This is a genomic window from Dokdonella sp. (assembly GCF_019634845.1).
Lineage (GTDB): Bacteria > Pseudomonadota > Gammaproteobacteria > Xanthomonadales > Rhodanobacteraceae > Dokdonella_A.
Genome location: NZ_JAHCAQ010000014.1, coordinates 1 through 56,687 on the forward strand (window position 1 = coordinate 1; position 56,687 = coordinate 56,687).

The 56,687-nt window shown below is 69.8% G+C and carries 50 protein-coding genes (1 of these 50 running past the window's edge); 25 read left to right on the forward strand and 25 right to left on the reverse strand.

Annotated elements, in window-relative coordinates; genetic code table 11:
- Positions 1-311: 311 nt before the first annotated feature.
- From hemC to KF903_RS10770, 4 genes are read right to left on the reverse strand one after another with little or no spacing between them, the layout of a single operon-like run.
- Positions 312-1,247 carry a hydroxymethylbilane synthase gene (hemC, locus tag KF903_RS10755; RefSeq protein WP_291214495.1) on the reverse strand — a complete coding sequence of 312 codons (936 nt, stop codon included), beginning with the start codon at positions 1,245-1,247 and terminating at the stop codon, positions 312-314.
- Positions 1,244-1,972, reverse strand: a complete 729-nt coding sequence (locus tag KF903_RS10760; protein ID WP_291214497.1) for a LytTR family DNA-binding domain-containing protein — start codon at positions 1,970-1,972, stop codon at positions 1,244-1,246. Before KF903_RS10760 ends, hemC begins: the two co-directional genes overlap by 4 nt.
- Entirely contained in the window at positions 1,969-2,979 is a 1,011-nt protein-coding gene (locus KF903_RS10765; protein ID WP_291214499.1) for a histidine kinase, read from the reverse strand. Before KF903_RS10765 ends, KF903_RS10760 begins: the two co-directional genes overlap by 4 nt.
- Positions 2,980-3,039: 60 nt before the next feature.
- A complete protein-coding gene (locus KF903_RS10770) occupies positions 3,040-3,717 on the reverse strand; it encodes a carboxylesterase (RefSeq protein ID WP_291214501.1) in 678 nt (225 codons plus the stop codon).
- 123 nt (positions 3,718-3,840) lie between these two features.
- On the opposite strand from KF903_RS10770, the gene KF903_RS10775 reads away from it, so the two are divergent.
- Entirely contained in the window at positions 3,841-6,309 is a 2,469-nt protein-coding gene (locus KF903_RS10775; RefSeq protein WP_291214503.1) for a prolyl oligopeptidase family serine peptidase, read from the forward strand.
- Positions 6,306-6,761, forward strand: coding sequence for a DUF3574 domain-containing protein (locus KF903_RS10780; protein ID WP_291214505.1), 456 nt, complete (start codon positions 6,306-6,308; stop codon positions 6,759-6,761). Before KF903_RS10775 ends, KF903_RS10780 begins: the two co-directional genes overlap by 4 nt.
- Before the next feature lie 81 nt (positions 6,762-6,842).
- Here the strand turns inward: KF903_RS10780 and rho are convergent, their stop codons facing one another.
- Positions 6,843-8,501 (reverse strand): transcription termination factor Rho, encoded by a 1,659-nt coding sequence (gene rho / locus KF903_RS10785; protein WP_291214517.1) that lies wholly within the window; start codon positions 8,499-8,501, stop codon positions 6,843-6,845.
- Between the two features lie 206 nt (positions 8,502-8,707).
- Positions 8,708-9,037 carry a thioredoxin TrxA gene (gene trxA / locus KF903_RS10790; protein ID WP_291214520.1) on the reverse strand — a complete coding sequence of 110 codons (330 nt, stop codon included), beginning with the start codon at positions 9,035-9,037 and terminating at the stop codon, positions 8,708-8,710.
- Between the two features lie 246 nt (positions 9,038-9,283).
- On the opposite strand from trxA, the gene KF903_RS10795 reads away from it, so the two are divergent.
- Positions 9,284-11,017 (forward strand): DEAD/DEAH box helicase, encoded by a 1,734-nt coding sequence (locus KF903_RS10795; protein WP_291214522.1) that lies wholly within the window; start codon positions 9,284-9,286, stop codon positions 11,015-11,017.
- Positions 11,018-11,068: 51 nt separating this feature from the next.
- Here KF903_RS10795 and KF903_RS10800 read toward each other — a convergent pair whose 3' ends face one another.
- From KF903_RS10800 to KF903_RS10845, 10 genes are all read right to left on the reverse strand, one after another.
- Positions 11,069-13,546 carry a serine/threonine-protein kinase gene (locus KF903_RS10800; protein ID WP_291214525.1) on the reverse strand — a complete coding sequence of 826 codons (2,478 nt, stop codon included), beginning with the start codon at positions 13,544-13,546 and terminating at the stop codon, positions 11,069-11,071.
- 30 nt (positions 13,547-13,576) lie between these two features.
- Positions 13,577-14,152 carry an ECF-type sigma factor gene (locus KF903_RS10805; protein ID WP_291214528.1) on the reverse strand — a complete coding sequence of 192 codons (576 nt, stop codon included), beginning with the start codon at positions 14,150-14,152 and terminating at the stop codon, positions 13,577-13,579.
- 103 nt (positions 14,153-14,255) lie between these two features.
- Positions 14,256-14,597 carry a hypothetical protein gene (locus KF903_RS10810; protein ID WP_291214530.1) on the reverse strand — a complete coding sequence of 114 codons (342 nt, stop codon included), beginning with the start codon at positions 14,595-14,597 and terminating at the stop codon, positions 14,256-14,258.
- 444 nt (positions 14,598-15,041) lie between these two features.
- Entirely contained in the window at positions 15,042-17,630 is a 2,589-nt protein-coding gene (locus KF903_RS10815) for a serine/threonine-protein kinase (protein WP_291214533.1), read from the reverse strand.
- 274 nt (positions 17,631-17,904) lie between these two features.
- Positions 17,905-20,637: a serine/threonine-protein kinase gene (locus KF903_RS10820; protein WP_291214536.1), complete on the reverse strand. Its 2,733-nt coding sequence runs from the start codon at positions 20,635-20,637 to the stop codon at positions 17,905-17,907.
- A 34-nt stretch (positions 20,638-20,671) separates the two neighbouring features.
- Positions 20,672-21,241: an ECF-type sigma factor gene (locus KF903_RS10825; protein ID WP_291214539.1), complete on the reverse strand. Its 570-nt coding sequence runs from the start codon at positions 21,239-21,241 to the stop codon at positions 20,672-20,674.
- 186 nt (positions 21,242-21,427) lie between these two features.
- Positions 21,428-23,239 carry a hypothetical protein gene (locus tag KF903_RS10830; protein WP_291214542.1) on the reverse strand — a complete coding sequence of 604 codons (1,812 nt, stop codon included), beginning with the start codon at positions 23,237-23,239 and terminating at the stop codon, positions 21,428-21,430.
- 122 nt (positions 23,240-23,361) lie between these two features.
- On the reverse strand, positions 23,362-23,967 hold the full coding sequence (locus KF903_RS10835; RefSeq protein WP_291214545.1) for a hypothetical protein: 606 nt from the start codon (positions 23,965-23,967) through the stop codon (positions 23,362-23,364).
- A 270-nt stretch (positions 23,968-24,237) separates the two neighbouring features.
- Positions 24,238-24,831 (reverse strand): hypothetical protein, encoded by a 594-nt coding sequence (locus KF903_RS10840; RefSeq protein WP_291214547.1) that lies wholly within the window; start codon positions 24,829-24,831, stop codon positions 24,238-24,240.
- A gap of 4 nt (positions 24,832-24,835) precedes the next feature.
- Entirely contained in the window at positions 24,836-25,486 is a 651-nt protein-coding gene (locus KF903_RS10845) for a hypothetical protein (protein WP_291214549.1), read from the reverse strand.
- Positions 25,487-25,926: 440 nt separating this feature from the next.
- Between KF903_RS10845 and KF903_RS10850 the strand changes: the two genes are divergently transcribed.
- From KF903_RS10850 to rpoH, 14 genes are all read left to right on the forward strand, one after another.
- Positions 25,927-26,838, forward strand: coding sequence for a type II secretion system protein N (locus KF903_RS10850; protein WP_291214552.1), 912 nt, complete (start codon positions 25,927-25,929; stop codon positions 26,836-26,838).
- A 47-nt stretch (positions 26,839-26,885) separates the two neighbouring features.
- Entirely contained in the window at positions 26,886-28,946 is a 2,061-nt protein-coding gene (gene gspD, locus KF903_RS10855) for a type II secretion system secretin GspD (protein ID WP_291214554.1), read from the forward strand.
- Complete coding sequence (locus KF903_RS10860; RefSeq protein ID WP_291214557.1) at positions 28,943-29,434, forward strand: PH domain-containing protein; 492 nt, start codon at positions 28,943-28,945, stop codon at positions 29,432-29,434. The genes gspD and KF903_RS10860 overlap by 4 nt, the downstream gene beginning before the upstream one ends.
- Entirely contained in the window at positions 29,431-30,915 is a 1,485-nt protein-coding gene (gene gspE / locus KF903_RS10865) for a type II secretion system ATPase GspE (protein WP_291214560.1), read from the forward strand. Before KF903_RS10860 ends, gspE begins: the two co-directional genes overlap by 4 nt.
- Positions 30,912-31,049 carry a hypothetical protein gene (locus KF903_RS10870; RefSeq protein WP_291214563.1) on the forward strand — a complete coding sequence of 46 codons (138 nt, stop codon included), beginning with the start codon at positions 30,912-30,914 and terminating at the stop codon, positions 31,047-31,049. Before gspE ends, KF903_RS10870 begins: the two co-directional genes overlap by 4 nt.
- A 105-nt stretch (positions 31,050-31,154) precedes the next feature.
- Entirely contained in the window at positions 31,155-31,343 is a 189-nt protein-coding gene (locus tag KF903_RS10875; protein WP_291214565.1) for a hypothetical protein, read from the forward strand.
- 97 nt (positions 31,344-31,440) lie between these two features.
- A complete protein-coding gene (locus KF903_RS10880) occupies positions 31,441-31,722 on the forward strand; it encodes a hypothetical protein (RefSeq protein ID WP_291214567.1) in 282 nt (93 codons plus the stop codon).
- A 2-nt stretch (positions 31,723-31,724) separates the two neighbouring features.
- On the forward strand, positions 31,725-32,147 hold the full coding sequence (locus KF903_RS10885) for a hypothetical protein (RefSeq protein WP_291214570.1): 423 nt from the start codon (positions 31,725-31,727) through the stop codon (positions 32,145-32,147).
- Positions 32,148-32,223: 76 nt separating this feature from the next.
- Entirely contained in the window at positions 32,224-33,438 is a 1,215-nt protein-coding gene (gene gspF / locus KF903_RS10890) for a type II secretion system inner membrane protein GspF (protein WP_291214573.1), read from the forward strand.
- 139 nt (positions 33,439-33,577) lie between these two features.
- A complete protein-coding gene (gene ftsE / locus KF903_RS10895) occupies positions 33,578-34,255 on the forward strand; it encodes a cell division ATP-binding protein FtsE (RefSeq protein WP_291214576.1) in 678 nt (225 codons plus the stop codon).
- Complete coding sequence (ftsX, locus tag KF903_RS10900) at positions 34,252-35,250, forward strand: permease-like cell division protein FtsX (protein WP_291214579.1); 999 nt, start codon at positions 34,252-34,254, stop codon at positions 35,248-35,250. Before ftsE ends, ftsX begins: the two co-directional genes overlap by 4 nt.
- Positions 35,250-36,095, forward strand: a complete 846-nt coding sequence (locus tag KF903_RS10905) for a response regulator (protein WP_291214683.1) — start codon at positions 35,250-35,252, stop codon at positions 36,093-36,095. The genes ftsX and KF903_RS10905 overlap by 1 nt, the downstream gene beginning before the upstream one ends.
- The gene (gene ung / locus KF903_RS10910) at positions 36,092-36,802 is read left to right on the forward strand and encodes a uracil-DNA glycosylase (RefSeq protein ID WP_291214582.1); all 711 of its coding nucleotides are present in this window, start codon (positions 36,092-36,094) and stop codon (positions 36,800-36,802) included. Before KF903_RS10905 ends, ung begins: the two co-directional genes overlap by 4 nt.
- A gap of 236 nt (positions 36,803-37,038) precedes the next feature.
- Complete coding sequence (gene rpoH / locus KF903_RS10915; protein ID WP_291214584.1) at positions 37,039-37,899, forward strand: RNA polymerase sigma factor RpoH; 861 nt, start codon at positions 37,039-37,041, stop codon at positions 37,897-37,899.
- A gap of 78 nt (positions 37,900-37,977) precedes the next feature.
- Here rpoH and KF903_RS10920 read toward each other — a convergent pair whose 3' ends face one another.
- Positions 37,978-40,140 carry a primosomal protein N' gene (locus tag KF903_RS10920; protein WP_291214587.1) on the reverse strand — a complete coding sequence of 721 codons (2,163 nt, stop codon included), beginning with the start codon at positions 40,138-40,140 and terminating at the stop codon, positions 37,978-37,980.
- A 475-nt stretch (positions 40,141-40,615) separates the two neighbouring features.
- Here KF903_RS10920 and KF903_RS10925 point away from each other — a divergent pair, with 475 nt between their 5' ends.
- From KF903_RS10925 to KF903_RS10935, 3 genes are read left to right on the forward strand one after another with little or no spacing between them, the layout of a single operon-like run.
- Positions 40,616-41,194, forward strand: coding sequence for an RNA polymerase sigma factor (locus tag KF903_RS10925; RefSeq protein WP_291214590.1), 579 nt, complete (start codon positions 40,616-40,618; stop codon positions 41,192-41,194).
- Complete coding sequence (locus KF903_RS10930) at positions 41,191-41,556, forward strand: DUF3619 family protein (RefSeq protein ID WP_291214593.1); 366 nt, start codon at positions 41,191-41,193, stop codon at positions 41,554-41,556. The genes KF903_RS10925 and KF903_RS10930 overlap by 4 nt, the downstream gene beginning before the upstream one ends.
- 9 nt (positions 41,557-41,565) lie before the next feature.
- Positions 41,566-42,255: a DUF3106 domain-containing protein gene (locus KF903_RS10935; RefSeq protein WP_291214596.1), complete on the forward strand. Its 690-nt coding sequence runs from the start codon at positions 41,566-41,568 to the stop codon at positions 42,253-42,255.
- Between the two features lie 3 nt (positions 42,256-42,258).
- Here KF903_RS10935 and KF903_RS10940 read toward each other — a convergent pair whose 3' ends face one another.
- The gene (locus KF903_RS10940) at positions 42,259-43,455 is read right to left on the reverse strand and encodes a DUF3667 domain-containing protein (protein ID WP_291214598.1); all 1,197 of its coding nucleotides are present in this window, start codon (positions 43,453-43,455) and stop codon (positions 42,259-42,261) included.
- A gap of 176 nt (positions 43,456-43,631) precedes the next feature.
- Here KF903_RS10940 and KF903_RS10945 point away from each other — a divergent pair, with 176 nt between their 5' ends.
- Positions 43,632-44,996, forward strand: a complete 1,365-nt coding sequence (locus KF903_RS10945) for an MATE family efflux transporter (RefSeq protein ID WP_291214600.1) — start codon at positions 43,632-43,634, stop codon at positions 44,994-44,996.
- A 117-nt stretch (positions 44,997-45,113) separates the two neighbouring features.
- Complete coding sequence (sppA, locus tag KF903_RS10950; RefSeq protein WP_291214602.1) at positions 45,114-46,958, forward strand: signal peptide peptidase SppA; 1,845 nt, start codon at positions 45,114-45,116, stop codon at positions 46,956-46,958.
- A gap of 74 nt (positions 46,959-47,032) precedes the next feature.
- Here the strand turns inward: sppA and KF903_RS10955 are convergent, their stop codons facing one another.
- The 4 genes from KF903_RS10955 to KF903_RS10970 all read right to left on the reverse strand — a co-directional run bounded on the left by KF903_RS10955 (position 47,033) and on the right by KF903_RS10970 (position 52,191).
- Complete coding sequence (locus KF903_RS10955) at positions 47,033-48,088, reverse strand: 2-oxoacid:ferredoxin oxidoreductase subunit beta (protein WP_291214604.1); 1,056 nt, start codon at positions 48,086-48,088, stop codon at positions 47,033-47,035.
- Positions 48,085-49,932, reverse strand: coding sequence for a 2-oxoacid:acceptor oxidoreductase subunit alpha (locus KF903_RS10960; RefSeq protein ID WP_291214606.1), 1,848 nt, complete (start codon positions 49,930-49,932; stop codon positions 48,085-48,087). Before KF903_RS10960 ends, KF903_RS10955 begins: the two co-directional genes overlap by 4 nt.
- 61 nt (positions 49,933-49,993) lie before the next feature.
- On the reverse strand, positions 49,994-51,817 hold the full coding sequence (locus tag KF903_RS10965) for an FAD-dependent oxidoreductase (RefSeq protein WP_291214608.1): 1,824 nt from the start codon (positions 51,815-51,817) through the stop codon (positions 49,994-49,996).
- Positions 51,818-51,945: 128 nt separating this feature from the next.
- The gene (locus KF903_RS10970; protein WP_291214610.1) at positions 51,946-52,191 is read right to left on the reverse strand and encodes a hypothetical protein; all 246 of its coding nucleotides are present in this window, start codon (positions 52,189-52,191) and stop codon (positions 51,946-51,948) included.
- 75 nt (positions 52,192-52,266) lie between these two features.
- Between KF903_RS10970 and KF903_RS10975 the strand changes: the two genes are divergently transcribed.
- The 3 genes from KF903_RS10975 to KF903_RS10985 all read left to right on the forward strand — a co-directional run bounded on the left by KF903_RS10975 (position 52,267) and on the right by KF903_RS10985 (position 55,144).
- Complete coding sequence (locus KF903_RS10975; protein ID WP_291214612.1) at positions 52,267-53,046, forward strand: SDR family oxidoreductase; 780 nt, start codon at positions 52,267-52,269, stop codon at positions 53,044-53,046.
- Positions 53,047-53,102: 56 nt separating this feature from the next.
- Positions 53,103-54,563: a DNA-3-methyladenine glycosylase 2 gene (locus KF903_RS10980; protein ID WP_291214615.1), complete on the forward strand. Its 1,461-nt coding sequence runs from the start codon at positions 53,103-53,105 to the stop codon at positions 54,561-54,563.
- Positions 54,564-54,643: 80 nt separating this feature from the next.
- Positions 54,644-55,144, forward strand: a complete 501-nt coding sequence (locus KF903_RS10985; RefSeq protein WP_291214617.1) for a methylated-DNA--[protein]-cysteine S-methyltransferase — start codon at positions 54,644-54,646, stop codon at positions 55,142-55,144.
- 15 nt (positions 55,145-55,159) lie between these two features.
- Here KF903_RS10985 and KF903_RS10990 read toward each other — a convergent pair whose 3' ends face one another.
- The 3 genes in view from KF903_RS10990 to KF903_RS11000 are tightly spaced (each overlapping or abutting the next) and all read right to left on the reverse strand, a layout consistent with a single transcriptional unit that may run on beyond the window.
- Positions 55,160-55,924, reverse strand: a complete 765-nt coding sequence (locus KF903_RS10990; RefSeq protein WP_291214619.1) for a glycosyltransferase family 2 protein — start codon at positions 55,922-55,924, stop codon at positions 55,160-55,162.
- Positions 55,921-56,667: a beta-ketoacyl synthase chain length factor gene (locus tag KF903_RS10995; protein ID WP_291214622.1), complete on the reverse strand. Its 747-nt coding sequence runs from the start codon at positions 56,665-56,667 to the stop codon at positions 55,921-55,923. The genes KF903_RS10990 and KF903_RS10995 overlap by 4 nt, the downstream gene beginning before the upstream one ends.
- A protein-coding gene (locus KF903_RS11000; RefSeq protein WP_291214626.1) for a beta-ketoacyl-ACP synthase crosses the window boundary here: on the reverse strand, positions 56,664-56,687 show its final stretch. It continues 1,170 nt past the right edge of the window; only the last 24 of its 1,194 coding nucleotides appear in the window; its start codon lies off the right edge, out of view — the gene reads right to left on this strand; its stop codon occupies positions 56,664-56,666. The genes KF903_RS10995 and KF903_RS11000 overlap by 4 nt, the downstream gene beginning before the upstream one ends.

The window sequence follows — 56,687 nt, forward strand, 5'->3', positions numbered from 1 at the left end:
CGGACGTGAGTCGGTTTTCGCAAAGAAGCCGACGATCGAATCAGCGCCCAAGCCAACCGGCGCAAGCCGCCCACCGATGCACAACGAACCCACCACGGACGTGAGTCGGTTTTCGCAAAGAAGCCAACGATCGAATCAGCGCCCAAGCCAACCGGCGCATGCCGCCCACCGATGCACAACGAACCCACCACGGACGTGAGTCGGTTTTCGCAAAGAAGCCAACGATCGAATCAGCGCCCAAGCCAACCGGCGCAAGCCGCCTGACCGACACCCATCGGACCCACCACGAACGTGCGCCAACCCCCGCGCCTTCAGTCCGACGCGGTGGCGCCGGCATGGCCGGCGAGCAAGGCGTCGGCGCCCTGCGCGCGCAGCAGGTCGGCCACGCGCTGCCCCAGCGCCTGTGGTGCATCGGGCGTGGCGCTGGCCTCGGCGCGCAGCAGGCGGCCCGATTGCACGTCGCCGACCAGCCCCCATAACGTGAGGCCGGTCTCGGTTTCGAGCGCATGGCCGGCGATCGGCACGTTGCAGCTGCCGTGCAGCGCCGTGCTCATCGCGCGCTCGGCGTCGGTGCAGCGGCGCGTGGCGGCATCGTTGAGCGGTGCCACCCACGCGGCGGCCGCGGCATCGTCGGTGCGTGCTTCGATCGCGATCGCGCCCTGCCCGACCGCGCATAGCCAATCCGGCGCGCACAGGCGCGAGCGGATGCGCGCCGCCAGGCCGAGGCGGTCGAGGCCGGCGCAGGCCAGCACGATCGCGTCGTAGTCGCCGGCATCGAGCTTGGCCAGCCGCGTGTTGACGTTGCCGCGCAGGTCGACGATGCGCAAGTCCGGGCGCAGCGCGCGCAACTGCGCCTGGCGGCGCAGCGACGAGGTGCCGACGCGGGCGCCGGGTGGCAGCTCGGCCAGTTGCTGGTGGCGCACGCTGACGAACGCATCGGCCGGATCGGCGCGCTCGAGCACGGCGGCGATCGCGAAGCCCGGCTCCAGCGTCATCGGTACGTCCTTGAGCGAGTGCACGGCAATGTCGGCGCGGCGTTCCTGCAGCGCGATCTCGAGCTCCTTGAGGAACAGGCCCTTGCCGCCGATCGCGGCCAGCGGCCGATCGAGGATCTGATCGCCGCGCGTCGTCATCGGCACCAGTTCGACGTGCAGGTCGCGGTGCGCCGCCCGCAGGCGCGCGGCGACGTGTTCGGCTTGCCACAGCGCGAGCGCGCTCTGGCGGGTGGCGATGCGTAGCGTGTTCATAGTGTCTTGATGAGTTTGCGCAGCATGGGCAGGTTGCGCCGGCTGATCTCCAGCGGCGCGTCGACGCCGGCGACGACCGCCACCAGGTGTCCCTGCGCGTCGCGCTTGAGGCCGGTGAGGCGTTCGCGCGCCACGAGGCAGTTGCGGTGGATGCGCACGAAACGCTCGCCGAACTCTTCTTCCAGTGCCTTGAGCGGTTCCTCGATCAGCAACTGGCCGCCCTGGTGGCAGACGATCACGTACTTGTCCTCGGCCAGCAGATAGTACACATCCCCGATCGGGATCAGCAGCAGGCTGCCTCGTACGCGCGCGCACAGGTGCGAGCGCGCCGCGCCAGGTGTGCGGGCGGTGGCGCGGGTGTCCTGCGCAGTCCAGCGCCGCGCCTTGTCGAGCGCAGCACGCAGGCGTTCGCTGCGCACGGGTTTGAGCAGGTAGTCGACCGCATTGGCCTCGAATGCCTCCAGCGCGTGGTCGCCGTAGGCCGTGCAGAACACCACCGCCGGTGGCGATTCGAAATCGGCCAGGTGGCGCGCGGTTTCCAGGCCATCGATGCCGGGCATGCGGATGTCGAGCAGCACGAGCTCGGGTTGCAGTCGTTCCACTGCCGCCAGCGCGGCCGCGCCATCGCCGGCCTCGCCGACGACATCGACGCCGTCGATTTCGGCCAGCAGCGCGCGCAGGCGCTCGCGTGCCAGCGGTTCGTCGTCGACGATCAGTGTCTTCATCGGCCTGCTTCCTCCGGCAGCCGCACGCGCACGACGAAGCAGTCGGCCTGCGGCTCCACGCGCAGCTCGGCGCGCGAGCCGAAATGGTAGCCGATGCGCGCACGCACGTTGGCCAGTGCGATGCCGTTGCGGCTTGCGCTGGCGCCGGTCGGCAGCGGATTGGTGAACACGATGTCGACCATGCCAGCGTGCCGTTCGCCGCGGATCGACAGCGTGCCGCCGGCGGGCAACGGCTGGATGCCGTGGTAGATCGCATTCTCGACCAGTGGTTGCAGCAGCAGGCGCGGCAGCGGCAGGTCACGCGGCAATGCGCCGACGTCGAGTTCGACGCGCAGGCGCTCGCCGAGCCGCAGACGCTCGATGTCGAGATAGCGGTCGATGAGGTCGAGCTCCTCACCAAGGGTAGCGGGTCGGCTGTCGGGGCCGAGCGCGGCGCGGAACAGCTCGGCGAGGTCTTCCACCGTGCGCTCGGCGGCCTCCGGCCGGCTGCGGATGAGGCCGGCGATCGTGTTCATGCTGTTGAACAGGAAATGTGGCCGGATGCGCGCCTGCAGCGCCTCGACCTGGGCCTTGGCGGCCGCCTGCACGCGCTCGCGCCACTGCTCGAGCACGAACAGGTAACGCAAGGTGGCGGCCGCGATCAGCGCACTGATCGCCGCGTTGGCGAACACGAAGCGCGCGGTTTCGCTGACCGGCACGGTCAGGTTGAGGGCCAGCGATTGGTCGATGCGGCACACCACCCAGCTCGCCAGCGTGGTGGTCACGACGGCCATGCTCCAGGCCACGACGAAGCCGATCGCGGTGAGCAGGCGCTGCAACGGCTCACGCAGCGAACACAGCACGACCGCATCGAGCAGCACGAGCCATTGCACGTAGACGCTGGTGGTGGCCAGCCGCGGCAGCCATTCGCGCGGGCTGTCCTGCGGCGCCAGCACGATCACCAGCGCCACCAGCTCGCCGATGATCATGAGGACGAACAGCGTCGGCGTGCTGCAGAACGTCGGCATCCATGCGCCCGACGCAGGTGACGCGCGATCGGCAGCGGCGGCGCGTCGGGTCATCGCCGTTCACGCGAACAGGTGGGCGCCGATCCAGGCGCGCAGATCGGCGATTTCCTCCAGGCACACCTGGTGCGCCATCGGATAGCCGTGCCAGGCCACCGTATGCCCGCGCACGAGCAGTGCGTCGCGCGCGGCCATGCCCAGCGCCTGCGGCACCACCGGATCGAGGCTGCCATGGGCCATGAAGATCGGCAGGTGCGCGTTCGCCGGCGCGCCTTCCGTCGCCAGGCGCTCGCCGAGCATGAGATAGGTCGACAGCGCGACGATGCCGGCCAGCGGTGCCGGATGACGCAGGCCCGTGGCGAGTGCGACCGCGCCGCCTTGCGAGAATCCGGCGAGCAGGACGTGGCGCGAGGACACGCCCCGCGCCACTTCGCGCGCGATGAGCTGCTCCACTGCCGCGATCGAGGTGCGCAGGCCGGCTTCATCCTGCTTGTCCTCGATGCGCACGCCGGCGATGTCGTACCAGGCACGCATCGGCACGCCGCCATTGACCGTGACCGGCCGCACCGGTGCATGCGGAAACACGAAACGCAGCGCCGGCCAGTCCCGATCGACCAGTTGCGGGATGATCGGGGTGAAGTCGTTGCCATCGGCACCCAGTCCATGCAGCCAGATCACGGCATGCAGGGGCTGTGCGGCGGTCTCGATCTCGACGCAGGGCAGGCTCACGCGGTTCTCCATGGGCGGCAAGGCTGCAAGGCTGCCCGCAGCCGATGCGTTTGCCAAGCGCCCTCTGACTTTCGACCCGGGCCGGGCCGCGGCTGCGGCGCTATCCTGCCTGCTTTCGGCAGCGGGGATTGACTCATGCAGCGCATCTGGCTGGCCGCCTTCACGGCCCTGCTCACCCTGATCGGCGCTCCGCTGCGGGCGACCACGCTCGAGCAGGCGATGGCCGATCCCGACTGGATCGGTCCGCCGGTCGAACGCCCGTACTGGAGCGTCGATGGGCGCAGCGTCCATTACTGGCTCAAGCGCGCGGGCTCGCCCGTGCGCGACCTGCACCGCGTCGGACTTGCCGATGGCAGCGACGTGGTGGTCGATCCGGCGGCGATGGCCACCAGTGACGGCGCCGACGCGGTCCCCGATCGCAGCGGCAGCCGTGCGGCGTTCGTGCGCAACGGGGATGTCTTCATCCGCGAGCTTGCCAGCGGTCGCCTGACCCAGGTCACGCGCTCGCCGCAGGTCGAATCCTCACCACAGTTCTCGGCCGATGGCCGCGCGCTGCACTACCGCAGCGGCGACGACTGGTTCGTCTACGACATCGCCGCCGCGGTCAGCACACCGGCCGCCGAGCTGCGCCTGCAGAAGGACCCGCAGGCCAAGCAGCCCGATGCGCTGGAAGCGCAGCAACTGCGCTATTTCGCCACCTTGCGCCAGCTCAAGGCCGACCGCGAGGCGCGGCGGCAGCATGTCGAGACGTTCACCAACGGCGATCCCACGCGGGCGCCGCTGCCGTTCTATCTCGGCGACGCGGTGCAGGTGCAGGGCAGTTCGTTGTCGCCCGACGGGCGCTGGCTGCTGGTGGTGACCTCGCCCAAGGGTTACGACGCCGGCAAGCAGGGCAAGCTGCAGCGTTTCGTCACCGAATCGGGCTACGAGGAGCAGGAGGACGAGCGCACGCGCGTGGGCCGCAACGACCCGGCGCCGCAGTCGCTGCTGCTGCTCGACCTGCGCGGGCACAGCCAGCGCGCGCTGGCCATGGATACGCTGCCCGGCATCCACGACGACCCGCTCAAGGCCGTGCGCGAGGAAAATGCGCGGCATGCGGCCCAGCAGGGCAGCGCCAGCGACGCGGCCGCTGCGCCGGCCAGCACCCGCGCAGCGACGCGCACCGGTACCCGCGTCAAGGCCAAGGCCGAGCCTGCCGAACCCAGCCAACGCGCCGTGCGCATCGTTTCGCGCGGCGATGATGGCGGTGGCGGCGGCATCGTCTGGAGCGAGGACGGCAGCCAGCTCGCGATCCAGATCCGTGCGATCGACAACAAGGACCGCTGGATCGTGAGCGTCGACCTGGCCAAGGCCACGCTGCGCAGCGAACACCGTCTGACCGACCCGGCCTGGATCAACTGGAACTTCAACGATTTCGGCTGGGCCCGCGACAACCGCACGCTGTGGTACCTGTCCGAGGAATCGGGCTATTCACAGCTCTACACGCGGCCGATCGGCGGCCAGGCGCGTGCGTTGACCCACGGCACGTTCGAGGTGTCGTCACCGCTGCTGTCGCCCGACGGGCGCTGGTTCTACCTGCGTGCCAACGTCGAGGCGCCCTACAGCTACGACCTGTACCGCGTCGCACTCGACGGCGGGCCGCTCGAGCGCATCACGCGCTTCAAGGCGATCAACGACTTCGCATTGTCGCCCGACGGCAAGCGCCTGGCGGTCAGCCATTCCAGCGCCTACGTGCCGGCGCAGCTCGCCGTGGTCGAGATCGCCGACGGCGCGGTGCGTGAACTCACCGACACGCGCAGCGCGCCGTTCAAGGCCATCGACTGGATCCAGCCGCAGATCGTCGCAGTCCCGTCGAGTCACACCAAGGCGCCGATCTACGCCAAGCTGTACCGGCCACGCGACTTCGATGCGACCCGGAAGCATCCGATCGTGCTGTTCGTGCACGGCGCCGGCTACCTGCAGAATGTGCACCTGGGCTATCCGAGCTACTTCCGCGAGCAGATGTTCCACAACCTGCTCGCCGAGGAAGGTTTTGTCGTGCTCGACATGGACTATCGCGCGAGCGAGGGCTACGGCCGCGACTGGCGCACCGCGATCTACCGCAACATGGGCCATCCCGAGCTCGAGGACCTCATCGACGGCGTGCACTGGCTCGAACAGCACGCTGCCGGCGATCCCGATCGCGTCGGTCTGTACGGCGGATCCTATGGTGGCTTCATGACCCTGATGGCACTGTTCCGCGCGCCCGAGGTGTTCAAGGCCGGCGCGGCACTGCGACCGGTCACCGACTGGGTGCAGTACAACCACGAGTACACCTCCAACATCCTCAACACGCCCCAGATCGACCCGCTCGCCTATGCGCGCTCCTCGCCGCTGGAGTTCGCCGAGGGCCTCAAGGGTTCGTTGCTGATCGCGCACGGCATGATCGACGACAACGTGCTGTTCGAGGATTCGGTGCGGCTGTACCAGAAGCTCATCGAGTTGCACAAGGACGATTTCGAACTGGCCGGTTACCCGCTCGAGCGCCACGGCTTCGTGCATGCCGATTCGTGGCTCGACGAGTACAAGCGCGTGCATCGCCTGCTGCGGACGCGCCTGCAATGAGCGCGCGGCACGTTCGCGCGACCGGCGCTGGCGCCGCCTGGCTGGCCACGGTGCTGCTCGCCGGCTGCGCCGCGCCGGGCACGCGGCTCGACTGGAAATACGACCATCATCTGGGTTGCCGGCTCGACGAGCAGGCATTGGGTCGCGACACGCTCTATTTCGGTCGCGCGATCAACGGTGGTGGCGAGGTCGACGATGCGGCCTGGCAGCGCTACGCCGACGAAGTGCTCGCGGTGACGTTCCCGCAAGGCTACAGCGTGGTGGCGGCGCAGGGCCGCTGGCGGGATGCGCAGGGCCGGCTGCTGAGCGAAGGCACGCGCATCGTGGTCGCGATCCACGTCGACGATCTCGCCGCCGACGAGCGCGTGCGCGCGGCGATCGCGCATTACCGCGAGCGCTTCGCCCAGCAATCGGTGCTGCGCGAACGCGGCAACGTCTGCGTGACGCGCTGAGGACGCGGGCGATCGGGCCCGCACCACGCAAACGGGCCGGCGCATGGCCGGCCCGTGACGGTGGCTTGCCGACGATGAACCTCAGCGCTTCATCGCGCCGAAGAACTCGTCGTTGGTCTTGGTGTTCTTCATCTTGTCGAGCATGAACTCCATCGCCGCCAGTTCATCCATCGGATGCAGGAGCTTGCGCAGGATCCAGATCTTCTGCAGTTGATCGGGGTCGATCAGCAGATCCTCGCGGCGCGTGCCCGAACGGTTGATGTCGATGGCCGGATACACGCGCTTCTCGGCGATGCGGCGGTTGAGGTGCACTTCCATGTTGCCGGTGCCCTTGAATTCCTCGTAGATCACCTCGTCCATCTTCGAGCCGGTGTCGATCAGCGCGGTGGCGATGATCGTGAGGCTGCCGCCTTCCTCGACGTTGCGCGCCGCGCCGAAAAAGCGCTTGGGCCGCTGCAGCGCATTGGCGTCGACACCGCCCGTGAGCACCTTGCCCGAGCTCGGCACCACGGTGTTGTAGGCACGCGCCAGGCGCGTGATCGAATCGAGCAGGATCACCACGTCCTTCTTGTGCTCGACCAGGCGCTTGGCGCGCTCGATCACCATCTCGGCCACCTGCACGTGGCGCACGGCCGGTTCGTCGAACGTCGAGGCGACGATCTCGGCGCGCACGCTGCGCTGCATTTCGGTGACTTCTTCGGGACGCTCGTCGATCAGCAGCATGATCAGGTGCGCGTCGGGATGGTTGTGGACCAGCGCCTGGGCGACGTTCTGCAGCATCATCGTCTTGCCGGCCTTGGGCTGGCTGACGATGAGGCCGCGTTGGCCGCGGCCGATCGGTGCGACGAGATCGAGGATGCGGCCCGTGATGTCCTCCGACGAACCGTTGCCGCGCTCGAGATGGAATGCCTTGCGCGGGAACAGCGGCGTCAGGTTCTCGAACAGCACCTTGTTCTTGGATGCTTCGGGCGGCTCGCCGTTGATCGTGTCGACCTTGAGCAGCGCGAAATAGCGCTCGCCCTCCTTGGGCGGACGCACGCGGCCGGTGATGTAGTCGCCGGTGCGCAGGTTGAAGCGGCGGATCTGCGAGGGCGAGATGTAGATGTCGTCGGGACCCGCCAGATAGCTCGCATCGAAACCGCGCAGGAAGCCGAAGCCGTCCTGCAGGATCTCGAGCACGCCCTCGCCGTAGATGCCACCACCGGCGCGCGCATGCGCCTTGAGCACGAGGAAGATGATGTCCTGCTTGCGCGCACGCGCGACACCTTCCTGGATGCCGAGTTCCTCGGCGAAGGAGAGCAGGTCGGCCGCAGTCTTGCGCTTGAGCTCGTTGAGGTCGATCAGTGGTCCGGTGGCGAGGTTCTTCTCGTCGTATTCCTCGTCATCGAACTGCGGATTGTTGCGGCCGCCCTGCGCGTTGCCGCCGCCGCCACCGCCGCCATGGCGATTGCGGCGGTCGCGCCGGTTGCGGCGCCCGCCCTGGCCCTGTTGCTGCTGGCCACCTTGGCGCTGACCTGGTTGCCCCTGCGCCTGGCCATCACCGCCTGCCGGCTCGCCGGAGCCGGCTTCGGCGGCCGCGGGTGGCGGCGCGGAATCGGGTTGCGCTGCCGCTGCCGGTGGCGGTGGCGCGGCCTCGGCCGTGGTCGCGGCGCTCGATGCGCGCGGCGCGCGCTGGCGCGGTTGAGCACGGGTTTCGGGAGCGGCCGGCTGGCCGCCTTCGGGAGTTTCGTTTTCGGACACGGGCAAACCTCGCTGGGCGCCGTTGCAGGAACAGGGGAGGGAATGAACCGGAAAGGAAGCGCGCCGTGCGAGCGGCTGCGGCGTTCGGTGGTCAACTTAGCACCGCGTTTCGCGGGCGTCCAGCAGGGAACGGGGGTGGCGCGGCGGCAAGGCGGTGCGCCCGGGGCGGCGCATGCGGCATGCCGCGGCCGCCGATTCGCTGTCGTTCAGGCGATCGCCTTGTCGATGATCTGCGCCAGCTGGGTCTTGCTGACCGCGCCGATCTGGGTCGCCTGCACCTTGCCGTCCCGGAAGATCATGAGGGTCGGGATGCCACGCACGTTGTAGGCGCGCGGGGTCTTCTGGTTGTGGTCGATGTTGATCTTGGCCACCTTGAGCTTGCCCTGGTAGCTCGCGGCCAGGTCATCGAGCATCGGCGCGATCATCTTGCACGGTCCGCACCATTCGGCCCAGAAGTCGACCAGCACGGGCTCGCTGGACTTGAGGACCTGTTCCTCGAACTGGTCGTCGCTGATCTGGGCAATGTGTTCGCTCACGGGGAAACTCTCCAGGAAACGGGCTGCGCGCGTCACGGGCGGGGTTGCGCTACACTTGCGGACTGCGCCGGCGTGCGCTGTCGAAGTAACGGGCGGGGTGCAGACTGCATTTGAGCCCAAACCGCCGGAACGCGCAAGTTGGGGATGCCCTCGCCACGACTCAAGGGCGCGCCTCGTGCCTTTGCCAGGGTGCGCCACGTATGCCGCGGCCCTTGGCTTGGTCGCCCTCACCACCAGATGACGTCCATGTCACAGCAACCACTGACCGATATCACCTTCGAGAGTTTCAATCTGCACCCCGACCTGCTGTCGGGTCTGCATGCCGCCGGATTCACGCGCTGCACGCCGATCCAGGCGTTGACCCTGCCGGTCGCGCTGGCCGGGCGCGATGTCGCCGGACAGGCACAGACCGGTACCGGCAAGACCGGCGCCTTCCTGGTCGCCGTGCTCGATCGCCTGCTCAAGCGGCCGGCGCGCAACGACCGCAAGCTGACCGACCCGCGCGCGCTCGTGATCGCGCCGACCCGCGAGCTGGCGATCCAGATCGACAAGGATTTCCACAACATCGGCCGCGACACCGGCCTGCGCTCGGCCCTCATCTACGGCGGCGTCGACTACGACAAGCAGCGCGAGGCGCTCAAGGCCGGCTGCGATCTCATCATCGCCACGCCCGGACGCCTGATCGACTACCTCAAGCAGCACGTGTTCTCGTTCAATGGCATCGAGGCCGTCGTGCTCGATGAAGCCGATCGCATGTTCGACCTGGGCTTCATCAAGGACATCCGCTTCCTGTTCCGGCGCATGCCGCCGCGCGAGGAGCGCCAGAGCATGCTGTTCTCGGCCACGCTGTCGCATCGCGTGCTCGAGCTTGCCTACGACCACATGAACGAGCCCGACAAGCTCACGGTCGAGGCCGACCAGATCACGGCCGACCGGGTGCGCCAGCTGGTGTATTTCCCGGCCCGCGAGGAAAAGCTGCCGCTGCTCATCAACCTGCTGTCGCGGCTCGACACCCACCGCAGCATCGTGTTCGTCAACACCAAGGTCGCGGCCGAGAAGGTCACGCGCGCGCTGGAACGGCAGGGCTTCGGCGTGGCCACGCTGTCGGGCGACGTGCCGCAGGCCAAGCGCGAACGCTTGCTGGCCAAGTTCAAGCGCGGCGAGATCGAAATCCTCGTCGCCACCGACGTGGCCGCGCGCGGCCTGCACATCCCCGATGTCAGCCACGTGTTCAACTACGACCTGCCGCAGGACGCCGAAGACTACGTGCACCGCATCGGGCGCACCGCGCGGCTGGGCGCCGAGGGCGACGCGATCAGCTTCGCCTGCGACCTGTACGCCGTGTCGCTGCCCGACATCGAGGCTTACATCGAGCAGAAGGTGCCGACGGCGGCGATCACGCCCGACCTGCTGCAGGCGCCGCCGCCGCGCGAGCGCAAGCCGATGCCCAAGGCCGATGCCGACGCCGAGGCCGAGGCGGCCGACGATGCGCGCAATACCGCCGGCCCGCCCAAGGCTGCCGCGGCTGCGCCGCGCTCGCGGCGTGCTCACGACGGGCCGCGCCCGTCCCGTGGCGCACGGACCGCGGGCGAAAGTCGCGGCCCACGCCGCGCCCACGACGCGCAAGGCGCGGCGGCTCGCGATGACAGCGGCACGCCAACCGTCGCTGCGGCCGCCGCGGCGCCCGCTGGCGCCGCCGCTGCGGTGCTGGCCGATGGCGAGGCTCCACGCAAGCGTCGCCGCCGCGGCGGTCGCGGCCGCAACAAGCAGCGCAATGGCGAAACGGCGCCGACGACGGCCGCTGCCAACGGCAATGGCCAGGGGCGTGACACCCCCTCGCGCGAGGGCGAGGGCCGCAAGCCGCGCCGCGAGCACGCGCGCACGCAGCCGACCGAGATCGTGCCCCAGCATGTGGCGCCACCGAGCGCCGCCAAGCAGGGCTTCTTCCGCCGCATCGGCCGCTTCTTCGGGCTGCGCTGAGTACAGCCGCGCGGTCGAGGGACTGCCGCGGCCAGCGCGGCGTGGCTGCGCTCAGGAGTCGGCCAGCGCCTTACGCAGACCCGCCATGAGCCGGATGTAGGCCTGGCCGCTGGCGCCGGTCGTCGCAAACAGCCGCTCGGCTTCGGCCAGTTCGGCCCGCGCCGCGTCCCGGTCGCCGTGCGCGAGTTGCACCTGGGCGCGCGCACGGTGCGTACTGGCGAGCAAATTGCGATTGCTGGCGTAGTCGGCGCGCGCGATGTCATGTGCGGCATCCGCCAGGCGGCCGCCGGCCACTGCGTCACCGCGCAGTGCGTGCAGTTCGGCCAGTGACACCATCACCGTCACCGTCAGCGGACTGCGCGGCCCGGTCTGCGCCAGTGCGATGCGCTGCGCTTCCTGCAAAGCTGCCAGGGCCTCGTCGCGTTGCCCCAGCCGCGTCTGCACGACGCCGAGGTTGTTGAGTGCGGCGGCGAGCTTGGGACTGTCGCCGTACAGCGCACGAGTCGTGGCGACGATGTTTGCATAGTCGGCGGCACAGCTCGCGTGATGGCCAAGCATGACCGCGGCATTGCAGCGACTGTTGAGCGCGGCCAAGGCGCCGTCCGAGTCGGCGCGCCCCAGCGCCACGAACACCGCATGGCTGTCGGCCGCGCGCGCCTGCGCCTCCTCGTATTGCCCATCCTGCAACAACGCGATCGCCAGTGCGTTGAGCAGGTTGCCCGATTCGAAATCGGGCCGCGCCAGCAAGCGGGCGCGCTCGGCGACTGCGTCACGCAGGGTCGCAATGGCCTGGTCGGCGCGGCCCTCGGCGCGCTCGATCTTGGCCTGGGTCGATGCGCTTTCATTGCGCAGCAGGGCGACATCGCCGGGGCGGTCGCGCCACCAGTCCTGCGCCTGTTGGAGCAGCTCGCGCGCGCGCGTCGCGTGGCCACGGCTGATCTCGATCTGGGCGAGGTTGTAGCGCGCGTTGGCCAGCACCTCAGGGTTGTCCTCGATGCCGGGCCATTGCAGCAGCTGCTCGAGCAGGGCGCCGGCGCCATCGAGGTCGGCCACCTGCAGGAACAGATCGCTCAGCATGAGCGCAGCGCTTTGTCCCGTCCGTGGCTGGTCGCGGAACTCATCGTGCAGGCGCCGCGCACCGCTGCGGAACACCTCGCGCACGTCGATGTGACTGCTGTCCTGCTGCGTGCCCGCAGTGCCGAGCATGAGCATCAGGTAGTCGCGGACGGCATCGGCGCGCCGCGCCGCCGCCAGCGCATCGTTGCGCTGGATGCGCGCCTCGCGCATCTGCCAGACCGTGGTGGTCAGGCCAATCGCGGCCACCGTCAGTGCGAGCGCGCCCAGCGCCACCACGAGCCGATGGCGGCCGATGAACTTGCGCAGGCGGTAGCCAACGCCGTTGCCCGAAACATGCACCGGCTCGCCGGTCAGCCAGCGACCGAGATCGGCGGCGAAGGCTTCGACCGAGGTGTAGCGGCGCGCGGGCTCCTTCGCCAACGCCTTGTCGAGGATGCGCGAAAGATCGCCGCGCACGGTCGAGCGGAAGGCGGCGATGCTGCTGCGACGCGCGGCGAGCCGGGTGCCGGCGTCGGGTCGACCGGCCTCGCTGCGCGCGATGGCCTGGGTTGGCGCGTCGGGCAGCGTTTCGAGCACCGTGCGCTGGGCCGCAACGAGATCGCCGCGATCGACCACGTACGGCAGTGCGCCGGTAACCAGTTCGTAGAGGATCACGCCCAGTGAATAGACGTCGGTGCCGGCGCCGGCGGTCTCGCCGAGGAACTGCTCGGGCGCGGCGTATTCGGGGGTCAGCGCGTGACCGACACCGAGCGTGGCCAGCGTCGCCGGTGCGTCGTCGCCGCCGTCGAGCAGGCGCGCAATGCCGAAGTCGAGCAGGCGCACCGTGCCGTCGCCGCCGACCAGCACGTTGGCAGGCTTGAGGTCGCGGTGCACGACCAGCTGCGCATGGGCGTACTGCACCGTGGCGCAGACATCGAGGAACAGACGCACGCGATCGCGGACCGACAGGCGCTGCGCGTCGCACCAGCGCGTGATCGTGTCGCCCTCGACGTATTCCAGCGCAAACCACGGCCGCCCGTCCGCGGCGACCCCGCCGTCGATGAAGCGGGCGAGATTGGGGTGATTCAGCCGCGCCAGGATGCGCCGCTCGCGCAGGAAGCGCGCCTGCACGTCATCGAAATCGAAGCCGCGGCGGATGAGCTTGAGCGCGACTTGTTGCGCGAAGTCGGCGCCCTCGCGCACGCCCCGGTAGACCACGCCCATGCCGCCTTTGCCGATGCGTTCGACGATGCGGAACGGGCCGAGGCGTTCACCGAGCAACGGGTCGACGGTCGCCGGCGTCGCCGACGCCACCTCGTGCCCGAGGTCGATCTGCCGCAACAACTCGGCCACCCGCTCCGCGAGTGGCGCGTCGCCACCGCAGTGCTGCCGCAGCCACCCCCCTCGCTGTGCGGGATTCACGTCGAGCGCGTCACGCGCGAGGGTGAGGGCAAGGCGTTCGCGTGGGTCCATCGTCATCCTCGCGATTGCTCGACGGCCGCGTCAGGCGCGGCCGGTCATGTGCTGGCGCAACCAGGTGTGCGCGGTGAGCCAGTCGCGCTGCGCGGTGCGCTCGCTGGTGCCGAGCGCGGTGGCGATCTGGGCGAATTCGAGGCCGACGAAATAACGCAGCTGCACGACCTGTGCCATGCGCTCGTGCGCTTCGTGCAGGTCGTTGAGGGCCTGATCGAGCACGATGAGATCGGTGCCGTCGGGGATCGGCAGGTCGAGCGCGTCGGCAAAATCGTCGCGGTGCCATTGCCCGCCGCGCTTGTCGGCCGTGGCGGCGCGAGCGCGGCTAACGAGGATCTGGCGCATCATGCGCGCCGCGGTGTTGAGCAGGTGCCCGGCGTTTTCGAATGCGGCCGGTTCGCGGCCGAGCAGGCGCAGCAGCACTTCGTGCACGAGCGCGGTGGTCTGCAGCGTCGCGTGGCCGGGCGTGATGTCGAGCACGCGGCTCGCGATGCGGCGCAGGTCGGCGTAGACCAGCGGCAGCAGGCGCTCCAAGGCGGCCGCGTCGCCGGCATGCCAGCGACGCAGCAGATCGTCGATTTGGGCGTTGCCCGCAGTCTCCCCCATGAGCGGAAAGGTAACCGCTCGATCCATGACAGGCAATGCCGCGCCGTGCGCGGCGGGGACGCCAACCGCCGGCGCCACTGCGTGCCGGCGGGTGCCCGGCACCTCAGTCGGACCCGTTGCGGAAGATCGGGTCCGACAGCATGCGCCGGCAGGCGAGCGTGAAGCTGCCCTGTGCGTTCACGCTGCAGCCACGCACCCGCAGCGTGCGCGTGGCGGTGGCGGCGCTGGTGAAGTCCAGCCGCGATGCCCGCCCGCAGTCGTCGTTGCTGGCGACACCGACCACTTCGAGCACCCTGTCGACGTTCGCCGTGCCGCCATCCGCAGCACGCAGTGACAGCTCGCAGGCGTCGCCGGCCACGACTGGCAGGCTGAACTCCCAAGTGCCGCTGGGACCGAGGCAACCGGTGCTCCACGTCTGCCGGTTCGTCGTCGGGGTCAGCGCCACCACGTCGTTGCGGATCGTGACGGTGCGCGTGGGGGCGAATTCAACTGCGAAAGGGCAACGCGGTTGAAGGAAGCCTCGAACACGGCCTCAGGCGTTCGATAGCCTGACCGCTTTCGAGGTCGATTGTTGAGTCGATCTTCGATGCGCTGCAGCTCGCTGCCGTGACCCGCGGAGGTTCGCTTCGCGAAACCGATCGCCTCACGGAAAGCGAGCGATTGGCCGCATGAAATAGGCGACAACCCGCTTGACACGCACCGCCACGCGTCGCTTTGGTGTTGTCGGCCGACCATGCGGGCGCGGCGACCGATCCGCATGCGGATGCGATGATGCTTGCGGCTGGAAGGTGGCGATGAGGTTGTCTCGCCGCAACGGGACGGAACGGGCCTCGATCCTCATCACGGGTTTTGCTGCCGCGACCCGGCATGCGGCGGCGCGGCGCGCTCCTCAATGCCCGGCTTGCGCCATGGCCGCGCGGACGCGCTCCAATGCCGGCTGGTAGAAGTCGTTGCGGTCTTTTCCCGTCGGCGGCGATTGCGCGAGGTGCTGCGCGAGCGGCGCAATGACGCTTTGCGCATCGGCGCTGCGGCCACGTCGCACGAGGCAAGTGGCTGCCGCGACGCGCGTGCGCACCGTGCGCGGATTGAGCGCATCCGGCAGTTCGGCGACTTGCGCGAGCAGGTCGGTGGCGGCGCTGGCGTCGCCATTGTCGCAGCGCAGTGCCGCTCCGAACACCGCGCGGCGGCGCTCGAAATCGACGCGGTTGGTGCCGTCGGCGTTCGCTGCGGCGATGCGCGCCTCCGCGGCAGCGCGGGCGAGGTCGCCGGCGTGGAACGCGATGTCGGCCGAATGGCTCAGCGTCAGCGCGACGAACGGGTGCGTCTCGCCGAGCGCGGCCGTCATCGCCGCGGTCGCCTCATCCTGCCAGCGCCGTGCGTCGGCGAGGTGGTTCCAGCGGTAGTAGAGGAAGGCAAGGTCGGAGAGCTTGAACGAGGTCTCGCGGTTGTTCGCACCATAGATCTGCCGCATGTGTTCGATGCCTTCGAGCATCATCGGCTCGGCCTGCTCGAACTTGCCGGCGAGCATCAGCGTCTGCGCGAGGTTGCCGTGGCTGTTCCAATACTCGCCCGATCCGCCCAGGCCGTGCGCGTCGAGGAACGCCAGCGCTTGCCGCAGCAGGCGTTCGGCGCCATCGAAATCGCGCTTGGGATAGCCACGCGGGATCGAGGCCATGTCGAGCAGGTTCGCATACAGCTCGGGCTTGGCTTCGCGGATCGGTTCGAGCAGCGCGACGGCGCGGTCGATGAAGCGCTCGCTCTCCTCCCAGCGCGCGAGATGGTTGTTGGCGATGGATTGCGCCGTCAGCAGCATCGCCAGCACGGTCGGGTCGTCGACCTCGTGTGCATCGGCGAGCTGCTGCGCGGAATCCAGTTCGACCAGCGCGGGCTCGTATTCGCCCTTGAGCACGAGGATTTCGCCGGCCAGCGCGCCGGCGCGCACGCGTGCCGTCCAGCCGTGGGCGTCGCTCGCCCGCGAGGTGGCGACTTCGCGCGCGATGGCCAGACCTTCGTCGTAGCGGTCGAGGCTTTTCAGGCTGCCGGCGATCGTCACGCGCAGGTCGTCGCGTGCGCTGGCATCGAGCGTGGTGTCATCGCGCAGCGTGGCGACCGAGCCGTTGAGGAAATCGCCGAGCTTGAGATCGGCGCCGGCGCCGAACTGCGGATTCGGGCTGGACAGAAGTTTTTCGAGAAAGCGCAGCGAAGCCTCGGCGCGGTTGCGCTCGGTCGTCGTGCGCGCCAGTCCGTCGTTCAAGGTTTTGACGTGGTAGACCCCGAACGCACCCAGCGTCGCCAGCACGGCGGCGGCCGCGGCGGCGGTGACGCGATGGCGGCGCAGGAACTTGCCGAGGCGATAGCCCAGGCCATTACCGGACACGCGCACCGGCGCGCCGGCGAGCCAGCGGCGCAGGTCGTCGGCGAAGGACTGCACGGTGTCGTATCGGCGGCCCGGCGTGTCGGCGAGCGCCTTGTCGACGATGCGTGCGAGGTCACCGCGCACGTCGCCACGGAACGCACGCAGTGAAGTCGAGCGTGCGGCCAGGCGCTTGGCGGTCATCGCCGGATCGCGCGCGATCGCCTGCGCGAGCGGCAAGTGCGCGGTGTCCGTGGCGAGGTTGCCGGCGAGGCGATCGATCTCGCGCGGCAAGGCATCCGCCAACAACTGGTAGAGCGTCACGCCAAGCGCGTAGACGTCGGCGGCGACGCCGGGGCGTTCGCCGGCCAGCACTTCGGGCGCGGCGTATTCCGGCGTGAGCGCACGGCGACCGGCGATCGTCGTCGCCTCGCGCGGCTCGTCCTCGGCAAGCAAACCGGCGAGGCCGAAGTCGAGCAGGCGCACACGGCCGTCGCCATCGACGAGGATGTTGGCGGGCTTGAGGTCGCGGTGCACGACGAGCTGGGCATGTGCGTACTGCACGGCCGCGCAGACGTCGAGGAAAAGCGTCACGCGCGCACGCAGGTCGAGTGCGTGCGCGTCGCACCAGCGCGCGATCGGCTCGCCGCGCACGAACTCAAGCGCGAACCACGGTCGGCCGTCGGGCGCGACGCCGCCGTCGATGAAGCGTGCGAGATTGGGATGGTCGAGTCGGGCGAGGATGCGACGCTCGCGCAGGAAGCGCGTGCGGATGTCGTCGAAATCGAAGCCGCGGCGGATCAGCTTGAGCGCCACGTCCTGCGAAAAGTCCGCGCCTTCGCGCGTGCCGCGATAGACCACGCCCATGCCGCCGCGGCCGATGCGTTCGGCGACGCGGAACGCGCCGAGCGTCGTGCCGGGCAGCGCGTCGATGTCGTCGTCGTCGCGCGCGCTGGAGGCTTCAATCGCGCCGCGCTCGGCGATGCCGCGCAGTAGCCCGGCGACGCGCTCGCGCAGGGTCGTGTCCGCGCCGCAACGCTGCGAGACGAAATCCTCGCGCTCCTGCGGCGCGGTATCGAGCGCGTCGCGCGCGATGCGCAGCGCCTTGAGATCGTGTTCGTTCATCGACTTCCCCGGTGGCGGCGCTTCGGGCGCGCTGGGCGCCACCACGCTGCGACGGTTGTGCGGATGCGGCTCCGCTTGTCCGACGTTACGTGAAATCCGTCGGCCAGCGGACAGGGCCGCGCGAGGCGCCCGGCGCGGTCTTCCGGCACTCCCGCAAAGCCCGTTTCCCGCAGGGCTGCCGGGGGGGCGCGACCGGATCGGCCGGAAAATTCATGCGCATGGCACGCAGGCCGGTCGCGCTGCGCGCGCCCGGCCTGCGGCAGCCGAACGTCGGCTATCGCTCCCCTTGCAGCGGCTGCGCGGAGTCCAGTTGCGGCTCCTCGGCAATGCCCTGCAGCGCGACCACGAAGAAGTGCCGCTCGCCAAGCCTCGCGCGGGCGCCCGGCAGCGCCTTGAGGGCGCAATCGCGGGCTTGGTCGGTACGCCCGGCGGCGAGCAGGGCCTGGGCGTGCCACAGCTTGAGGCGCGCCTCGTCGCGGTTTTCGCGCAGTTGCCAGTGCACCGAGATCGGTCGGGAGCGGGCTTGCGCGAGTTGCGCGTCGGCCTGCGCGAAGGCGGCGTCGAGCGCGTCTGCGTCGGCGGACAGCATGGCCTGCGCGCCGGTGAGCATGGCCGGCGCATGGCCCATGGGCTCGCTTGCGCCCGACAGCCAGGCATTGGCCTGCTGCCAGTCGTCGCGGGCCGCCTGCGCATCCCCGGCGCAGTGCAGTGCCACGCCGCGCAGGATCTGCGCATAGACCGCATCGATGCCGGGGGCCGCGCCGCCCTCGGTGTTTGCCTGCACCGCTCGCGCATAATCCCCGGCCGCGGCGGCACAGTGGCCTTCGACCATCGCCAGTTCGCCGCGCAGCAGATATAGGGTATCGCTGATGTTTTGCGGATCCAGCGCCGCCGCGCGGTCGAAACCGCGTTCGATCATGGCGTGCGCATGGGCCAGGTCGCCGAGGTCGAACGCATTGGATGCGTGGGTGGCGGCGTAATAGCCGAGCAGGCGGCGATCCGGGTAACGGTCGAGCAGGTCGCGCGTGCTGGCGAACAGGGTTTCGGCGGATTCGAATTCGCCGAACAGCGCGCGCCGCAGCGCCGCCATGTTCTGCACGTAGGCGCGTTCGCGCGGGAAGGCGTCATCGCCCGCCGCCAGTGTGGCCTCGGTCAGTTCCCGCGCCCGTTCGCCCTGACGGACCGAGGTCAGCGCGCCGGCCAGCAGCACCTGGCTGTTCTGACGCCGCGGATCGTTCGCCGGCAGCAGCTTGCGCATCGCCGCCACGGCCTGTTCGAGCAGGGGTAGGCCCGTCGCCAGATTGCCCGCATCGTCGCTCATCACGCCCAGGTACGTGGCTGAATCGGCCCAGGCCAGGCTGTCCTTGTCGGTCGACGCATTCGCCGCCGGCACCAGATGGGCCAGAAAGCGGTCGCGTTCAGCCGAGCGCCCCAGACCGTCGAGCAGGTGGGCGTAGGTGGTCAGCACGTCCAGTCCGTTGGCCGTGCGCGCCAGATCCCAGTTCGGCTCGCTGCCCAGTTCCGCCTGCGCCAGCGCGATGCCATCCTCCTGCGCGTTGAGGTCCAGGTGCAGGTGCAGCAGGACACGGAGCATTTCCAGGCGCAAGGGGCTGCCCGGCGGCAACACGCGCAGGCGCGCACCACCGCTGTGCAGCAGCTCGCCGACCGAAATGCGATCCTCCTCGTCGCGCATGTCGGATTGGCGCAGCAGTTCGACCACGAAGTCCTTCATCACGATCGCCGATTGCGCCTCCTGTTGCGCGATGCGGGCCTGCCACAGCACCGCGGCAATGCCGGTCACGAGACTGGCCAGCGCCAGTACCGCCAGCGTCGTGCTGAGGCGGTGCCGGCGCACGAACTTGCCGAGGCGGTAGCCCATCGAGGTGCCGGTCGCCCGCACCGGCGCGCCGGCCAACCAGCGCGAAAGGTCGTCGGCGAAGGCCTGCACGCTGGCGTAGCGGCGCTCGGGTTCCTTGGCCAGCGCCTTGTCGAGGATGCGCGCGAGATCGCCGCGCACGGTCGAGCGGTAAGCGGCGGCGCTGCTGCGGCGTGCGGCGAGCCGCGTGGCGGTGTCGGGTCGGCCGTCCTCGCTGCGCGCGATCGCCTGTGTTGGCGATTCGGCTGGGGTTTGGCATACCGTGCGCTGGGCGGCGGCGAGGTCGTGGCTATCGAGCGCGTAGGGCAGCGTGCCGGTGATGAGCTCGTAGAGGATCACGGCGAGCGAATAGACGTCCGCCGCCACGCCCGTCGCCGCCTGCGTGAACTGCTCGGGCGCGGCGTATTCGGGCGTGAGCGCATAGACGGAGCCGGCCACGGTCAGCGGCGCGGCCGCGTCGTCGCCGCTGCCTTCGAGCAGACGCGCAATGCCGAAATCGAGCAGGCGCACGACACCGTCGCCGCCGACCAGCACATTGCCGGGTTTCAGGTCGCGGTGGACGACGAGCTGGCCGTGCGCATACTGCACCGCCGCGCAGACATCGAGGAACAGGCGCACGCGCTGGCGCACATCGAGCCGCTGCGCGTCGCACCAGCGCGTGATCGCGTCGCCGTCGACGAACTCGAGCGCAAACCACGGCCGCCCGTCCGGCGCGACGCCGCCATCGATCAAGCGCGCGAGGTTGGGGTGGTTGAGCCGTGCGAGGATGCGCCGCTCGCGCAGAAAGCGCGCCTGCACGTCGTCGAAGTCGAAGCCGCGGCGGATCAGCTTGATGGCGACGGTCTGCGCGAAGTCGGCGCCTTCGCGCACGCCGCGATAGACCACGCCGGTGCCGCCCTTGCCGATGCGTTCGGCGACGCGGAACGGCCCGAGTCGCCCGCCGATGAGGGTATCGACGGCGCCGGGTTGCGCATCGTCTGCGTCGGCGAGGTTGCGCAGCATCGCTTCGACCCGCGCCTGCAGCGCGGCGTCGCCGCCGCAGCGCGCGGTGATGAATTGCGCGCGCTCGTGCGGCTCGACGTCGAGCGCGTCGCGAACGACGCGCAGAACCGTGAGGCTGTACTCGCTCATCCGGGCAGCCTGTGTCGCGCGCGCCGCGCGAGGCTCACGTGTCGGCGAGCCGCTGGCGCAGCCATTCGTGCGCGGCGATCCAGTCGCGCTGCGCGGTTCGTTCGGCCACGTCGAGCATCGTGGCGACTTCCGGCACCTCCAGGCCGATGAAGTAGCGCAGCTCCACCACTTTCGCCATGCGCGCGTCCATCGCCTCGAGTTCGGTCAGCGCCTGGTCCAGCATGATGAGGTCGGTGCCGTCCGGGATTTGCAGCTCCGCCACCTCGGCGAAATCCGCGCGCCGCCATTCGCCGCCGCGCTTGGTTCGGCTCGCGTTGCGGGCCCGGTCGACCAGGATCTGCCGCATCATGCGCGCAGAGGCATTGAGCAGGTGCGTGGTGCTGGCGTATTCGGCCGGTGCGCGGCCGAGCAGGCGCAGCAGCATTTCGTGGACGAGCGCCGTGGTCTGCAGCGTCGCATGGCCCGGCGTCGAACGCAGTACGCTGGCGGCGATGCGGCGCAGATCGGCATACACGAGCGGCAACAGGCGATCGAGCGCGGCCGGATCGCCGTCGCGCCAACGCTCCAGCCACTTGGTGACGCTGCCTTCGGTCGCAGACCCCATGCAGCGAAGGTAACGTGCCGATGGTGGCGCTGCCAAGCGCTGCGATGGCCGCAGTGGCGCGCGGTGGGCAGTATCGCTTCGCGGGGCCATTGGCGGATGCGAGCGTGAATCGCGCACGACGCGCACTTGCAGCGCCGGGCCACCCTCCGTTGCCGGAGGGTGGCCCGGCGGTTTCCGCTGCGCGGGTCAATCGAAGCCGTTCTTGAAAATCGTGTCGATTGGTGGCGCCAGGCCGAGTACGGCAACCTTCTGCTTGCCGCGCCAGGACGGGAGCAAGGCATCAGATGTGTAGCGGCTGTCGCCGGTCATGACGAACTTGCCGTCGCCGGTGCCGACGACGCCGTACATGCCGCTGTGCTTGCTGCGCGATGCGCCGATGTCGAAGGCGTACGTTTCGAACGACTTCACGGTGAGGTTGTCCAGGAGGGCGAAGGTGCTGTCGACGGAATCCTCTGGACAAGTGCCGCCGATCGGGCAAGGCGGGCTCCAGACCCGCATGCCGACGATGGCGAGCTTGCCGGCCTGCATGGTCAGGCCGTTGCCGTAGTCGGTTGAGCCAAACGAACAAAGTGTCCCGATGGGTGCGCTCGATCCGCCGAACACCGTGCGCGAATAGCTCCCGCCATTGTTGTAGTCGGTGGACACGCGCACCACGCTGATGCCGCCCTTGCACTCGCGAGCCGAGTTCGAGGCCACGTACACAGTATGGACGCGCGGGCTGCCGGGAAGTCCGTTATAGGAGTTGACCGCGATGCCGAACGGCACGTCGTCCTTGGCGATGCCGCCGGCATCCATCCATCCCGTCTGCCAGCTTGGATCGGCGACGCCGTCCTGGTTGACCCGCAGGACCATGACGTCGTAGTCGGCTGTCTTCTTTCTCGCCACCGCAATGAAGATCGCGGGATGGATGGAGGCGCCGACCAGCGCTGGCTCGCCGAGCGCGATGCCCTTGGCCTCGCAGGATTCGCTGGTGTCGTCGCAGTTGCTGCTGTAGTTGAGCACCACGGTGCCGGTCGCTGCGGTCATGAAGCCATTGCTGCTAAGCGTGTAGCGGCGGAAGATCGGCTTGGGCTTCTGGCTGCCGTCCCGCCAGAACTGGGTTGCGGTCACGACGACGTGTGTGATTTCCGGTGCGAAGCCAGTGTGGTAGACCTCCATGCCGCCGATCATCTCGTTGTAGTTGCCGCTGTTGAAAACCTCAGCGGTGCTGAGATATTTGCCGGCGGTATTGAACACGTAGACATGGGTGTCGATGTCGGTGGTGCCGTTGAAGTTCCTGTTGACCGAGACGAGGATGAAGTCGTCGATGACCTTGATGTCCTGGACCCAGCTGATGTAGGCCGTGTCGGATTTGGGGTAGACGATCCAAGGCGTCGCCGATGAATAGATGCAATCGCCTTGTCCGCCGCCATAAGCGCCGGGTGAGGTCCAGCATTTGCGGCTACCCGCCGCGCTGTATTTCGCCAGGCCGAGGTTCCAGAAGCCATTGGTCTGGTTGCCGCCGGGATTCTTGATCATCGCCGCGACCACGATGTCGCCGTTGTCGAGCCGCGCCACCTTGCGGCCGAGGAAATAGCCTTGCGGGGAGCTGATGCTGCCGCCGAAGTCGTTCTCGATGTACTTGCCGCTGTTGAATGCCGGGTCGGCGACGTAGCTGTTGGCATCGAACGGCGTGTAGGGGCTGTCCGCCGAGGTTTCCTCACGATAGGCGGCGACGACGAGAGGATCGTCCGGGTTGAAGCCGAGCGCGGCGATTGCGGCGCGCTCGCGTTCGCTGTCCTCGAATTCCATGTCGGCAAGCATGTTGGCTTGTTCGCCGTGGATGGGTTGGTGCTGGGCCGCCGCGGCCGTTTGGCGGAAATTCCCGGTATCGGCAAAGGCCGGCACCGCCATCGTGGCGGCCAGCAGCAGCGTGGCCCATCCGCCGAGGCGGATGCGTGTAGTGGAACTGGAATGCGACTCGGCGGCGCCGGCCGCAGCGTGGTGCAGCGGATGCATGGTGGCTGTCTCCCTTGGTGAACGACGGCCAGCGGGCCGCTTCATTGGGGGATACGCAAAACCCGCGGGTCATCCGACACGCCCGCCGAAAATTTTTCTGCTGCCCGGCAACCTGCGAATCGTCATTGCCATTGAGTGTCGCAGGCGTCCTGCAGGCGCTGGCCGCGCGTATTGGTTGCGAGCAGGAAGTCCTTGCCGTCGTACGCCTTGTCCTGCAGCGTGAACTGCCGCCGCAGGCGCAGCGCGGGCTTGGCGCCCGGACGGCCGATGGCCGCTCCCAAGACCACCGTTTCCGCTGCGTTGTTGGCGGTGTGATTGGTCTGCACCAGCACGCGGCCGCCACGTTCCACGAGGATCAGCGGCCCGCCGCCGCTGTAGACGGCGGTGAGCGGCGCGTCCGCGTGCACGAGGCGCGCGGCGCCGTTGCGGTCGGTGCCGGCGCGCGTTTTCATGAGGCCGAGGAAGACGCTGCTGCCAATCTGCGCGCGTTCGAAGTCGCGGTGCAGCGCGGTCGCGTGGCGGCGGACGAGGCAGTCGAACAGGTTTTCCACCTCGGCTTGGGTGAGGGTATCGGGCGGCAGGTAGACGGTGTCGCCCCGGTCGTAGCCGCTGCGCTTGCTGGCGCCGCTGGTGTCCAGGTTCAGGCCGAGGTTGTAAGTGCGTGGATGGCCCTGACACAGCCAGGGGCCGAGGTTCCTGTAGTACGCCTCGTAGTGGATGGCAGCCAAGGCCACGCCGCGGTAGCGGTAGCGTAGTTCGACCTGCGAGCTGCCGGCCTCGCTTGCGGCCCATGGGCGGGCATCGACGATGAATTCACCGGCTGGGCAGCCGAGGCGGGTGACGGGCTGGAAGGATTGCGCCGCGGCGGTTCCGGCCCAAGCGAGACACAGGATGAGCAGAACTCGCCGAACGAGGCGGCAGTGCGGTGCCGTGCGCCGAGGCTTTCATGGTCTGCGCGACCTTGTCATGGCATCTGGCTTGAGGCTGCTCCGGGGCGATCAAGAGGCTTCTCCCGCAGCCGGCAAATGCCGGCACAGGCGCGTGTGCAAGGCGCTGCGATCGTCCCAACCGGGGTGCTCGCGTACCAGCCATGCCATGGCGCGCCCGGCGTCGCGCACGTTGCGCGCGCCGGTGGCGGCAATGGCCGCGGCGATGGCGGCGTCGATCTGCGCTGGCGTAGGCGGCAGCTCCAGCGCGAAGGCGAGTTCCAGCGGGGTGTCGCTCCATGTGGTGATGCCCGCAGCGGAAAAGACCAACGTGCCGGTGAGCCGCGCCGGCAGGGTCCGCTCATCCGGCGCGCCAAAGGACAGCCCGCTGACGTCCAGCGGTACATGCCGGTGCAGCAGGCAGATGCTGCCGTCGATGTAGCCCTTCAGCGGATTGACCGGGAAGCAGTGGCTGCGCCCGGCCTGCCGGCGCGGCTCGCCCAAGTCCAGCGCGATGCCGTCGAGCTGGACGAGGGTGTCCACGGGCTGTCCGTCCAGCATGAAGGGATGCAACGCGATGGTGATGGCCGCTTGCTGCGTCGGACCGCTGCGCGGTTGGCAGCGGGCGCCGGCGGCGGTCAACAGGTGGCAGGGAAAGTCGGCCATGGCTTCAGGGCAGATCCTGCGCCCGTGCGCCCAGGCGCAGGTTGCGGCAGAACACCGTGCAGGAACGTTCGTCGGCGGGCGGGTCTTGCAGTTGCACGTAAAGGTCGGGCGCGAATTGCACCACGGTGACGGCCGTGTCGCCCGAGCCTGCATAGATGCCTGTGAAGTCCTTGATGCGCTGGCGCACCCAGTACGGGCGCGTGATGGTTTCGCCACGCCAGGCGGGTTTGCCGTGGAAGTCAAAGGGTTCGCCGCGCTGGTCGCCCGCCTGGGCATTGGGCAACATCCAGCGGCCGTCATCGCCGCGGACGAAGGGGTCGGCGTTGCGCCGGCGCTCAGGCTGCGCGCGCACCACGCGCTCGGCTGGCCGCGCGTTGCCGGGCAGCGGGATCACCCAGTCGCACACGTCGTAGGGCGGTTGGCCGCCTTCGTCCTTGTCCTTGCAGTCGCCGCGTTGCGGCGGATCGGGCTTGGCCTTGACGACGTCGAAGGCGCATTGGCGGCCTTCCTGTCCATCCTGCGTGCCGTGTTGGCGTTTGGGTCGGCTGATTTTGTAGCCCGCCGGCAAATCGACTTCGAGGCCGCAGGCGGCGACGTGGACGGTGGCGGACGCGTCAGTCTGCGCCGCGCAGGACGCGGACGCAGCGGCCAGCAACGTGAGGGCGGTCGCCGTGGCAAGGCGCTTCATGGGGCGTCCTGCCGGGACCGTGGGTCGGGCAATGGCATTCGGATTGACAACCGTTCCGGCGTGATCGAATTGCGGAGGGAACGTATTGGGCTTTCGCGTCCACGATCGCTCGCAGGTACGAATGGTGCCGCCGCCATCGCACTCGCGGCAAGCGCGGCGCAAGTCATTGCACGGCCGCAGGCGGCTCAGAACCGTCGGCTGGGATGGAACGCAGCACAATCCCGGCAAGCACGGCGCCAAGTGCAGCGCGTTGCGCCGCCCGCTTCCGGCTGGCGGCGCAGTGCCGCTTCGCCTTGCGGCGCCCTGCCGGTGTTGACCGCGCCTGCGCTGCGCGAACTTTGCGGTCCAACCCGTCGCTGCGCCGCGCGCTTTTGCTACGCTTGCCCGATCGCAGCGCCGCCTCGCCCATGTCCATGCCCGGCTCGACCCTCGATCGCCTTCGCCAATCCCAGCGCCTGGCCCTGGCCAGTTGCCTGCTGCTGGCGGCGCTGGGGCTGTGGCTGGCCTTGCGCATCGGCCTCGCGCTGTGGCCGCGGTCGGCGCCGGGTGAACTCGTGGCGCCGCCGGCCGGCAACGTGCCGGTTGCCGTCGCACCGGCATCGCTGGCGCGCTTCCATCTGTTCGGTGTCACGCCGCTGCAGCCCGGCAGTGCGGCGCCCGGTGCGCCCTCACCCGTCACCGGGCTCATCCTGCGCGGCACGCTGGCCGACCGCGATCCAAACGCCGGTGTCGCCGTCATCGATGGTGCCGGTGACGGCGAGCGCGCGTTCCGCGTCGGCGATGAAGTGCTGCCCGGCGTCGTCCTCGCCGCGATCCACGCCGACCACGTCGTGCTGTCGCGCGGCGGCGCCGAGGAAACGCTCAGGCTCACGCGCGACACCAATCCCGATCCGGGCAACATCGTGCGCCCGGCGCCCGGCATGGCCAAAGGCAGTCGGACCGTGACCGGCGCCCCGGCGAGTGCTGCGCCGGTGGCAAACATTCCCGCCGCGCCGGCGCGAGCGGACGGCGAGCTGCAGGCCACGCTGGCGCGCTTGCGCGCCAACCCGGAGGAACTGCTGCGGCGCATGCAGGTGGTGCCGGTGCTCGACGGCGGCCGTCTGGCGGGCGTGCGCGTATCGGCCAGCGGCGCCGATGCGACCCTGCTCGCGCAGGCCGGCCTGCAGTCGGGCGACGTGGTGACCGCGGTCAACGGCCAGCGTGTGGATTCGCTCGAGCGCGGCCAACAGATCGTGGCTGGCCTGGCCAGTGCGACGAGCGTGCGCCTGACCGTGCTGCGCAACGGCAAATCCACCGACGTCACGGTCGGCAGCAAATGATCCACGCATACTCGACACTGTCCACCCCGTCGCCAAAGGGCGCCACGATGCTCCGTCTCCTGTTCATCGCCTTGCTCGGCCTGCTGCTGCCGCTGCCCTTGCTCGCCCAGGGCAGTGCGCCGGGTGCGGGCCCGCCCACCCACACGGCCACCGCCGATGGTCGCCACACGCTCAATCTCAAGGACGCCGACATCCAGGCGCTGATCGCCACGGTCAGCGAGATCACCGGCAAGAACTTCATCGTCGGCCCCAATGTGCAGGGCAAGGTGACGGTGGTATCGGCGCGGCCGATGCAGAGCGACGAAATCTACGACGTGTTCCTGTCGGTGCTGCGCGTGCATGGCTTTGCCGCGGTGCCCTCGGGCAGCATGATCAAGATCCTGCCCGATGCGGTGGCGCAGCAGGACGCGGCGAGCGCGGTCGATGGCACGCCCGCGCGCGCGGCCGACGAACTGGTCACCGAGATCGTGCCGGTCAAGCATGTGTCGGCGACCGAGTTGGTGCCGATCCTGCGCCCGCTGATGGCGCAGAGCGGGCAGCTGGTTGCGCATACGCCGTCGAACTCGCTGGTGATCTCCGATCGCGCCGGCAACATCGAGCGCCTCACCGCGATCATCCGCCGCATCGACACCGTGTCGGATGCGCAGGTGGAAATGATCGCGCTCAGCCACGCCAACGCGGCCGAACTCGCGCGCACGCTGAGCCTGCTGTCGGACGACAAGGCGGCCCAGAGCAACGGCGAGGCGGTGCGCGTGTTCGCCGATGCACGCACCAATTCGATCCTGTTGGCTGGCGCCAAGAACGGGCGGCTCAAGATGCGCGCGCTGATCGCGCATCTGGACACGCCGATGGACAGCGGCGGCGATACCCAGGTGATCTACCTGCATTACGCGCGCGCCAAGGACCTGGTGCCGATCCTGCAGAACGTGGCCGCCACGCTGTCGGGCACGGTCGCGCCCGCTGCGGCCAAGGGCGGCGAAGCCGGCAACGGCGCCGGCGCGGCCGTGGCAACGATCCAGGCCCATGACGAAACCAATGCGCTCGTGATCAGTGCGCCGCCGGCCGTGTTCCGCTCGCTGGCCGGCGTGGTGCGCGAGCTCGACATCCGCCGCAACCAGGTGCTGATCGAGGCGGTGGTGGCCGAAGTGGCCGACCAGACCGCCGGCGAGCTCGGTGTGCAGTGGCAGTTGCCGCTGGGCAAGCAGGGCCAGCATGTGATCGGCGGCACCAACTTCACCGGTTCCACTCCCGGCAACAACATCCTCAACGCGGCGCAAAACCCGCTGGGCATCGGCAATGGCTTCAACCTCGGCTATGTCGATGGCACGGTGTCGATCGCCGGGCACCAGCTGTTCCAGATCGGCGCCCTCGTCACCGCGCTGCGCAGCGACGGCAAGTCCAACATCCTGTCCACGCCCTCGGTGCTCACGCTCGACAACCAGGAAGCCGAAATCAAGGTCGCGCAGGAAGTGCCGTTCCTGACCGGCCAGTACACCACCGGTGCGCTGGGCAGTTCGACCACCGTCAACGGCGGCACGACCACCACCAGCGGCATCACCAATCCGTTCCAGACCATCGAGCGCAAGGACGTCGGCCTGGTGCTCAAGGTCAAGCCGATGATCAATGTCGGCGATTCGGTGCGGCTCGACATCCACCAGGAAGTGTCCAATCTGCTGCCGCCGGTGCAGGGCGCGGTCGACCTGGTCACCAACAAGCGCGAGCTGACCACCAGCGTGCTGGTCAAGGATGGCGCGCTGCTCGTGCTGGGCGGGCTCATCGACAAGCAGCAGAAGGACAACGTGCAGAAGGTGCCGGGGCTGGGCAACATTCCGCTGGTCGGCAACCTGTTCCGCTATCGCAGCAACAGCAACGCCAAGACCGATCTGATGGTGTTCCTGCATCCGCGCATCCTGCGCGATGCGGCCACCGAGGCGGCGGTGTCGAGCGAGAAATACAACTACATGCGCACCGAGCAACTGCAGATGCGGCAGGCCGAGTGGCCGATCACGCCGCATGCCGAGCGGCCGCTGCTGCCGGACATGCGCGACTTCCTTGCCAGCCCTGCGGCCGAGGGCGTTCCGGCCGGGCAGCGGACACAGCGGCAATGAGCGAACAGGTTTTTCCGACCCGGTTGGCCGGTGCGCTGCGCTGGCTCAGCATCGGCGGCACGCTGCTCATGGTGCTGGTGATCGCGATCGCCGCGCAGCACGTGACCGGGCCGTGGTGGTTCCGCTCGCTGGTGCTCGGCGGCCCCTCGGTGGTGCTGCTGGTGTGCGTGCTGGGCTGGCCGCGTGGCTATGTGCTCAGTCGCGACGGGCTGCATGTGCAGCGATTGTTCGGGCGCACGCGCATTGCCCAGCGGATCGATTCGGCGGCGGCCGACGACGACGCCTTCAAGGGCGCCTGGCGCGTGTTCGCCAACGGTGGCGTGTTCGGCTGCGTCGGCTGGTTCCGCTCGCGGCGGCTCGGTCCGTTCCGGGCCTGGGTCACCGACCTGAGTGCGCTCGTCGTGGTCCGTCACGCCGCTGGCTGCGCAGTGATCTCGCCGCTCGATCGCGCCGCCTTCCTTGCCGCCGTGTCCGGCCACAACCGATGAACGCGACGCAGGCCGCGCGGCCGGGCTTTGGCTATGCCAAGCGCCACGGAGTCGCCCTGACCGGCTGGCGCGATGGCCAGGCGCAGGTTGCCTGTCGGCCCGGCGTGCGCATCGAGGTGCTGGCTGAACTGCGGCGCCAGCTCGGTGCGCCACTGCAGTTGTCGCGCGTCGATGCGGCCGCATTCGAACGCCTGCTGCGCGAACTCTACGAACAGGGCGATGACGCACGCGCGATGGTCTCCGACCTCGACGAGCGCCTCGATCTCGCCACGCTCGTCGACGAACTGCCCGAGCCCGAGGACCTGCTCGAATCCGACGACGACGCGCCGATCATCCGCCTCATCAATGCGCTGTTGACCGAGGCGGTCAAGGAAGGCGCCTCGGACATCCACATCGAACCCTACGAAAACCGCCTCGTGGTGCGCCTGCGCATCGATGGCGTGCTGCGCGAGGTGCTCAGTCCACGCAAGGCGATCGCCAGCGCCGTGGTCAGCCGCATCAAGGTGATGGCCAAGCTCGACATCGCCGAGCGGCGTTTGCCGCAGGATGGCCGCATCGGGCTGCGCGTGGCGGGCCGCCCGGTCGACGTGCGCGTGTCGACGATCCCGGCTGGTCGCGGCGAGCGCGTCGTGCTGCGCCTGCTCGACAAGCAGGCCGGCAAGCTCGACCTTGCCCAGCTCGGCATGGACGGCGCCCTGCAGCAGCGCCTCGAAGACCTCATCGCGCGCCCGCACGGCATTTTGCTGGTGACCGGTCCGACGGGGTCGGGCAAGACCACCACGCTGTACGGAGCGCTGCTCAAGCTCAACGATTCCTCGCGCAACCTCATGACGGTCGAGGATCCGATCGAGTACTACATCGACGGCGTCGGCCAGACCCAGGTCAACACGCGCGTCGACATGACCTTCGCGCGCGGCCTGCGCGCGATCCTGCGTCAGGACCCCGACGTGGTCATGGTCGGCGAAATCCGCGACCTGGAAACGGCCGAGGTCGCCGTGCAGGCTTCGCTCACCGGCCACCTCGTGCTGTCGACGCTGCACACCAACTCGGCCGTCGGCGCGATCACGCGCCTGCGCGACATGGGCGTGGAGCCGTTCCTGCTGTCGTCGTCGCTGATCGGCGTGCTGGCGCAGCGCCTCGTGCGCGTGCTCGACCCGGCCACGCGCGAGGCCTACCGCGCGACCCCGGCCGAACTCGCCGCGTTCGGCCAGAGCGCCGATGCCGAGGTCACGCTGTACCGGCCACGCAGCGACCTCGCCGCGCAGGGCCACGGCAGCGGCTACAAGGGCCGTACCGGCATCTACGAACTGGTCACGCTCGACGACGCGCTGCGTCGCCTCGTCCACGAGGGCGCCGCCGAGGCCGAGCTGGAACGCCAGGCGCGCCTGCGCTCGCCGTCGATCCTCGCCGACGGTTGGCGCAAGTGCGTGGCCGGGATCACCTCGACCGGCGAAGTGCTGCGCGTGACGCGCGAGGAATGAGCGCGGCGCGGACGCGCTGCCTGCTGCTGCCGGGCCTCGACGGCACGGGCGAGCTGTTCCGATGGCTGCTGCCGTTCCGCTGCGATACCGACACCGACACCGTTGTCGTCCACTGGCCGCAGCAGCCGGACTGAAGCCTCGACGAGTACGCCCGGTACGCGGCGCAGGCGGCCGATGCATCGTCGTCGCCGAATCGTTCTCCGGCCCGATCGCGCTGCGTTTGGCGCGCTGCGTCGCGCGTGCCGATCCTGCACCTGCGCGCAGGCCGCGACCGCCTCGTTCGCACCGCGCTGTCCACACATGCGCCCGCTGGCGGTCTGTTTGACGAGGTCGTCATCGACGGCCCGCGCTTCCTGCTGCCGGCGCGTGCGAAGGCGTGCCGGCAGGCGATCCGGCAGTGGGCGGACGATCGAGGCCAGTGTGGTTGATGCCGCATCCTGCGCGGCGGTCGGCGTTGCGACGGCATTGCCTTTCGTGTCGCAATGTCATACATCTATGACGAAATCGACCCACCCGGGTAACGCGATGGCCATGGCCGAAATCCGCATCAATGCCCGCCTCACGGGCGCGGACGCCAAGCATTTCCGCCAGTTGCAGGAGCGCGAAGGCCTGTCGGCGTTCGACCTGCTGCGCGACGCACTGCGCGAATACCACGCGGTACGCATGCGGCCGCGTGCGGACGCCGCGAAGCTGCTGGCCGGCTTCGTCGCCGCCGGAAACGGGCCGGTCGACCTGTCGGCGCGCTGCAAGGAGTATCTGTCCGACGTGCTGGAGGCGAAGCATCCATTGCGCGTGCAGGAACGCTGAGCGTGATCCTTGCCGACAGCGGCTTCTGGATCGCGTTCGGCAATCGGTGCGATCGCCATCATGCCGCTGCGGTCGAGGTACTCGCACGCTGGTCCAGCGAAGGCTTCGCCAGCACCTGGCCGGTATTGACCGAGGTCACGCATCTGCTCGCGCCGCGCGTCGGTACGCAGCAGGCGACCGCGTTCATCGACGCGGTCGCGCGCGGGGCGTGCGAGATCCCGTCGCCGCCGGACGATGCGCTTGTGCGCTCGCGCGACCTCATGAGCAAGTACCGCGACCTGCCGATGGATCTGGCCGACGCCTCGCTGGTGATCCTCGCCGAGGAAACCGGCGAAGGTCGCATCCGGTCCACCGACATACGCGACTTCGAGGGCTATCGCTGGAAGAATACGCAACCGTTCCGCAACCTGCTGCTGGCGGGCTGATGTCCACCGATGCAGGCGACGACATCTTTGCCAACGACACCATGACCCTGGTGCCGGTCAGCGTGGGTTGACGCCGATGCCCGCCTTCGCCTACCAAGCCCTCGACGCCAACGGCAGGACCCAGCGTGGTGTGCTGCAAGCCGATACCGCGCGCGCCGTGCGTGGCGTGCTGCGCGAGCGTGGCCTCAACGCGCTCAGCGTCGACGAGGTGCGCGAGGGGGGCGCCGCGGGCGGTGCGGGCTGGCGTTGGCGACGCGGCCTCGGCAGCGCCCAGCTGGCCCTGCTCACGCGCCAGCTCGCGACCCTGCTCGGGGCCGGCCTGCCGATCGACGAGGCGCTGGCGGCGCTGTCGGAACAGGCCGACGGCGAGCGCCAGCGCGGGGTCACGGTGGCGCTGCGCGCCCGCGTGAGCGAGGGCGCGAGCCTGGCCGGCGCGCTGCGCGAGTTTCCCGAGACCTTTCCCGACATCTATTGCGCCACGGTCGGCGCCGGCGAGCAGTCCGGCCATCTCGACGGCGTGCTCGACAAGCTCGCCGACTATGCCGAGGCGAGCGATGCGCTGCGGCAGAAGGTGCTCGCGGCGCTGGCCTACCCGCTGCTGCTCACGCTGGTCGCGATCGCGGTGGTGACGGGCCTGCTCGGCTGGGTGGTGCCGCAGATCGTCGGCGTGTTCCAGAACATGCACCAGACGCTGCCGTGGGCCACGCGCGTGCTGATCGCGCTGTCCGATTTCGTGCGCCATTGGGGCTGGCTCGTGCTCATCGTGCTCGGCCTGCTCGCGCTCGGCGCACGCATCGCGCTGCGCGGCGAGACGGCACGCGGGCGCTGGCATGCGGCGCTGCTGCGCCTGCCGCTGATCGGCCGCGTCGAGCGCGCCGCCAACACCGCGCGGGCGATGCGCACCCTGGCCTTGCTGGCGGGCAGCGCCGTGCCGCTGCTCGACGCGCTCGGCATCGCCGCCCAGGTGGTGTCGAGCCTGCCGATGCGCCAGGCGCTGCGCGATGCCGCGCTCAAGGTGCGCGAGGGTGGCGCGTTCTCGCGGGCGTTGGCCGATAGCGGCCAGTTCCCGCCGGTGGCGCTGCGCCTGATCGGCAGCGGCGAGCGCTCGGGCCAGTTGCCGCGCATGCTCGAAGCCGCCGCGCAGCAGCAGCAGCGCGACCTCGATCGCTGGCTCACCGCGCTGACCGCCGTGCTCGGGCCCGCCGTGATCCTCCTCGTCGGCGCGCTCGTGCTGTTCATCGTGTTGGCGATCCTGCTGCCGATCTTCGACCTCAACCGCATGGTGAAGTGAGCCGCGCGGCACGCGCCGCCGCACGCGGCGGCACCGGCCAGCGCCGCCGGCGGCGCGATTTCGCACCCGGGCCGCGGCTTCACCGCCTACAATCGCGCAGGTCCGGGCGCCTCGCCCAACACCGCATGCCGCGACCACGATGATCCACTTCGACAACGTGACCAAGCGTTACCAGACCGGACTGGATGCGCTGTCCGAGCTCAGCTTCGAGGTCGCGCCGGGCGAGGTGGTGTTCGTCACCGGGCATTCGGGGGCGGGCAAGAGCACGCTGCTCAAGCTCGTGAGCCTGGCCGAGCGGCCCACGCGCGGGCGCATCACGATCAACCAGCGTGACCTCGGCCGCGTGCGTCGCGGCGGCATTCCACAGCATCGGCGCGGCATCGGCATGGTGTTCCAGGACCATCGACTGCTGGTCGATCGCAGCGTGTTCGACAACGTGGCGCTGCCGCTGCTGATCGCCGGCACGGCACGCGCAGAAATCGGCAAGCGCGTGCGCGCCGCGCTCGACAAGGTCGGCCTGCTCGCGCGCGAGAAGGCCTCGCCGGTGGCACTGTCGACCGGCGAGCAGCAGCGCGTGGGCATCGCCCGCGCCCTCGTCGCCAAGCCGCCGCTGATCCTCGCCGACGAACCGACCGGCAACCTCGATCCGCAGTTGTCGCTCGAGATCATGAACCTGTTCGTCGAGTTCGGTGCGGTCGGCACCACGGTACTGATCGCCACCCACGACCTGCTGTTGCTCAAGCACATGCGCAAGCGCGTGCTGGTGCTCGATCACGGTCGCCTGGTCGACGATTACCGGCCGGAGGCCGTCGCATGAGCGCGCAGGCCCGCCCGGTGGCGCGCCCACCCGCCGAAGAGCCGCGCGAGCGCCGTCCGCGCGAACGCATGCCGCTGCGTGAACGGCTCGCGGCCTGGCGCGACCAGCATTTCTACGGCCTGTTCTCGAGCCTGGGTCGGATGGCGTTGCGGCCATGGTCGAGCCTGCTCACGGTCTGCGTGCTTGGCTTCGCGCTGGCCCTGCCGCTGCTGTTCTGGCTGAGCTACGACAATGCGCGCGCGCTCACCACCGGCATGCGCGAAGCGCGCGAGGTCACGGTGTTCCTGCAACCCGCGCTCGACGAGGCGGCCGCGGCCGCTCTGGCGGCGGAACTGCGCCAGCGCGCCGACGTCGCTGCGGTCACGATCCGCACGCCGGCGCAGGGCCTGGCCGAGTTCCGCGCGCTGTCGGGTTTCGAGGATGCGCTGGCCGCGCTCGGCGAAAACCCGCTGCCGAGCGTGCTCGTGGTCATGCCCGCGAGCACCACGCGGCCCGATGCGGCCGGTCTGCTGCAGGCGCTCGAAGCCGATGCGCGCGTGGATCTGGTGCAATACGACGCCGTGTGGCGGCGCAAGCTCTCCGGTATCCTGCGACTGGGGGCACGGCTGGTCGCCGTGGTGTCGGCCTTGCTGGCACTGGCGACGCTGCTCGTGATCGGCAACACCGTGCGCATGGACATTCAGGCGCGTTCGGCGGAAATTTCGGTAATGCAGACCATCGGCGCGAGCAACGGCTTCATCCGGCGACCGTTCCTCTACGCGGGCTTCTGGTATGGCGTTCTTGGCGGCCTCGCCGCGCTGCTGCTGGTGGCGGCGGTCGAACTGGCGCTGGCCGGGCCGATCCGTGCGCTGGCCGACAGTTACGCCCAGCCGCTGCGACTGCGCGGCATCGACCTGCGCGTGGCTGCGGTCCTGCTCGGCGCGAGCAGCCTGCTCGGCGGGCTCGGCGCCTGGCTGGTGACGACCCGGCACCTGCTGGCGGGTCGCCCGCAATGATGGCCGAAGTCTCGCTGACCCAGCACATCTCCAGCGACGAGCCGCGCGTGCTCGTCGTCGATGGTTCGCGGGTCGTGCGCCGTCTCATCGAGCGCGTGCTCAAGGCCGAGCTGCCGCACGCGGTCGTGGTCGGCTGCGATACCGGCGAGGAGGCGCTGGCGCATTTGCGTGACGGCGTGATCGACCTCGTCACCACCGCGCTGCGCTTGTCCGACATGGACGGCATGCGGCTGGCGCATGCGATCCGCGACTCCAACTCCCAGGCCTACATCCCGATCGTGGTGGTCTCGGGCGACGTGCAGGAACGGCTGCTGTCGCGCCAGCTCGATGGCGCCGTCACCGATTACTTCGACAAGGCGCAGGGTTTCGATGCGCTGGCCGCCTTCATCCGCGGCTACGTGCGCCCGGTCGAGAACGTCGACGGCAACGTGCTCTACGTCGAGGACAGCCGCGTGGTTGCGCTGGCGACGCGCCGCATGATGGAGAAATGCGGCTTCACGGTCGCCCACGTGGTCAGCGTCGAAGCCGCCCTCGAGCTGCTCGAAACGGCGCGCGGCGAAGGCCGTGCACCGGGTTACGACCTCGTCCTCACCGACGTCAGCCTCAAGGGCGAACTCTCGGGCGGCGACCTGCTCGAACGCATCCGCGGCCATTTCGGCTACACCAAGGGTGCCTTGCCGGTGCTCATCATGACCGGCGACGACAACCCGGCCAACCAGTCGGCCCTGTTGCGCGCCGGCGCCAACGACCTCGTGCACAAGCCGATCGAGGAGCGTCTGCTCGTCACCAAGCTGCAGTTCCAGTTGCGCGTGGCGCGTCGCGTGCGCGGCGCTGCGCAGGCATGAGCGGGGCGGCGCAGGTCCGACTCGAACCATCCTGGCTCGAGCGCGTCGGCGAGCAGTTGGCGACACCGCGCATGCAGGCGCTGGCGCGGTTCCTGCGCGAGGAAAAGGCGGCCGGGCGGCGCATCTATCCGGCCGGTTCGCGCATCTTCGCCGCGTTCGAGCAGACGCCGTTCAGCGCGACCAAGCTCGTGATCCTCGGCCAGGATCCCTACCACGGCCCGGGCCAGGCACATGGCCTGTGCTTTTCCGTGCTGCCGGGCATTGCGGTGCCGCATTCGCTCGACAACATCTTCCGCGAACTGGCGCGCGACCTTGGCACCACGCGCCCCGATCACGGTTGCCTGCTGCCGTGGGCGCGCCAGGGCGTGCTGCTGCTCAATGCCGTGCTCACGGTCGAGCACGGCCACGCCGGCTCGCACCAGGGCAAGGGCTGGGAGGAGTTCACCGACGCCTGTGTCGATGCGCTCAACCGCGGGCGCGAGCACCTGGTGTTCCTGCTGTGGGGCAGCTACGCCCAGGCCAAGGGCAAGCTCATCGACCGCCAGCGCCATCTGGTGCTGCGCGCACCGCATCCCTCGCCGCTGTCGGCCCATCGCGGCTTCCTCGGCTGCGGCCACTTCTCGCGCGCCAACGCCTACTTGCGTGATCACGCCATCGCCCCCATCGACTGGCAGCTGCCGCCGGCTTCGCACCTGCAGATCGACTAAGCCGGCGTTCATCGACGCCGCCGGCGTGCGCGCAAAAATGCCGCATAATCAACAAGTTGAGAATTCGGCACGCAACACAGTGTTGCCGCAGGCGGTGCTGTCGTTGTCGAACTTGGCAGTACACTAATGGTCAGAACAGGGCCCCGTGGCGAGCTCCGGCCACGGAACCTTCAGGCACCTTAGCACTCCAATGACGCGAGTGCTAAAGTGCGACAAGTCAAAGGGGATCCAAGATCATGAGCAATGCACTGGTTGCCAATTCGCTGCCCGTCCTCAATGCCATCGGCAGTCTCGATGCGTACGTGAACGCGGTGCACCAGATCCCGATGCTGAGCCAGGAGGAGGAACAGGACCTGGCGCGGCGCTATCACGACCACAACGACCTCGATGCCGCCCGCACGATGGTGCTGGCCCACCTGCGCTTCGTCGTGCACGTCGCGCGCGGCTATTCCGGCTACGGCTTGCAGGTCGGCGATCTCATCCAGGAAGGCAACATCGGCCTGATGAAGGCGGTCAAGCGCTTCGATCCCGATCATGGCGTGCGGCTGGTGTCGTTCGCGGTGCACTGGATCCGCGCCGAGATGCACGAGTTCATCCTGCGCAACTGGCGCATCGTCAAGGTCGCGACGACCAAGGCGCAGCGCAAGCTGTTCTTCAACCTGCGCAAGTCCAAGAAGCGCCTGGGCTGGATGAACGCCGAGGAAGTCGCCACCGTCGCCCAGGAACTGGGCGTGCCGGCGGCGACCGTGCTCGAAATGGAAGCGCGCCTCAATGGTCGCGACGTCGCCTTCGACGCACCGGTCGATGCCGATGACGACGACAGGCCGGCGCCGGCGGCATTCCTCATCGACCACGCGGCCGATCCCTACGCGATGGTCGAAACCGAATCGGAGGAGGAGTCGAGCCTCGACACGCTGCAGCGCGGGCTGGTCAAGCTCGACGAGCGTTCGCGTGACATCATCCAACGCCGCTGGCTCAGGGATGGCGACAAGGCGACGCTGCAGGAGCTGGCCGACGAATACGGCGTGTCGGCCGAGCGCATCCGCCAGATCGAAGCCAACGCGATGAAGAAGATGCGCGCGCTGTTCGAAGCCTGAGCCAATCCGCGCCGGGTTGCCGGCATGCTGACCACGACGGCCCGCCTCGGCGGGCCGTCGTCGTTGCGGGGGATGGTTTCAGTACAGATCGAGCGGGTCGACGTCGAGCGACCACCGCAGCGCGCGTGGCTGCGGCAGTGCGCGCAGCGCCGGCAGCCAGGCGTCGAGGAAGGCCTGCAGCGGCTTGCGCGCCGCGGATTCGACCAGCACCTGGCCGCGCTGCGCACCGGCGCGGCGCGGCATCGGCGCCGCCAGTGGTCCGTGCACGGCCACTCCAGCCGTGCTCGGCGCGGCCGCCACGGCCGCCGCGAGGAAGGTCTGCAACTGTTCGGCGGCGGGCGCCTCGGCGCGCAGCAGCGCGAGCTGCGCATACGGCGGCAGCGATGCGGCCCGGCGTTCGGCGAGCAGGTCCTGCGCGAGCGCCGCATAGCCACGTTCGATGAGGCCGCGCAGCAGCGGATGGCCGGGATCGTGGGTCTGCAGGATCACCTCGCCCGCCTGCCGCGCGCGGCCCGCGCGACCGGCCACCTGCACGATGAGCTGGGCCAATCGCTCGCCCGCGCGGAAATCGACGCTGTACAGGCCCTCGTCGACGCCGACCACGACGACGAGCGTGAGCCGCGCCAGGTCATGTCCCTTGGCCAGCATCTGGGTGCCGACCAGCAGACGCGCGCCGGGCGCATCGAGGCTGTCGAGCAGCGCCTCGCGCGTGCGCCGGCCACGCGTGCTGTCGCGGTCGATGCGCACCACCGGCACGCCGGCGAAGCGTGCCGCGAGTGCCTCCTCGAGGCGTTCGGTGCCCTCGCCCAGTGGTTGCAGGGCCAGTCCGCCACACTGCGGACAGGCCTGCGGCAGGCGCTGGCCGGCGCCGCAGTGGTGGCAGCGCAGCGCGCGCTCGCCGCGGTGCAGCGTGAGCGGGCGATCGCAGGCCGCGCAGCGCGCGCTCCAGCCGCAGTCGTGGCACAGCAGCACCGGCGCATAGCCGCGCCGGTTGCGGAACACGAGTGCCTGTTCACCACGCGCCAGGCAGGCCTCGAGCGCCGCCAGCGCCGGCGCGGCCAGGCCATGCTGCAGGCGCTGGTGGCGCAGATCGACGACCCGGATCCGCGGTGGCGGCGCGCCGCTCGCGCGCTCGTGCAGGTGCAGGGCGCGGTAGCGGCCCGCCGCGACATTGGCCAGGCTCTCGAGCGAGGGCGTGGCGCTGCCGAGCACGATCGGCACCTGCCACACGCGCGCGCGCACCACGGCCAGGTCGCGCGCGTGATAGCGCCAGCCCTCGTGTTGCTTGTAGGAGCCGTCGTGTTCCTCGTCGACGATGATCGCGCCGGGCCGTGCCAGTGGCACCAGCACGGCCGAGCGTGTGCCGAGCACGACACTGGCCTCGCCGCTCGCCGCAGCGAGCCAGGCGCGGGCGCGCTCGGCGTTGCCGAGGCCCGAATGCAGTACCGCGACCTCGACGCCGAGGCCGTCGCGGAAGCGGCGGATCGCCTGCGGCGTGAGTGCGATCTCGGGCACCAGCACGAGTGCCTGCCGCCCGCGCGCGAGCGCGGCGCGCACGATCGCCAGGTACACCTCGGTCTTGCCGCTGCCGGTGACGCCGTCGAGCAGGAACGGCGCGTAGCCGGAACTGGCCAGCACCGTATCGACCGCGGCCTGCTGCGCGGCGTTGAGCGCATGACGCTGGCTCGAAGCGGTGGCCGGTGGTGTCGCCACCGCCACCGCCTCGATCCAGCCGCGCCCGGCGGCGCTGCGCAGCGCCGCCGGGCCGGCCAGTTGGCGTGCCTGCGCGCTGGTCAGGACCTGTCCGGCGAGCGCCAGCAGCAGGGCTTCGATGCGGGTGCCACGGCGGCGCAGCGGTTCCTGCAACGCCGCCCGACCGGCGTCGGTCAGCCGCCAGCCGCCGGCGGCTCTGGCCGGCGCCGGCGCCGCCGCGTGGCGCAACGTGACCGGCAATGCCTGGGCGAGCACCTCGCCGAGCGGATGCTGGTAGTAGCGCGCGGCCCAGCGCAGCGTCGCCAGCAGCTCGGCGTCGAGCAGCGGCGCCCGGTCGAGCACCGCGTCGATCGGCCGCAACGGGCCGGAAATGGTTGTCTGGGCGCCCAGTTCGACGACGATGCCGACCAGTTGGCGGCGTCCGAACGGGACGCGCACGCGGCAGCCGACCGCCACCTCGGCCTCGGCGAGATAATCGAACAGCTTCGGCACCGGCACCGGCAGCGCCACGCGCAGGATCGTAGACATGGGGGTGAGCTAAGCGTGTTGTGCGGGCCGGCGCAAGGCCTGACGCGACGCAGGAAGGCCGCCCCGGACTTGCGCGTCCTTTCTCAGCGATCGGCTCAGCAGTGGGCTCTAAGTCGCCGCCTCGCAAACAAAAATTTTCTTATCCACATGTGCTGTGGATAACTATGTGGACGAAGCAGTCCGCGCCTGCGCCAAGCCCCGCAAAAAATGCCGCAACCTCATCTTGGTCACTTATTGACCAGTTTTGATTTGCCCTTTCGATTCAATGTCTTGCGATCGCGGTCCGGTCGCTGTTGACGATCGGTTCAGGCTTGGTGCAGGCGTTCACGGCGCGCCTGCACGATTGTGCACAACCCATTGAAACCACGTCGCGGCGGCCATGTCGGCCAAGCCGTCAACCGCTGCCGTCATTGCGCGTTGCACAGCCTGTTCCCTGCGCGAGAATGTCGGCGACGTGTACGCGACCAGTCATCAGATGAGCCAGCTTGATCCCGCCGCGGATGCCGCTGCGCCGGCACAGGCCAAACGGCTGGATGCCTTCCTGCGCGGCGTCGAGCGGCGCGCCTGGCGCATGGCCGAGCTTGCCACGCGGCAGCGCGAGGACGCGCTGGAGCTCGTGCAGGAGGCGATGCTCGGTTTTGCCAGCCGCTATGGCGCGCAACCACCGGAGCAATGGCCGCCGCTGTTCTGGCGCGTGCTCGACAGCCGCATCCACGACTGGCAGCGCCGCCATGCGGTACGCAGCCGCTGGAGCGTGTGGTTCGCTCGCGGCGGCAGCGACGAGGAGGAAGCCGGCGATCCGCTGCTCGCGATCGCCGATGGCCGCGAGCCGGGGCCGTTGGCACGCCTAGCCGATCGCGAGGCCGGCCTGGCCCTCGACGCTGCGCTGCGCGCCTTGCCGCTGCGCCAGCGCCAGGCCTTCCTGCTGCGACTGTGGGAAGGACTCGACGTGGCGCAGACCGCGACCGCGATGCGTTGCAGCCAGGGCAGCGTCAAGACTCATCTGTCGCGCGCGCTGGCGCGGCTGCGCGGGCAATTGGAGGCCTACCGATGAACGATTCCATGCGCGAACCCTGGCTCGAGCGCTCGCTCGCCCTGCTCGACGCCTCGCTCGACACGCTCGATGCGGCCACCCTGTCGCGCCTCAATCAGGCGCGCCAGCGCGCCCTCGCGCATGGTCGGCGCCGGCAGCGACGGGTCTGGTTCGGGGTCGGAGCCGTCGGCGCCAGCGCGGCCCTGCTGCTCGCGCTGGGACTCGGGCACCGCTTGCAGCGCACGGCGGCGCCACCGGCAGCCGCCAGCGGCCTGAGCGCCGCCAGCGACGGCCTGCTGACCGGCGACGACAGTGTCGACCTGTACGAGGACCTCGACTTCTACGCCTGGCTCGATGCGCGCCAGGACCGTGAGCTGGACTGAGGCACGCGCATGCACCAACCACCGTCCGCCGCCACTCGTTGGGCCCGCTGGCTGCTGCTGGCCGCGGCCGCGTTCGGCGCGCTGCCGTGGCTGCCGGCGCCGCCGGCGTGGGCCGCCGCCAGTGCCGATGCAGCCGCGCCACTGGCCTGGGACGCGCTCGATGCGCAGCAGCAGGCCGCACTGGCACCGCTGCGTGCGCAATGGGACGGGTTCGCCGGCGCGCGTCAGCAACACCTGCTGCAATTCGCGCAGCGCTGGCAGCAAGCGCCGCCGCCGCGGCGTGCCGCGATGACGCAGCGGCTCACCTGGTGGGCCACGCTCACGCCCGCGCAGCGTGAGCGGCTGGCCGCCGACTATGGACGCTTCAGGGCGATGCCGGCGGATGCCCAACAACGCCTGCGCGACACCTTCCGCCACTTCCGCGAATTGCCGCCGGCGCAGCGCGCGGCGCTGCGCGCGCAGTACCAGGCACTGACACCGTCGCAGCGCGCCGCCTTTCTCGCCGGCGCGCGTGCCGGGCAGGGCAGTGCGGCACAGGCGCTCTGGCGCCAACTCGAGCCGGCCGAGCGCGCGGCGATCCGCGCCCACCTGCACGACCTGCCCGAGGCGGCGCGCGCCGCCGAGCGCCAGCGCCTGCGCAGTCTCGACCTGAAGGCGCTGCGCGACTACGCGGCCACCTTGCCGCGCGCGGGCGAGTGAGACTCAGGTCAGGGCCAGGCTCGCCACCAGGGCGCCGCTGATGCCGAGCGCAAGCAACACCAGGTAGCAAGTGCCGACGAAGCCGTATTTGAGCAGCGTCATCAGCCAACCCTGGCGATACACGCGCTTGGCCATCAGCAACGGGTACACGAACAGCCAGCTCCACATCGCTGCCGTCAGCAGCGTGAAGGCGCCTGCCGTCGCCGGCCAACGCGGCACGAGCCAGCCGCCGAGCAGGTCCACGAGCACGAGCAGCAGCAACGACAGGAAGGCGAAGGCGTGGCTGTGCAGCGCCACCATCAGGTGTTCCATGTAGAGGCGACGCTTGAACACGTAGGCGAACTTGAGCAGCAGCGCAAACAGCGGCATCAGCACGAACATCGTCTGCGGCAGCACCGACAGCACGCCCTCGACGAGGTGCGACGGTTCGCGGCGCGCGAGCACCAGGTTGTCCTTCACGCGCTGGGCGGCGATGAACAGGCGTTCGTTGAGGATCTCGGGCAGCCAGGCCACCCGCACGCTCTCGCGCGTGGGCTGCCACGCCACGCCGTCGATCTCGATCGTGCCGCCCGCCGCCGGATCGGTTGGGGTGGGTTGGCCATTGGCAATGGCCTGCGCACGCTCGCGCAGGAAGCGCGCACGCTCGGTTGCGGCGGCCTGCGCCGCGGCAACCTGGGCGTCGAGCCGCGCCTTGGCGCGCGGCGCGCCGGCGGCGGCCGGTGCCGCCGCCTCGAGCAGGGCCAGGTAGGCCTGCCGGCGTGCGTCCAGTTCCTCGGGCGTCTGCGCGCTGCGGATGTCGCCGAGCGTGACCTCTCCGCGACCGAACTCGTCGATCATCGTGAGGTTGATGCCGAACTGGATGGCGAAGAACGCGACCACGCACAGGAAGAAGAACAGCCGGAACGGCGTCACGTAGCGCGTGCGCCGGCCGGCCAGGTACTCGTTGGTGAGGAAGCCCGGCCGCAGATACAGCGGCAACAGGCTGCGGAAGATGCGCGAGTCGACATTGAACAGCGTGTCGCCGACGTCGGACATCACGCTGGCCAGATGCCGCACCATGCCTTGCACCGGTTGGCCGCAGGCATGGCACCACGGGCCCTGCAGCACGGTGCCGCAGTCGCCACAGGTCGCGGCGGCTGCAGGTTCCGGCGCGATCGGCGGCGCCGCCGGCGTGCTCGGCGCGATGTCGTGCGCAGTCATCGACGTGCTCCCATGGCACCCCTCGCTCCAGGCTCGCATCGTACGCAATTTTCCGCCGCGGCAAGCGCGCGTGGCCCCAGCGCGCACAGCAGTCGTGCCACACTTGGCGTCCGCACCTCGTCCACCGACCGATGCTCCCAGCCGTCCTTTCCCTGTCGCCCGCGCGTCGCGGTGAAATGCGCGAGACGCTGCAGCTTGCGGTGCCGCTCGTGCTCGGCCAGTTGTCGGCAGTCGGCATGAACGTGGTCGACGCGCTGCTGGCCGGCCATCTCGACGCACACACGCTCGGCGCGGTCGCGGTCGGCACCAGCATCTGGGCCATCGTGATCGTGGTGGCGATCGGCGTCATGATGTCGCTGCCGCCGTCGGTGGCCCAGCTCAACGGCGCCGGCCTGCGCGAGCGCATCGGGCCGCTGTTCCGCCAGGCGCTGTGGCTGGCGCTCGTGCTCGGCTGCCTGCTCGGCGTGGCCGTGTACTTCGGCGGACCACTGCTCGTCTCGCGCATCGGCATCGACCCGCCGCTGGTGGCCGACGTGGTGCGCTTCCTGCACGCGATCGCGTTTGGCGCCCCGGCGCTGGCGCTGTTCTTCACCCTGCGTGGCCTGGGCGAAGGCGTCGGCGTGACGCGACCGACGTTGTACTTCAGCCTGCTCGGTCTGGTCCTGCTGGCGCCGATCGGCTACGTGCTCATGTACGGCGCCTTCGGCGTGCCGCGCCTGGGCGCGCGCGGCAGCGGCATCGCCACCGCGCTCGTTCTGTGGTTGCAGTTGGCCGCGTTCGCGCTCTACGTCATGCGCAGCCGCCACTACCGCGACCTGCATGCGTTCGCGGCGCTGGAGTGGCCGCAGCGTCGCGCGATCGGCGAGCTGCTGCACATCGGCGTGCCGATGGCGGTGACGCTGTTCGCCGAAGCGAGCCTGTTCGTCGGCGTGGCGCTGGCGATCGGCACGCTCGGCACCGACATCATTGCCGGCCACCAGATCGCGATCAACGTCGCCTCGGTCGCGTTCATGCTGCCGCTCGGGGTGGCGATGGCGACCACCGTGCGCGTGGGGCACGCGGTCGGCGCCGGTGACTCGGCGCGCGTGCGCGACGCCGGCGCGGTCGGCTTCATGCTCGTGCTGGTGACGCAGTCGCTGACCTCGGGCGCGATGCTGCTGGCGCCGCAGCTCATCGCGCGTGCCTACACGCACGATGCCGCCGTCATCGCGGTGGCGGTGCAACTGCTCATGCTGGCCGGCATATTCCAGTTTTCCGACGGCATCCAGTGCGCCGCCAACGGCGCCCTGCGCGGCCTCAAGGACACGCGCGTGCCGATGGCGATCACGTTGTTCGCCTATTGGCTGGTCGGCTTGCCGATCGGCTGGTGGCTGGCCTTTGGCCGCGGCTACGGTGCGGCCGGGCTGTGGGTCGGCCTGATCGCCGGCCTCAGCATGGCAGCCATCCTGCTGACGCGCCGCTTCTGGCGTCTGGCGCGGCGCCCGCTGGCCGGATTTGGCCATGACTCCCGCACCATGCCGGCTGCCGACGGATTGGGGTAGGCTGCCCGGCAAGCGAATTGCGCGCCGCCGCGGGCGGCACGTCCATCCACTGCGCGTGGCCGCTCGCGGCGCACGCATCCTTGGCATTGCGCGCCACGTGCGCCACTGGAGTCACCGATGTCAACCAGCTCCCACGGCCCGATCTACCGCCTGTTCCGCGCGCTCTGGGACGCGCTCAACTTCGCCCGCCGGCTCGTGTTCAACCTCATCTTCGTCGCCATCGTCGTCGCGATCCTGGTCAGCCTGTCGAGTGGCACGCGCAAGATCGACGCGCGCACCGCGCTCGTGTTCGACCCCAGTGGCGCCGTGGTCGAGCAGTACTCGGTCGACCCGACCGGACGCGCGCTCGCGCGCCTCAGCGGCAACGAGCAGGCCGAAGTGCAGTTGCGCGACCTGCTCGAGGCGATCGATGGCGCTGCCGCCGACGCCCGCATCGAGCGCATGGTGTTCGTACCCGACCAGATCACGAGCCTGGGCCTGGCCACTGCGCGCGAGCTCGGCGCCGCGTTCGAGCGCTTCAAGGCCGCCGGCAAGGAAATCGTCGTGGTCAGCACCGGCATGGAGCAGAACGTGTACCTGCTCGCGGCGCATGCCAACCGCATCCTGCTCGATCCCGACGGCGCCGTCGTGCTGCAAGGCCTGTCCAACTACCGCAGCTACTACAAGGACGCGCTCGACAAGCTCGGCGTGCAGGCGCATCTGATCCGCGTGGGCACCTACAAGTCGGCCGGCGAGCCGTATGTGCTCGATCATGCCTCCGAGGCCGCCAAGCAGGCCGACGCCTACTGGATGGGCGGCATCTGGCAGGAATACATCGACGAAGTCGCCGGCCTGCGCAAGATCGACGCCGCCGCGCTCAGCGACGACATCAACCATTTCGACCAGCGCGTCACCGCCCAGCACGGCGACCTGGCCCAGCTGGCGCTCGAGCAGAAGCTCGTCGACGAGCTTGCCACTGGCGCGCAGGCGCGTGCGCAGTTGCGCGCGCTCGGCGTGGCCGACGGCGACAGCTTCCGCCAGATCGATTTCGCCGACTACCTGGGTTCGCGCCAGGCCCAGCGCCTGCCGCGCGCGGGCAAGGCTGTTGCGGTGGTGGTGGCACAGGGCGAGATCGTGCCCGGCGAGCGCCCGCCCGGCATGATCGGCGGCAAGTCGACGGCCGACCTGATCCGCCGCGCCCGCGAGGACGCCGGCGTCAGCGCGATCGTGCTGCGGGTCGATTCGCCCGGTGGTGACGCCACCGCCTCGGAGCAGATCCGCCGCGAACTCGCGCAGGCGCGCGAGGCCGGCAAGCCGGTGGTGGTGTCGATGGGCGATGTCGCGGCCAGCGGCGGCTACTGGATTTCGATGGCCAGCGACGAGATCTGGGCGCAGCCCAACACGATCACGGGCTCGATCGGCATCTTCGGCCTGTTCGTGACGATCCCCGACACGCTGGCCCGGATCGGCATCAACACCGATGGCGTCGGCACCACGCCGCTGGCGGGCGCCTTCGACATCCGCCGCCCGCTGTCACCGCAACTGGAGGCGGTGCTGGCCAGCGTGATCGGGCGCGGCTACGCGCAATTCATCGGCAACGTGGCCAAGGCGCGCAACAAGACGCCCGAGGAGGTCGACGCGATCGCGCAGGGTCGGGTGTGGACCGGCGCCCAGGCCAAGGAGCGCGGCCTCGTCGACAAGCTCGGCGGTCTCGACGATGCGATCGCGGCCGCGGCCGCGCTGGCCAAGCTCGACAAGGACCATCCCGTGCGCTACATCGAGCAGCCGCTGAGCCCCTGGCAGCGGCTGGCGATCACGCTCGGCGGCAGCGATGCCACGCTGCAGTTCGCGCGCTGGAGCGGCCTGCAGTTGCCGCCCGGCCTGCTCGGCCGGCACGAGATGCGCGAACTGTCGGCGATTGCCGAGGTGTTGCGCGGCAAGCGCTTCGCCGCCTGGGCGCACTGCCTGTGCGAGCCGCATTGAGCCGCACGGCGGTACCGCGTCGCTGCAGTCAGGCCGCCGGCAGGCAGTGACCGGCGGCGTGGCGGTGGCCCCTGTCAGCGCAGGGCCGCGTTGATGCGGTCGAGCGCCGCGGCGCCTGGGCACAGCGCGGCGGTGTCGAGCGTGTTGAGCGGGGTGGCGACGGTCTTGAGATGGGCGTGCAGGTCCTGCGCGCCTTCATCGACGTAGAGCAGGCCGGTGACGATCTCGCCGGCGGCCTGGCGCTCGTGCAGGTAGTTCATCGCGGCGACGCGGTCGGATGGATCGTAGGCGGCATCGAGCTTGCGCAGGCGCAGCAGGCTGCCATCGTGCTGGGTGACCTCGATGAGTTCACCGGGTGCGTAGTCGACCGTGATCTCGGCCCGCGGCTCGATGAAGTCGAGCCGGTTGATCGAATCGTTGTGCTCGCGCACGTAGTCGTAGCTCTTGGTGCTGCCGGCATGGTTGTTGAACGTGACGCAGGGACTGAGCACGTCGAGGATCGCGGCGCCGCGATGCGCGATCGCGCCCTTGATCAGCGGCACGAGCTGTTCCTTGTCGCCCGAAAAGCTGCGCCCGACGAAGCTGGCGCCGAGCTGCAGCGCGAGGCCGACGAGGTCGAGCGGGGCGTCGGTGTTGACCACGCCCTTCTTCGACACCGAGCCGGCGTCGGCGGTGGCCGAGAACTGGCCCTTGGTGAGGCCATACACGCCGTTGTTCTCGACGATGTAGACCATGTTCACGCCGCGGCGGATCGCGTGCACGAACTGGCCGATGCCGATCGAAGCCGAATCGCCGTCGCCCGATACGCCCAGATAGAGCAGCTCGCGGTTGGCGAGATTGGCGCCGGTCAACACCGAGGGCATGCGTCCGTGCACGGTGTTGAAGCCGTGCGACGGGCTGAGGAAATAGTCCGGTGTCTTGCTGCTGCAGCCGATGCCGCTGAGCTTGGCCACGCGATGGGGTTCGATCGCCAGTTCCCAGCAGGCGCGCACGATCGCGGCCGAGATCGAGTCGTGGCCGCAGCCGGCGCACAGCGTCGACACGCGCCCTTCGTAGTCGCGCCGCGTATAGCCGAGCGCATTGCAGGCCAGCGAGGGGTGATGCAGCCTGGGTTTGGCGATGTAGGTCATGCGCGGACCGCCTCGACGGGATGCAGATGGGGTGCCGCTTCGCGCAGTTGGCCGGCGATCGCGGCGATGATGAAGCGTGCGGTGATCGGCGTGCCGTCGTAATGCAGCACCGGCACCAGCCGCGCCGGGTCGATGTCGAATTCGTTGATGAGCATCGAACGCAGCTGGGCGTCGCGGTTCTGCTCGACCACGAACACGCGCTCATGCGCGGCGATGAACTGGGCCACGCTGTCGGCGAACGGGAACGCGCGGATGCGCAGCGTGTCGAGCGCGAGGCCGTCGGCCTCGAGCGTGCTGATCGCCTCGTCCATGGCCGGCGCGGTGGAACCGAAGTGGATCGCGCCGAACGCGGTTGCGCGCGCGGCCTTGCGCGACAGCGGCTGCGGTACCAGCGTCTTGGCCGTGTCGAACTTCCGCAGCAACCGCTGCATGTTGTAGACGTAGTCGGCGCCGCGTTCGGAATAGCGCGCATACGGATCGCGCGAGGTGCCGCGCGTGAAGTAGGCGCCCTTGCTCGGGTGGGTGCCGGGCCAGGTGCGCCACGGGATGCCGTCGCCGTCGACGTCCTTGTAGCGGCCGAAGTCCTTGCCCGCTTCCAGTTCGGCCGCGCTCATCACCTTGCCGCGGTCGAGCCGGCGCGCATCGTCCCAGGCGAAGGGCTCGCACAGGCGCTGGTTCATGCCGATGTCGAGGTCGCTCATCAGGAACACCGGCGTCTGCAGGCGGTCGGCGAGGTCGAGTGCGCTGGCGGCGAACTCGAAACATTCGTGCGGGTCCTGCGGCAACAGCAGCACGTGGCGGGTGTCGCCGTGCGAGGCGTAGGCGCAGGCGATGAGATCGGCCTGCTGCGTGCGCGTGGGCATGCCGGTCGACGGGCCGCCGCGCTGCACGTTGATGACGGTGGCCGGGATCTCGGCGAAGTGCGCCAGACCGAGGAACTCGGTCATCAGCGACACGCCGGGGCCCGAGGTGGCGGTGAACGCGCGCGCGCCATTCCAGCCCGCGCCGACCACCATGCCGATCGACGCGATCTCGTCCTCGGCCTGCACGATCGCGCAGCGGCGCTCGCCGCTGGCGGCATCGGTGCGGAATTTGCCGCAGTACTTGTCGAACGCCTCCACCACCGATGTCGAGGGCGTGATCGGATACCAGGCGCAGACCGTGGCGCCGCCGTAGACGCAGCCCAGTGCCGCCGCGCTGTTGCCGTCGGTGAAGATGCGCTGGCCGACCGCGTCGGCGCGGCGTACCGCCAGTCCGATCGGTGCAGCGGAAAAATGCTCGCGCGCGTGGTCGCGGCCAATCCGCAGCGCATGCACGTTGGGCTCGTACAGCTTGGGCTTGTTGCGGTACTGCTCGCCGATCAGGGTCTCCAGCACCTGCGTCTCGATGCCGAGCAACTGCGCCAGCGCGCCGACATAGATGATGTTCTTGAAGATCTGGCGCTGGCGCGGATCGCTGTAGGTGGCATTGCAGATCTGCGTGATCGGCATCGCCAGCACGCGCACATCGTCGCGGAACTTCGACTTCGGCAACGGCTTGGTGGAGTCGTGGAACAGGTAGCCGCCCGGCTCGATTTCCTTGAGGTCGGCATCCCAGGTCTGCGGATTCATCGCCACCATGAGATCGACGCCGCCACGGCGCCCGAGCCAACCGGCCTCGCTGACGCGCACTTCATACCAGGTCGGCAGGCCCTGGATGTTGGACGGAAAGATGTTGCGCGGACTGACCGGCACACCCATGCGCAGGATCGCCTTGGCGAACAGTTCGTTCGCCGACGCCGAGCCCGAGCCATTGACGTTGGCGAACTTGACGACGAAGTCGTTGACGGCCGTGATCGGGTTCATGCGCCGGTTGCCTTGCGATGCACGGTGGGGGCGCGGCGGGCGGCCGGACGCGCGGGCTCGCTCATGCCGCCTCCTGTTTGCCGTCGCGCGGGTTGCCGTCGCCGGCGTGGGCGAGTTCGAGGAAGAACTTGCGCATGTCCCAGGCGCCGGTCGGGCAGCGCTCGGCGCACAGGCTGCAGTGCAGGCACACGTCCTCGTCCTTGACCATGACGCGGCCGGTCTTGACCGGCGCCGACACGTACAGCGCCTGCTCGACATTGAGTGCGGGCGCCGACAGCCGCGTGCGCAGCTCGGCTTCCTCGCCGTTGTGCGTGAAGGTGATGCAGTCCATCGGGCAGATGTCGACGCAGGCATCGCACTCGATGCACAGGTTGTCGCTGAACACGGTCTGCACGTCGCAGTTGAGGCAGCGCTGCGCTTCCTTCCAGGCCAGTTCGGCGTCGTAGCCGAGTTCGACCTCGAGCTTCATGCTGGTGAGCGACTTGGCCGGATCGGCCCATGGCACCTTGTAGCGCGCGTCGTTGGAGACGTCGTTGTCGTAGCTCCACTCGTGGATGCCCATCTTCTGCGAGATGAGCTCCACCGCCGGCCCGGGCCGGTCGCGCGTGTCGGCGCCACCGAGCAGGAGGTCGATCGACAGCGCCGCCTCATGGCCGTGGGCGACCGCCCAGATGATGTTCTTGGGCCCGAACGCGGCATCGCCGCCGAACAGCACGTGCGGCAGCGTCGATTGCAGCGTGAGCTTGTCGACCACGGGCATGTCGGACTTGGCGTCGAACACGATGCCGATGTCGCGCTCGATCCACGGGAAGGCGTTTTCCTGCCCGACCGCGACCAGCACTTCATCGCATGCGTGCACTTCGTCGGGCTCGCCGGTCGGCACCAGTCGGCGCCGGCCATCGAGGTATTCCACGCGCACCTTCTCGAAACTCATGCCGACGAGGCGGCCACCTTCGTGCAGGAACGCCTTCGGCACCCGGCAGTCGAGGATCGGGATGCCTTCGTGCATCGCATCCTCCTTCTCCCACGGGCTGGCCTTCATCTCGTCGAAGCCCGACCGCACGATGACCTTGACATCCTCGCCGCCGAGCCGGCGCGCCGAGCGACAGCAGTCCATCGCGGTGTTGCCGCCGCCGAGCACGATCACGCGCTTGCCGACGCGGCTGACGTGGCCGAAGTAGACCGAGGCCAGCCAGTCGATGCCGACATGGATGTGGGCAGCGGCCTGGTGGCGCCCGGGCAGGTCGAGATCGCGCCCGCGCGGCGCACCGCTGCCGATGAAGATCGCGTCGTAACCCTCGCCCAGCAACGCGCGCATCGATTCGATGCGGCGCCCGCCGACGAATTCCACGCCGAGGTCGAGGATGTAGCCGGTTTCCTCGTCGATCACGGCCTCGGGCAGGCGGAAGCGCGGCACCTGCGTGCGCATGAAGCCGCCCGGTTTGGCGTCGGCTTCGAATACCGTGACGCGGTAGCCGAGCGGGGCGAGGTCGCGCGCCACGGTGAGCGAGGACGGGCCCGCACCGACGCAGGCCACGCGCATGCCGTTCCACTTCGTGGCCGGTTTGGGCAGGTGCGCCCGCACGTCGTCCTTGAGGTCGGCGGCGACGCGCTTGAGGCGGCAGATCGCGACCGGTTCGGGCTTGTTGCCGGCGCTTTCCTCGACGCGCGAGCGCCGACAGGCCGGTTCGCAGGGGCGATCGCAGGTGCGCCCGAGGATGCCCGGGAACACATTGGCCTTCCAGTTGACGAGATAGGCGTCGGAATAGCGCCCGGCTGCGATCAGGCGGATGTATTCGGGTACCGGCGTGTGGGCCGGACAGGCCCACTGGCAATCGACGACCTTGTGGAAATGGGCGGGGTTGCGGATATCGGTCGGTTGCATCTCGGTCTCGCCGTCAACGCGCCGCGCGGGCTGGGCGCGAGCCTAGCCTTGCCATCGTGCCCGGCAAAGGTGCGCCGCACCATGCGGCCAAGGTCGATGCCGCGGCCGCGGCCGCGTCCACCTCGCGCTCAGGAGCCCGCGTCACCCTTCTCCTGCGCTTCGATCTGCTTGTCGTGCCGCTCCTTTTCCTGCATGAGCTGCTGTTCGACACCCTTGGCCTTGTCGATCGCCTTGAGCTGGTCGTCGAACACGGTCTTCTGGCGTTGCTCGGGTGCCGGTGCGGCGGCGGGCTGGTCGGCTTGCGCCGGCGGTTTGCCGCCACCGCAGCCCGCGAGGGCGAGCAGGGCAAGGCTGAGGACAGAGGTGCGGATCATGGCGCGGCTCCGGGGCTGGGGATCGGCTAAAGTCTGCGCCGCGCCCTGCCGCGCGACAAGCACGAGGAGCATGCGATGACGACGCCATCACGCTGGCGGCTCGAAGGCCGCACCGCGCTCGTCACCGGCGCCAGTCGCGGCATCGGCCTGGCCTGCGCGCGCGAGCTGGCAGTGCTCGGCGCCGACGTGCTGCTCGTTGCGCGCGACGAGGCCCACCTGGGCAGCGTGCGCGACGAACTGGCCGAGGAGTTTCCGGCCAGCGCCTGGCATGCCTGCGCCGCCGATCTTGCCGTGGCCGAGCAGCGGCTCGAAGTGTTCGACTGGATCGCCGATCTCGATGTCGAGCTGTCGCTGCTCGTCAACAACGTCGGCGCGAACGAAGTCAGGCCCGCGCTCGACTATGCGCTGGCCGAGGTGCGCGAACTGATCGAGACCAATCTCGTGAGCGCCTTCGACATGTGCCGGCTCGCGCATCCGCTGCTGGTCGAGCATGGCCATGCCGCGATCGTGAACGTCGGCTCGGTATCGGGACTCACGCATGTGCGCACCGGTGCGCCCTACGGCATGAGCAAGGCTGCGCTGCACCAGCTCACGCGCAACCTTGCCTGCGAATGGGCCGAGGACGGCATCCGCGTCAATGCGGTTGCGCCGTGGTACATCCGCACGCGCCGCACCGAAGGCGCGCTGGCCGATGCGGACTATCTCGACGAGGTGCTGCTGCGCACGCCGATGGGCCGCATCGGCGAGCCCGACGAGGTCGCTGCCGCGGTCGCCTTCCTGTGCCTGCCGGCCGCCAGCTACATCACCGGCGAATGCATCGCCGTCGATGGCGGGTTCCTGCGCTACGGGTTCTAGGCAGCGATGGCCGAAAACGGCCAGTTCGGACACGGCGCAGGCGCTACCATGCGGCCATGGCCATCCGCGTCGCTCCGCTCGAGCTCGATCTGCGCACCTGCGAGCGGGCGCGCCTGGCACGCGATGCGCGCTTCGACGGGTTGTTCTACACCGCCGTCACCAGCACCGGCATCTATTGCCGGCCGACCTGTCCCGCGCCGGCTGCGCGCACGCGCAATCTGCGCTACTACGCCAGCGCCGCGGCGGCCGCTGCGGCGGGATTCCGGCCCTGCCTGCGTTGCCGGCCCGAAGCGGCGCCCGGGTCGCCGCTGCATCGCGCGCGCAGCGAGCTCGTCGCGGCCGCGTTGCGCCTGATCGAGCAGGGCGCGCTCGATGCCGCCGGCCTGCCGACGCTGGCCGCGCGCATCGGTGTCGGCGAGCGCCACCTGCGGCGGCTATTCGCCGAGGAGCTCGGCGCCAGTCCGCTCGAGGTTGCCGCGACGCGGCGCCTGCTGTTCGCCAAGCAGCTCGTCACCGACACCGAGCTGCCGTTGGCGCAGGTTGCGGCTGCGGCCGGCTATGCGAGTCTGCGCCGCTTCAATGCCGCGTTCCTCGCCAGCTACGGCAGGCCACCGCGCGCGGTGCGCCGCGCCCGCGCGGCGCTGCCCGGCACGGACGCCGCACTCGTGCTGCGATTGCCGCGCCGCGCGCCGCACGACTTCGCCCAGCTCATCGAGTTCTTCGCGCGGCGCGCGATACCGGGCGTGGAATCGGTCACCGACCACAGCTATCGACGCAGCTTCCAGCTCGATGCCGCGCCGGGTTGGTTCGAGGTCAGCGCCGACGGCGCTGCCGCGCTGACGCTGCGCGTGCATCATCCGGCCAGCGCGGCGCTCGGCGACATCGTCGCGCGCGTCAAGCGCATGTTCGACCTCGATGCCGATCCGCGGGCGATCGCGCGCGTGTTGCGCGGCGATGCGCTGCTCGCTCCGCTGCTGCGCCGCTGGCCCGGCCAGCGCCTGCCCGCTGCCTGGGATGGATTCGAGATCGCGGTGCGCGCGGTGCTCGGCCAGCAGGTCAGCGTGGCCGCCGCGCGCACGCTGGCGGCGCGCGTGGTTGACGCGCATGGCGGCCGCTGTGCGCAAGGCGAGCCGTTCGGCGTCGGGCGCCTGTTCCCGCTGCCGGCCGCGCTGGTCGAGGCGCCGCTCGAACGCCACGGGGTGACACGGGCGCGTGCGGCGACGATCCGCGGCCTCGCACGCGCCGTGCTCGATGGCCGCATCAGCCTTGGCGGCGAGCAGGGCCTGGCGCAGTTCGAGCGCACGCTCGTGGCGCTGCCCGGCATCGGTGCCTGGACGGCGCACTACATCGCGATGCGCGCGCTCGGCCATCCCGACGCGTTTCCGGCCGCCGACCTCATCCTGCGCCGCGCGGCCGGCCAGGGCCGCACGCTGACCGCGCGCGAGCTCGAGGCGCTGAGCCAGCGCTGGCGACCCTGGCGCGCCTATGCGGTGATGCTGCTGTGGCGCGCGAGTTGAGCCGCGCCGCAGTGCGGTCGCCGAGCGCCCGCACGGCCATCCCCGATCCGCCCACCCACACGACAACGGAAGCCACCACGATGCACTACACCTACCTCGACACTGCGATCGGTCGCCTGCTGCTGGCGGGCGCTGCCGATGGCCTGCACCATCTGCGCTTCGACCAGCCTGATCGCGATGCCGTGATCGCGCCCGATTGGCGGCGCGAGGACGATGGCCTGCACGATGCGCTGGCGCAGCTGCGCGAATACTTCGCCGGCGAGCGGCTCGGCTTCGAGCTCGCGCTGGCGCCGCGCGGCACGCCGTTCCGCCTCGCCGTCTGGCGCCAGCTGGCGCGCATCCCCTACGGCACGACGATCAGTTATGGCGAACTGGCACGGCGCATTGGCAAGCCGGCGGCGAGCCGCGCCGTCGGCGCCGCGAACGGCGCCAATCCGTTGCCGATCATCGTGCCCTGCCATCGCGTGATCGGCGCCAGCGGCAGGCTCACCGGTTTCGGCGGCGGCCTGCCGGCCAAGCAATGGTTGCTCGATCACGAGCAGCGCGTGCTGGCCACACCGCCTCACCGCCGCGCGTCGTGAACGCGGCGCTGCCGTTCAGGCGCTGGCGGGCGGATCGAAGATCAGCGGCGGCGTCGAATGCGAGGCGCGGTAGCTGCGCACGACGCTGCCGTAGTGCACCACGCGGCGGATCGTGTACCAGGTGATGCGCGTGACATCACGCACCGGGCGGAAATGGCTGCCGCGGAATTCGCCGTGGTAGCGCACGTCGATCGGCACCGATACCACGCCCAATCCCTGGTCGCGCACCGCGGCAATCAGCAGCGCGGCCTCGAACACGAAATCGTCGGCGGCGAGGTCGGCCAGGTCGAGCGCCGCACGCGGGTAATAGCGCTGCCCGCTCTGCGTGTCGGCGACCGGGATGCCGCAGCCCCACGAAATGCCCCAGTCGGCCACCGCGTTGGCGCGGCGCCGCGCGCTGGGCTGGCTGTCCTTGTTGCGGATGCGCGCGCCGATCACGATGTGTTCGGGATGGGCGCGCGCGGCCGCGAGCAGGCGCGGGATGTCCTGGGCCAGGTGCTGGCCGTCGCCATCCATCGCGATCACGGCGTCGAAGCCCAGTTCGCGCGCCTTGCGAAAGCCGTCGCGCAGTCCCTGGCCCTTGCCGAGCGGACGCGGGTGGCGGATCAGCGTGATCGGCAGGTCGGCGATGCACGGCACGGTCGCGTCGCTGGAACCATCGTCGATGACGATGACGTGCGGGCAGATCGCGAGCACCGATTCGACCACGCCGCGGATGGCGCGCTCCTCGTTGAGCGCGGGGATGACGACGGCGATGCGATCGGCGCTGGTCGCGCTCATGGCGTGATCTCGATCTCGAGTTGACGGTGGATGCCGGCGGGCAAGGCGAGCGCCGCCGGCTGCTGCAGCGCCAGCGCACGCAGCAGTTCGGCGGCGGTCGCGGTGGCGGTCGCGGTGGTCGCGTGCTGGCGCAGGCGCAGGCGCGACCCCGCCGCAGCGGGGTCCGGATCGAGCACGAGCGCGAGGGCCTGCGTCGAATCGGCGCCGAGCACGCGCGCGAGCGGGCCCTCGGCGGCGGCCTCGTAACAGGTGAACAGCACGGGTCGCGATTCGGCGCAGGCGAGCACGGCGGCTTCGAACAGGCCCGCGCCGAGCGTGCCGTGCCAGGCCGACAGCGCACTCGAGGCCTCGTGGCACTGCGTGGCCAGCGTCCAGTAGCCGACGGCGGCGTTGTGCACCGAGTTGTGGAATCGCGTCGGTGACAGTGCCAGCGGCTCGCTGGCGAGCGTGGCGCACATGTCGTGCGAGATCGCGACCTCGCCGTGCGCCGAGCTGAACACGCACGGCAGGTCGGCGCCGGCGTGGCCGGCCATCGCGCAGGCCTGCGCCGCGACCTCGCAGGCGAGCAGCACGGTCAGCGGCGCGCGGCGGCGCTCGCCCTGCGGCAACACGCCGGCCGGCGGCCGCGCCGCGATGGCGCCGCCAATGGCCTCGCCGCGCAGCCAGGCGCGCAGTTGCGGCCAGTCGCCGCGCTGCGGCCACCAGGCACCGATGCCGGTGATGCGCAGCTCGAGCGCGTTCATGCCTGACCCCGCCCGAACAC

Coding starts and splice junctions, on each gene's coding strand:
- hemC (WP_291214495.1), bottom strand. CDS start 1,247: ATGAACACGCTACGCATCGCCACCCGCCAGAGCGCGCTCGCGCTGTGG.
- KF903_RS10760 (WP_291214497.1), bottom strand. CDS start 1,972: ATGAAGACACTGATCGTCGACGACGAACCGCTGGCACGCGAGCGCCTG.
- KF903_RS10765 (WP_291214499.1), bottom strand. CDS start 2,979: ATGCCGACGTTCTGCAGCACGCCGACGCTGTTCGTCCTCATGATCATC.
- KF903_RS10770 (WP_291214501.1), bottom strand. CDS start 3,717: ATGGAGAACCGCGTGAGCCTGCCCTGCGTCGAGATCGAGACCGCCGCA.
- KF903_RS10775 (WP_291214503.1), top strand. CDS start 3,841: ATGCAGCGCATCTGGCTGGCCGCCTTCACGGCCCTGCTCACCCTGATC.
- KF903_RS10780 (WP_291214505.1), top strand. CDS start 6,306: ATGAGCGCGCGGCACGTTCGCGCGACCGGCGCTGGCGCCGCCTGGCTG.
- KF903_RS10795 (WP_291214522.1), top strand. CDS start 9,284: ATGTCACAGCAACCACTGACCGATATCACCTTCGAGAGTTTCAATCTG.
- KF903_RS10800 (WP_291214525.1), bottom strand. CDS start 13,546: ATGGACCCACGCGAACGCCTTGCCCTCACCCTCGCGCGTGACGCGCTC.
- KF903_RS10805 (WP_291214528.1), bottom strand. CDS start 14,152: ATGGGGGAGACTGCGGGCAACGCCCAAATCGACGATCTGCTGCGTCGC.
- KF903_RS10815 (WP_291214533.1), bottom strand. CDS start 17,630: ATGAACGAACACGATCTCAAGGCGCTGCGCATCGCGCGCGACGCGCTC.
- KF903_RS10820 (WP_291214536.1), bottom strand. CDS start 20,637: ATGAGCGAGTACAGCCTCACGGTTCTGCGCGTCGTTCGCGACGCGCTC.
- KF903_RS10825 (WP_291214539.1), bottom strand. CDS start 21,241: ATGGGGTCTGCGACCGAAGGCAGCGTCACCAAGTGGCTGGAGCGTTGG.
- KF903_RS10830 (WP_291214542.1), bottom strand. CDS start 23,239: ATGCATCCGCTGCACCACGCTGCGGCCGGCGCCGCCGAGTCGCATTCC.
- KF903_RS10840 (WP_291214547.1), bottom strand. CDS start 24,831: ATGGCCGACTTTCCCTGCCACCTGTTGACCGCCGCCGGCGCCCGCTGC.
- KF903_RS10850 (WP_291214552.1), top strand. CDS start 25,927: ATGTCCATGCCCGGCTCGACCCTCGATCGCCTTCGCCAATCCCAGCGC.
- gspD (WP_291214554.1), top strand. CDS start 26,886: ATGCTCCGTCTCCTGTTCATCGCCTTGCTCGGCCTGCTGCTGCCGCTG.
- KF903_RS10860 (WP_291214557.1), top strand. CDS start 28,943: ATGAGCGAACAGGTTTTTCCGACCCGGTTGGCCGGTGCGCTGCGCTGG.
- gspE (WP_291214560.1), top strand. CDS start 29,431: ATGAACGCGACGCAGGCCGCGCGGCCGGGCTTTGGCTATGCCAAGCGC.
- KF903_RS10870 (WP_291214563.1), top strand. CDS start 30,912: ATGAGCGCGGCGCGGACGCGCTGCCTGCTGCTGCCGGGCCTCGACGGC.
- KF903_RS10880 (WP_291214567.1), top strand. CDS start 31,441: ATGGCCATGGCCGAAATCCGCATCAATGCCCGCCTCACGGGCGCGGAC.
- gspF (WP_291214573.1), top strand. CDS start 32,224: ATGCCCGCCTTCGCCTACCAAGCCCTCGACGCCAACGGCAGGACCCAG.
- ftsE (WP_291214576.1), top strand. CDS start 33,578: ATGATCCACTTCGACAACGTGACCAAGCGTTACCAGACCGGACTGGAT.
- ftsX (WP_291214579.1), top strand. CDS start 34,252: ATGAGCGCGCAGGCCCGCCCGGTGGCGCGCCCACCCGCCGAAGAGCCG.
- KF903_RS10905 (WP_291214683.1), top strand. CDS start 35,250: ATGGCCGAAGTCTCGCTGACCCAGCACATCTCCAGCGACGAGCCGCGC.
- ung (WP_291214582.1), top strand. CDS start 36,092: ATGAGCGGGGCGGCGCAGGTCCGACTCGAACCATCCTGGCTCGAGCGC.
- rpoH (WP_291214584.1), top strand. CDS start 37,039: ATGAGCAATGCACTGGTTGCCAATTCGCTGCCCGTCCTCAATGCCATC.
- KF903_RS10920 (WP_291214587.1), bottom strand. CDS start 40,140: ATGTCTACGATCCTGCGCGTGGCGCTGCCGGTGCCGGTGCCGAAGCTG.
- KF903_RS10925 (WP_291214590.1), top strand. CDS start 40,616: ATGAGCCAGCTTGATCCCGCCGCGGATGCCGCTGCGCCGGCACAGGCC.
- KF903_RS10930 (WP_291214593.1), top strand. CDS start 41,191: ATGAACGATTCCATGCGCGAACCCTGGCTCGAGCGCTCGCTCGCCCTG.
- KF903_RS10935 (WP_291214596.1), top strand. CDS start 41,566: ATGCACCAACCACCGTCCGCCGCCACTCGTTGGGCCCGCTGGCTGCTG.
- KF903_RS10940 (WP_291214598.1), bottom strand. CDS start 43,455: ATGACTGCGCACGACATCGCGCCGAGCACGCCGGCGGCGCCGCCGATC.
- KF903_RS10945 (WP_291214600.1), top strand. CDS start 43,632: ATGCGCGAGACGCTGCAGCTTGCGGTGCCGCTCGTGCTCGGCCAGTTG.
- sppA (WP_291214602.1), top strand. CDS start 45,114: ATGTCAACCAGCTCCCACGGCCCGATCTACCGCCTGTTCCGCGCGCTC.
- KF903_RS10955 (WP_291214604.1), bottom strand. CDS start 48,088: ATGACCTACATCGCCAAACCCAGGCTGCATCACCCCTCGCTGGCCTGC.
- KF903_RS10960 (WP_291214606.1), bottom strand. CDS start 49,932: ATGAACCCGATCACGGCCGTCAACGACTTCGTCGTCAAGTTCGCCAAC.
- KF903_RS10965 (WP_291214608.1), bottom strand. CDS start 51,817: ATGCAACCGACCGATATCCGCAACCCCGCCCATTTCCACAAGGTCGTC.
- KF903_RS10970 (WP_291214610.1), bottom strand. CDS start 52,191: ATGATCCGCACCTCTGTCCTCAGCCTTGCCCTGCTCGCCCTCGCGGGC.
- KF903_RS10975 (WP_291214612.1), top strand. CDS start 52,267: ATGACGACGCCATCACGCTGGCGGCTCGAAGGCCGCACCGCGCTCGTC.
- KF903_RS10980 (WP_291214615.1), top strand. CDS start 53,103: ATGGCCATCCGCGTCGCTCCGCTCGAGCTCGATCTGCGCACCTGCGAG.
- KF903_RS10985 (WP_291214617.1), top strand. CDS start 54,644: ATGCACTACACCTACCTCGACACTGCGATCGGTCGCCTGCTGCTGGCG.
- KF903_RS10990 (WP_291214619.1), bottom strand. CDS start 55,924: ATGAGCGCGACCAGCGCCGATCGCATCGCCGTCGTCATCCCCGCGCTC.
- KF903_RS10995 (WP_291214622.1), bottom strand. CDS start 56,667: ATGAACGCGCTCGAGCTGCGCATCACCGGCATCGGTGCCTGGTGGCCG.